At 58.8% G+C, this 57,207-nt stretch carries 55 protein-coding genes (1 of these 55 only partly in view); 31 read left to right on the top strand and 24 right to left on the bottom strand.

Annotation, left to right across the window (positions count from 1 at the left end):
- Positions 1-98 carry the 3' end of an ABC transporter substrate-binding protein gene (locus tag J1W56_RS24155; RefSeq protein ID WP_223615832.1) on the top strand. 1,522 nt of this gene lie to the left of the window's left edge, so only the last 98 of its 1,620 coding nucleotides appear in the window; its start codon lies off the left edge, out of view; its stop codon occupies positions 96-98.
- 99 nt (positions 99-197) lie between these two features.
- Entirely contained in the window at positions 198-875 is a 678-nt protein-coding gene (locus J1W56_RS24150; protein WP_223615831.1) for a Pr6Pr family membrane protein, read from the top strand.
- 13 nt (positions 876-888) lie between these two features.
- Here the strand turns inward: J1W56_RS24150 and pepT are convergent, their stop codons facing one another.
- From pepT to melA (J1W56_RS24115), 7 genes are all read right to left on the bottom strand, one after another.
- On the bottom strand, positions 889-2,121 hold the full coding sequence (gene pepT, locus J1W56_RS24145) for a peptidase T (RefSeq protein ID WP_223615830.1): 1,233 nt from the start codon (positions 2,119-2,121) through the stop codon (positions 889-891).
- Positions 2,122-2,298: 177 nt separating this feature from the next.
- Positions 2,299-3,672: an alpha-glucosidase/alpha-galactosidase gene (gene melA / locus J1W56_RS24140; RefSeq protein ID WP_223615829.1), complete on the bottom strand. Its 1,374-nt coding sequence runs from the start codon at positions 3,670-3,672 to the stop codon at positions 2,299-2,301.
- Between the two features lie 17 nt (positions 3,673-3,689).
- Positions 3,690-5,336 carry an ABC transporter ATP-binding protein gene (locus tag J1W56_RS24135; RefSeq protein ID WP_223615828.1) on the bottom strand — a complete coding sequence of 549 codons (1,647 nt, stop codon included), beginning with the start codon at positions 5,334-5,336 and terminating at the stop codon, positions 3,690-3,692.
- A gap of 35 nt (positions 5,337-5,371) precedes the next feature.
- Positions 5,372-6,499, bottom strand: a complete 1,128-nt coding sequence (locus J1W56_RS24130) for an ABC transporter permease (RefSeq protein ID WP_223615827.1) — start codon at positions 6,497-6,499, stop codon at positions 5,372-5,374.
- Positions 6,499-7,509, bottom strand: a complete 1,011-nt coding sequence (locus J1W56_RS24125; RefSeq protein WP_223615826.1) for an ABC transporter permease — start codon at positions 7,507-7,509, stop codon at positions 6,499-6,501. Before J1W56_RS24125 ends, J1W56_RS24130 begins: the two co-directional genes overlap by 1 nt.
- Positions 7,510-7,635: 126 nt before the next feature.
- The gene (locus J1W56_RS24120) at positions 7,636-9,711 is read right to left on the bottom strand and encodes an ABC transporter substrate-binding protein (protein WP_223615825.1); all 2,076 of its coding nucleotides are present in this window, start codon (positions 9,709-9,711) and stop codon (positions 7,636-7,638) included.
- 77 nt (positions 9,712-9,788) lie between these two features.
- Positions 9,789-11,261 (bottom strand): alpha-glucosidase/alpha-galactosidase, encoded by a 1,473-nt coding sequence (gene melA, locus J1W56_RS24115; protein WP_223615824.1) that lies wholly within the window; start codon positions 11,259-11,261, stop codon positions 9,789-9,791.
- 245 nt (positions 11,262-11,506) lie between these two features.
- Between melA (J1W56_RS24115) and J1W56_RS24110 the strand changes: the two genes are divergently transcribed.
- A complete protein-coding gene (locus J1W56_RS24110; RefSeq protein ID WP_223615871.1) occupies positions 11,507-12,370 on the top strand; it encodes an AraC family transcriptional regulator in 864 nt (287 codons plus the stop codon).
- 50 nt (positions 12,371-12,420) lie between these two features.
- Here the strand turns inward: J1W56_RS24110 and J1W56_RS24105 are convergent, their stop codons facing one another.
- The 5 genes from J1W56_RS24105 to J1W56_RS24085 all read right to left on the bottom strand — a co-directional run bounded on the left by J1W56_RS24105 (position 12,421) and on the right by J1W56_RS24085 (position 17,503).
- A complete protein-coding gene (locus J1W56_RS24105; protein ID WP_223615823.1) occupies positions 12,421-13,341 on the bottom strand; it encodes an HlyD family secretion protein in 921 nt (306 codons plus the stop codon).
- Positions 13,328-14,059, bottom strand: a complete 732-nt coding sequence (locus J1W56_RS24100; RefSeq protein WP_223615822.1) for an ABC transporter ATP-binding protein — start codon at positions 14,057-14,059, stop codon at positions 13,328-13,330. The genes J1W56_RS24105 and J1W56_RS24100 overlap by 14 nt, the downstream gene beginning before the upstream one ends.
- A 5-nt stretch (positions 14,060-14,064) precedes the next feature.
- The gene (locus tag J1W56_RS24095; protein ID WP_223615821.1) at positions 14,065-15,198 is read right to left on the bottom strand and encodes an ABC transporter permease; all 1,134 of its coding nucleotides are present in this window, start codon (positions 15,196-15,198) and stop codon (positions 14,065-14,067) included.
- A gap of 4 nt (positions 15,199-15,202) precedes the next feature.
- Positions 15,203-16,609 (bottom strand): efflux transporter outer membrane subunit, encoded by a 1,407-nt coding sequence (locus J1W56_RS24090; RefSeq protein WP_223615820.1) that lies wholly within the window; start codon positions 16,607-16,609, stop codon positions 15,203-15,205.
- A gap of 261 nt (positions 16,610-16,870) precedes the next feature.
- On the bottom strand, positions 16,871-17,503 hold the full coding sequence (locus J1W56_RS24085; RefSeq protein ID WP_404928822.1) for a TetR/AcrR family transcriptional regulator: 633 nt from the start codon (positions 17,501-17,503) through the stop codon (positions 16,871-16,873).
- Positions 17,504-17,715: 212 nt separating this feature from the next.
- Here J1W56_RS24085 and J1W56_RS24080 point away from each other — a divergent pair, with 212 nt between their 5' ends.
- The 5 genes from J1W56_RS24080 to cysE all read left to right on the top strand — a co-directional run bounded on the left by J1W56_RS24080 (position 17,716) and on the right by cysE (position 23,864).
- Positions 17,716-18,192: a (2Fe-2S)-binding protein gene (locus tag J1W56_RS24080; RefSeq protein ID WP_223615819.1), complete on the top strand. Its 477-nt coding sequence runs from the start codon at positions 17,716-17,718 to the stop codon at positions 18,190-18,192.
- Entirely contained in the window at positions 18,189-19,172 is a 984-nt protein-coding gene (locus J1W56_RS24075; protein WP_223615818.1) for an FAD binding domain-containing protein, read from the top strand. Before J1W56_RS24080 ends, J1W56_RS24075 begins: the two co-directional genes overlap by 4 nt.
- Positions 19,169-21,463: a xanthine dehydrogenase family protein molybdopterin-binding subunit gene (locus J1W56_RS24070; protein ID WP_223615817.1), complete on the top strand. Its 2,295-nt coding sequence runs from the start codon at positions 19,169-19,171 to the stop codon at positions 21,461-21,463. The genes J1W56_RS24075 and J1W56_RS24070 overlap by 4 nt, the downstream gene beginning before the upstream one ends.
- A 247-nt stretch (positions 21,464-21,710) precedes the next feature.
- Positions 21,711-23,042, top strand: coding sequence for an NAD(P)/FAD-dependent oxidoreductase (locus J1W56_RS24065; protein WP_223615816.1), 1,332 nt, complete (start codon positions 21,711-21,713; stop codon positions 23,040-23,042).
- A 12-nt stretch (positions 23,043-23,054) separates the two neighbouring features.
- On the top strand, positions 23,055-23,864 hold the full coding sequence (cysE, locus tag J1W56_RS24060; RefSeq protein ID WP_223615815.1) for a serine O-acetyltransferase: 810 nt from the start codon (positions 23,055-23,057) through the stop codon (positions 23,862-23,864).
- 21 nt (positions 23,865-23,885) lie between these two features.
- Here cysE and J1W56_RS24055 read toward each other — a convergent pair whose 3' ends face one another.
- Entirely contained in the window at positions 23,886-24,077 is a 192-nt protein-coding gene (locus J1W56_RS24055) for a hypothetical protein (protein ID WP_223615814.1), read from the bottom strand.
- Positions 24,078-24,478: 401 nt separating this feature from the next.
- On the opposite strand from J1W56_RS24055, the gene J1W56_RS24050 reads away from it, so the two are divergent.
- The 6 genes from J1W56_RS24050 (at position 24,479) to J1W56_RS24025 (ending at position 31,304) form a co-directional block, all read left to right on the top strand.
- Positions 24,479-25,759 carry an O-antigen ligase family protein gene (locus tag J1W56_RS24050; RefSeq protein WP_223615813.1) on the top strand — a complete coding sequence of 427 codons (1,281 nt, stop codon included), beginning with the start codon at positions 24,479-24,481 and terminating at the stop codon, positions 25,757-25,759.
- Positions 25,760-26,006: 247 nt separating this feature from the next.
- Positions 26,007-26,963 (top strand): galactofuranose ABC transporter, galactofuranose-binding protein YtfQ, encoded by a 957-nt coding sequence (gene ytfQ, locus J1W56_RS24045; RefSeq protein ID WP_223615812.1) that lies wholly within the window; start codon positions 26,007-26,009, stop codon positions 26,961-26,963.
- A 76-nt stretch (positions 26,964-27,039) separates the two neighbouring features.
- Complete coding sequence (gene ytfR / locus J1W56_RS24040) at positions 27,040-28,557, top strand: galactofuranose ABC transporter, ATP-binding protein YtfR (protein ID WP_223615811.1); 1,518 nt, start codon at positions 27,040-27,042, stop codon at positions 28,555-28,557.
- Entirely contained in the window at positions 28,554-29,570 is a 1,017-nt protein-coding gene (locus J1W56_RS24035; protein ID WP_223615810.1) for an ABC transporter permease, read from the top strand. Before ytfR ends, J1W56_RS24035 begins: the two co-directional genes overlap by 4 nt.
- Entirely contained in the window at positions 29,567-30,544 is a 978-nt protein-coding gene (gene yjfF, locus J1W56_RS24030; protein ID WP_223615809.1) for a galactofuranose ABC transporter, permease protein YjfF, read from the top strand. Before J1W56_RS24035 ends, yjfF begins: the two co-directional genes overlap by 4 nt.
- Before the next feature lies 1 nt (position 30,545).
- The gene (locus tag J1W56_RS24025) at positions 30,546-31,304 is read left to right on the top strand and encodes a FadR/GntR family transcriptional regulator (protein WP_223615808.1); all 759 of its coding nucleotides are present in this window, start codon (positions 30,546-30,548) and stop codon (positions 31,302-31,304) included.
- A gap of 272 nt (positions 31,305-31,576) precedes the next feature.
- On the opposite strand, the gene J1W56_RS24020 is transcribed toward J1W56_RS24025, so the two are convergent.
- Positions 31,577-31,984 carry a MucR family transcriptional regulator gene (locus tag J1W56_RS24020; RefSeq protein ID WP_223615807.1) on the bottom strand — a complete coding sequence of 136 codons (408 nt, stop codon included), beginning with the start codon at positions 31,982-31,984 and terminating at the stop codon, positions 31,577-31,579.
- A gap of 245 nt (positions 31,985-32,229) precedes the next feature.
- Between J1W56_RS24020 and J1W56_RS24015 the strand changes: the two genes are divergently transcribed.
- From J1W56_RS24015 to J1W56_RS23960, 12 genes are all read left to right on the top strand, one after another.
- The gene (locus J1W56_RS24015; protein WP_223615806.1) at positions 32,230-32,751 is read left to right on the top strand and encodes a hypothetical protein; all 522 of its coding nucleotides are present in this window, start codon (positions 32,230-32,232) and stop codon (positions 32,749-32,751) included.
- 86 nt (positions 32,752-32,837) lie between these two features.
- Positions 32,838-33,218 (top strand): hypothetical protein, encoded by a 381-nt coding sequence (locus tag J1W56_RS24010; protein WP_223615805.1) that lies wholly within the window; start codon positions 32,838-32,840, stop codon positions 33,216-33,218.
- 119 nt (positions 33,219-33,337) lie between these two features.
- Positions 33,338-33,736 carry a FixH family protein gene (locus J1W56_RS24005; protein ID WP_223615804.1) on the top strand — a complete coding sequence of 133 codons (399 nt, stop codon included), beginning with the start codon at positions 33,338-33,340 and terminating at the stop codon, positions 33,734-33,736.
- Positions 33,733-35,151 carry an efflux RND transporter periplasmic adaptor subunit gene (locus J1W56_RS24000; protein WP_223615803.1) on the top strand — a complete coding sequence of 473 codons (1,419 nt, stop codon included), beginning with the start codon at positions 33,733-33,735 and terminating at the stop codon, positions 35,149-35,151. The genes J1W56_RS24005 and J1W56_RS24000 overlap by 4 nt, the downstream gene beginning before the upstream one ends.
- On the top strand, positions 35,148-38,339 hold the full coding sequence (locus tag J1W56_RS23995) for an efflux RND transporter permease subunit (protein ID WP_223615802.1): 3,192 nt from the start codon (positions 35,148-35,150) through the stop codon (positions 38,337-38,339). Before J1W56_RS24000 ends, J1W56_RS23995 begins: the two co-directional genes overlap by 4 nt.
- Positions 38,339-38,806 (top strand): DUF411 domain-containing protein, encoded by a 468-nt coding sequence (locus J1W56_RS23990; protein WP_223615801.1) that lies wholly within the window; start codon positions 38,339-38,341, stop codon positions 38,804-38,806. The genes J1W56_RS23995 and J1W56_RS23990 overlap by 1 nt, the downstream gene beginning before the upstream one ends.
- Before the next feature lie 126 nt (positions 38,807-38,932).
- Positions 38,933-39,337 carry an ArsR/SmtB family transcription factor gene (locus tag J1W56_RS23985; protein WP_223615800.1) on the top strand — a complete coding sequence of 135 codons (405 nt, stop codon included), beginning with the start codon at positions 38,933-38,935 and terminating at the stop codon, positions 39,335-39,337.
- The gene (gene arsC / locus J1W56_RS23980) at positions 39,337-39,759 is read left to right on the top strand and encodes an arsenate reductase (glutaredoxin) (protein WP_223615799.1); all 423 of its coding nucleotides are present in this window, start codon (positions 39,337-39,339) and stop codon (positions 39,757-39,759) included. The genes J1W56_RS23985 and arsC overlap by 1 nt, the downstream gene beginning before the upstream one ends.
- Positions 39,752-40,462 carry an arsenical resistance protein ArsH gene (gene arsH, locus J1W56_RS23975; protein WP_223615798.1) on the top strand — a complete coding sequence of 237 codons (711 nt, stop codon included), beginning with the start codon at positions 39,752-39,754 and terminating at the stop codon, positions 40,460-40,462. Before arsC ends, arsH begins: the two co-directional genes overlap by 8 nt.
- A gap of 164 nt (positions 40,463-40,626) precedes the next feature.
- The gene (locus J1W56_RS23970) at positions 40,627-41,319 is read left to right on the top strand and encodes an RNA polymerase sigma factor (protein WP_223615797.1); all 693 of its coding nucleotides are present in this window, start codon (positions 40,627-40,629) and stop codon (positions 41,317-41,319) included.
- A gap of 87 nt (positions 41,320-41,406) precedes the next feature.
- Positions 41,407-41,931, top strand: coding sequence for a DUF4142 domain-containing protein (locus J1W56_RS23965; protein WP_223615796.1), 525 nt, complete (start codon positions 41,407-41,409; stop codon positions 41,929-41,931).
- Positions 41,932-41,940: 9 nt separating this feature from the next.
- Positions 41,941-42,258 (top strand): cupredoxin domain-containing protein, encoded by a 318-nt coding sequence (locus J1W56_RS23960; RefSeq protein WP_223615795.1) that lies wholly within the window; start codon positions 41,941-41,943, stop codon positions 42,256-42,258.
- A gap of 64 nt (positions 42,259-42,322) precedes the next feature.
- On the opposite strand, the gene J1W56_RS23955 is transcribed toward J1W56_RS23960, so the two are convergent.
- The 3 genes from J1W56_RS23955 to J1W56_RS23945 form a co-directional block, all read right to left on the bottom strand.
- Positions 42,323-42,925 carry a histidine phosphatase family protein gene (locus J1W56_RS23955; protein ID WP_223615794.1) on the bottom strand — a complete coding sequence of 201 codons (603 nt, stop codon included), beginning with the start codon at positions 42,923-42,925 and terminating at the stop codon, positions 42,323-42,325.
- 246 nt (positions 42,926-43,171) lie between these two features.
- The gene (locus tag J1W56_RS23950; protein ID WP_223615793.1) at positions 43,172-43,477 is read right to left on the bottom strand and encodes a putative quinol monooxygenase; all 306 of its coding nucleotides are present in this window, start codon (positions 43,475-43,477) and stop codon (positions 43,172-43,174) included.
- Positions 43,478-43,579: 102 nt separating this feature from the next.
- Positions 43,580-44,131, bottom strand: a complete 552-nt coding sequence (locus J1W56_RS23945) for a fasciclin domain-containing protein (protein ID WP_223615792.1) — start codon at positions 44,129-44,131, stop codon at positions 43,580-43,582.
- Positions 44,132-44,347: 216 nt separating this feature from the next.
- Here J1W56_RS23945 and J1W56_RS23940 point away from each other — a divergent pair, with 216 nt between their 5' ends.
- The gene (locus tag J1W56_RS23940; protein WP_223615791.1) at positions 44,348-45,280 is read left to right on the top strand and encodes an alpha/beta hydrolase; all 933 of its coding nucleotides are present in this window, start codon (positions 44,348-44,350) and stop codon (positions 45,278-45,280) included.
- 112 nt (positions 45,281-45,392) lie between these two features.
- Positions 45,393-46,361: an RNA polymerase sigma factor gene (locus J1W56_RS23935; protein WP_223615790.1), complete on the top strand. Its 969-nt coding sequence runs from the start codon at positions 45,393-45,395 to the stop codon at positions 46,359-46,361.
- A 59-nt stretch (positions 46,362-46,420) separates the two neighbouring features.
- Here the strand turns inward: J1W56_RS23935 and J1W56_RS23930 are convergent, their stop codons facing one another.
- The 3 genes from J1W56_RS23930 to J1W56_RS23920 are packed head-to-tail and all read right to left on the bottom strand — an operon-like array spanning position 46,421 to position 50,058.
- Entirely contained in the window at positions 46,421-47,896 is a 1,476-nt protein-coding gene (locus tag J1W56_RS23930; protein ID WP_223615789.1) for a cryptochrome/photolyase family protein, read from the bottom strand.
- Between the two features lie 9 nt (positions 47,897-47,905).
- Positions 47,906-48,730 (bottom strand): DUF1365 domain-containing protein, encoded by an 825-nt coding sequence (locus J1W56_RS23925; RefSeq protein WP_223615788.1) that lies wholly within the window; start codon positions 48,728-48,730, stop codon positions 47,906-47,908.
- Positions 48,727-50,058 carry an NAD(P)/FAD-dependent oxidoreductase gene (locus J1W56_RS23920; RefSeq protein ID WP_223615787.1) on the bottom strand — a complete coding sequence of 444 codons (1,332 nt, stop codon included), beginning with the start codon at positions 50,056-50,058 and terminating at the stop codon, positions 48,727-48,729. The genes J1W56_RS23925 and J1W56_RS23920 overlap by 4 nt, the downstream gene beginning before the upstream one ends.
- 116 nt (positions 50,059-50,174) lie before the next feature.
- Here J1W56_RS23920 and J1W56_RS23915 point away from each other — a divergent pair, with 116 nt between their 5' ends.
- From J1W56_RS23915 to J1W56_RS23905, 3 genes are read left to right on the top strand one after another with little or no spacing between them, the layout of a single operon-like run.
- On the top strand, positions 50,175-50,876 hold the full coding sequence (locus J1W56_RS23915; protein ID WP_223615786.1) for a sigma-70 family RNA polymerase sigma factor: 702 nt from the start codon (positions 50,175-50,177) through the stop codon (positions 50,874-50,876).
- A gap of 6 nt (positions 50,877-50,882) precedes the next feature.
- Positions 50,883-51,530 (top strand): ChrR family anti-sigma-E factor, encoded by a 648-nt coding sequence (locus J1W56_RS23910; RefSeq protein ID WP_223615785.1) that lies wholly within the window; start codon positions 50,883-50,885, stop codon positions 51,528-51,530.
- A 1-nt stretch (position 51,531) separates the two neighbouring features.
- Entirely contained in the window at positions 51,532-52,392 is an 861-nt protein-coding gene (locus J1W56_RS23905) for an alpha/beta hydrolase (RefSeq protein ID WP_223615784.1), read from the top strand.
- A gap of 71 nt (positions 52,393-52,463) precedes the next feature.
- On the opposite strand, the gene J1W56_RS23900 is transcribed toward J1W56_RS23905, so the two are convergent.
- The 4 genes from J1W56_RS23900 to J1W56_RS23885 form a co-directional block, all read right to left on the bottom strand.
- Positions 52,464-52,874 carry a DUF2177 family protein gene (locus J1W56_RS23900; RefSeq protein ID WP_223615783.1) on the bottom strand — a complete coding sequence of 137 codons (411 nt, stop codon included), beginning with the start codon at positions 52,872-52,874 and terminating at the stop codon, positions 52,464-52,466.
- Between the two features lie 171 nt (positions 52,875-53,045).
- Entirely contained in the window at positions 53,046-54,362 is a 1,317-nt protein-coding gene (locus J1W56_RS23895; RefSeq protein WP_223615782.1) for a BatD family protein, read from the bottom strand.
- Positions 54,359-55,921 carry a VWA domain-containing protein gene (locus J1W56_RS23890; protein ID WP_223615781.1) on the bottom strand — a complete coding sequence of 521 codons (1,563 nt, stop codon included), beginning with the start codon at positions 55,919-55,921 and terminating at the stop codon, positions 54,359-54,361. The genes J1W56_RS23895 and J1W56_RS23890 overlap by 4 nt, the downstream gene beginning before the upstream one ends.
- The gene (locus J1W56_RS23885) at positions 55,918-56,925 is read right to left on the bottom strand and encodes a VWA domain-containing protein (RefSeq protein WP_223615780.1); all 1,008 of its coding nucleotides are present in this window, start codon (positions 56,923-56,925) and stop codon (positions 55,918-55,920) included. The genes J1W56_RS23890 and J1W56_RS23885 overlap by 4 nt, the downstream gene beginning before the upstream one ends.
- Positions 56,926-57,207: the final 282 nt, after the last annotated feature.

The following is a 57,207-nucleotide window of genomic DNA, read 5'->3' as shown; positions in this document are numbered from 1 at the left end:
ATTCGACCGTCGTCATGCCGATGTCGAAAAAAGTGTCCGGATATGTGCTGGATCCGCTGGGCTCGCATCGTTTCGACGGTGTCGATCTGGCGGAATAGCTGAAAGGATCGGCGCAGTGACGATTTAGGCAAAAACCGCTTCAGTTTCCGGACGGATATGGCTAGAGCATTCTCCGGCCATAGGAGGAAACTGGGGCGGTGAAATCACCACAAATCATTCAAACATCGGATATCACGGCCGTTCGAATCTACCGCTCCATGCTCGCAATGGTCGTGCTGGCGGGTATTGGCATCGCGTATTTTGCCATCATACCCGCCGCCCATGTCAGCCGGCTCCGATTGACGGCTAACTTTTTCAGTTATTTCACCATCCAGACCAATGCGCTTGTTTTTCTCGGCCTGGTGTTTTCCCTGGCCGTACCACGGTCCCGGCCGGGGCAATGGGCGCAATGTCCTCCGGTCAGGTCGGCGCTGTTGTCATACGTGGTCATGACCAGCGTCATTTATGCCCTTGTCCTGCAGACCGCGTGGCGGCCAACGGGATGGCAGGCGCGCGGCGACCAGATTCTCCATTACGCCGTGCCGGTGCTTTACTTCATTGACTGGCTGTTCTGGGTCAGGCGCGGCGCGCTCTTGTGGCGCCATGCCTTGTGGTGGCTGTCTTTCCCCGCGGCTTATGCGGTCTACACCCTGATCCACGGCTATGTCTCCGGGTTCTATCCCTATCCGTTTATCGATGTCCCGGAGATCGGTCTTGACGAAACGGCGGTGAACATGGCCTGGATGACTGCCGGTTTTCTGGGGCTGGGAACGCTGGTCATCACTATCGATCGCCTGGCCTGCAGATATGGTGCCCGCAACGCGCGGGCACTCTAGAGCAAATTTGGCGCTAGGCCCGTTCTTCCCAGATCTTTGCAAGCTCGACCAGCGTCTTGACGGCTCTTTCCATGTCCTGGCGGCTGACCCATTCGAGCGGTGAGTGGAAGGCGTGGCCGCCGGCAAAAATGTTGGCGCAGGGCAAGCCCATGAAGGACAGCCGCGAACCGTCGGTGCCGCCACGGATGCTGCCGCGCACCGGCACCATGCCGGCCCGGCGGACCGCTTCAACCGCGTTGTCGACGATCTCCGGGTGGCGGTCGAGGACGGACTTCATGTTGCGGTACTGCTGCCTGACGGTGAACGTGTAGGACGAACCGGGATAACCGTCCATGACTTCCTTCACCAGCGCTTCGAGCATGGTTTCCTTGGCGGCAAGGCCGTCATCGGTAAAATCGCGGATGATGAAGCTGAGCGCCGCCTTTTCCATCGAACCGGTGACACCTGTCGGATGGATGAAACCCTCTTTGCCTTCCGTTGTCTCGGGCGCGATGTCTCGCGGCAGCCGGTCGATGATGGCGCCGGCGATCTTGATGGCGTTTTCCATCTTGTCCTTGGCGAAGCCCGGATGAATTGCGACACCCGAAATGGTGATGTCGACCCCGTCGGCCGAGAAACTCTCGTCCTCGATATGGCCTGCGGTTTCGCCGTCGACGGTATAGGCGAACTGTGCGCCGAGCTTGGCCACGTCCACCTTGTCGACGCCGCGCCCGATTTCCTCGTCCACGGTGAGCAGCAGTTTGATCGTGCCGTGGCGGATATCCGGGTTGTCGACGAGGAACTGTGCAGCGGTAATGATTTCCGCCAGCCCGGCCTTGTCATCGGCACCGAGAAGGGTGGTTCCGTCTGTCGTGATGATGTCATTGCCGATCTGGTCAAGCAGGACGGGATGGTCGCTGACCCGGATGACCTGCTGCGGATCGCCTGGAAGTTGTATGTCGCCGCCGCCATAGTTATGCAGGATGCGCGGCTTGACGTTTGTGCCGGTAAAATCGGGCGCCGTGTCCATGTGCGAGCAGAAACAGATGACCGGCACCGGCTTGTCGACATTGGACGGGATGGTTGCGTGGACATAGCCGTGCTCGTCCATATGCGCATCGGACAGGCCGATGGCGAGCAATTCCCCAACCAGCACACGGCCCAGATTCTTCTGCTTCTCGGTGGACGGTTGTGCGGACGATTTGGGATCCGATTGGGTGTCGATGACGACGTAGCGAAGAAAACGATCGGTAACGGTATCGGTCATGGGCTCAGCTCCAACCTTTGCATGCCAGTGATGCACTGCTGTAGCCTCTGCCGCCGGCATCGTGAACAGATTTTTGCCTTGCTCCCCGCTTTTTCCCATTCGCCTCCGTCGCAAGCATGCCGCCGGTGTTCAATTGCAGGGTGACCGCCCTGCAATTGATACAATGCATCGCTCTGTCTAAGCGGCCTGCACTTTCCGGGAACCACGGGCCCAGGCTGGAAGCCAATCGCCATGCGCGGCAAGAAGATCATCGACGAGCGACCATATCTGATCGAGGTCCAATTCTGCGGCGGTATGCGGGTCCATCATCGCCGCGTGGTAGATGTGATCCCGGTTTTCGGTCATCAGCGCCTGCACGGTCAGTTCCTGTACATTGATGTTGGTGCGGATGAGGGCGGTGAGTTGCGGCGGCAGCGCGCCGACATGGGTTGGCTGAATGCCGGACGCATCGACAAGGCATGGCACCTCTGCCGCACAATTGGCGGGCAGGGACGTGATGCAGCCATTGTTGCGCACATTGCCGTAGACGACCGATGGTTCGCCGGTCCATACGGAATTCATGATGGACGAGGCATATTCGCGGCTTTCGCTCACTTCGATCCTATCGGCCTTGGCATAGGTTTCCGCCTGTCCCTTCCAGCGTTCGATCTGCTCGATGCAGCGCTTGGGGTATTCGTCCAGCGGAATGCCGAACTTTTCGATCAGATCGTCGCGGCCTTCTTTGATGAAATAGGGCGTGTACTCGGCAAAGTGCTCGGAGCTTTCAGTGACGAAATAGCCGAGCCGCGTCAGCATCTCGTAGCGGACCTTGTTCGGGCAGCGCGGATTCCAGTGGCTGGGCTTGGGCAACCGCCCCTCGCGATAGCCCCGAACAAGATCCGGATAGAGGTCGCGGTAACTGCCATCGGGCTGCTGGTGTTCGAACTGCAGGTAGAAGGCCATATGGTTGATGCCTGCAGCGCGATAGCGGATTTCTCCAATTGGAATGTCGAGGTCGCGCGCCAGTTCGCCCGCCGTTCCCTGCACGGAATGGCAGAGACCCACCTGGCGGATCGTCGGGTATTTTTCAGCGATTGCCCAGGTGTTGATGGCCATGGGATTCACATACTGCAGCAGGATGGCCTGCGGGCAGACCGCCAGCATGTCCTCGCAGATTGCCCAGAGGTGCGGTACGGTCCGCAGGCCGCGCATGATGCCGCCAACGCCAAGGGTGTCGGCAATGGTCTGGCGCAGGCCGTATTTCTTCGGAACCTCGAAATCCGTGACGGTGCAGGGCTCGTATCCGCCGATCTGGAACGCAACCACGACGAAGTCCGCCTTCTCGAGTGCACGCCGGCGGTCCGTATGCGTTTCGATGACCGCCTTGGCATCGAGTGTTTTTGCCAGCTTGCCGGCGACGATGGCGCTCTCGGCGAGGCGCTGCGGATTGATGTCCATCAGCGCGATTTTTGCGCCCGACAGGGCCGGGCGCTGCAGAATATCGCCGATGATGTTTTTCATGAAGACGGTCGATCCGGCTCCGATAAAGGTGACTTTGGGCTGTTTTGACATGGCAATCTCCGGGAGGATTATGCGGCTACCTCGAAGGCGGCTTTGACAAGCCGTTCAGTGTAGGCGGTCTTGGGATGAAAGAGAACGTCGTTGACGGGACCCTCCTCGACGACCTTGCCGTGCTGCATGACCATGACACGATGGCAAAGAGCACGAACGACTTTCAGGTCGTGGGAAATGAAGAGGTAACTGAGGCCGCGCTCATCCTGCAGCTTGCGCAGGAGGTCGATGATCTGCGCCTGGACAGACAGGTCGAGTGCAGAGGTCGGTTCGTCGAGAAGGATGAATTCCGGTTCGAGCGCAATGGCGCGTGCAATGGCAATGCGCTGACGCTGGCCGCCGGAGAATTCGTGCGGGAAGCGGGACAGGATATTGTGCGGCATCCCGGCACTTGCCAGGGCTTTCTGGACACGGTCGAGACGGTCGGCCCGGTTGACGCCGATCCCGTTGATAACCAGTCCCTCCTCGATGATCTGCCCGATCGACATGCGCGGGTTGAGCGAGGAAAACGGGTCCTGGAACACGATCTGCATGCGCGAGCGCAGCGGCCGCATTTCGGCCCGCGACTTGTCGTGGATCGGCTGCCGGTCGAAGTAAATCTCGCCGCTGTCCGTATGCACGAGCCGGACGAGCGCCTGTCCGAAGGTGGTCTTGCCGGAGCCGGATTCACCGACGATACCGAGCGTCTCGTGTCTGTGGAGTTTCAGGCTGAGACTGTCGACAGCCACAAGCTCGTGCAATTGCGGCTTGAAGAAGCCGCCGCGTTTCAGCATGTAGGTCACCCGCACCGACTTGCCCTCCAGAATGGCTTCGCAGTCCGCCGGCATCGGATTGGCCTGTCCTCTGGGTTCGGACCCGAGGAGATGGCACGTATAGGGGTGGCGGGGGGCGGCAAAGAGCGCTGCGGTCGTGTTGTGCTCCTTCACCTCGCCATGCTGCATGACATAGACATAATCGGAAAACTGCCGGACGACGGTAAGGTCATGGGTGATGAGAATGACGGCCATTCCAAGCCGTTTTTGCAGATCGCGGATGAGGTTGAGGATCTGGGCCTGCACCGTCACGTCGAGCGCGGTGGTCGGCTCGTCGGCGATCAATACGTCGGGATTGTTGGCGAGCGCCATGGCAATCATCACGCGCTGGCGCTGACCGCCGGAGAGCTGGTGCGGATATTGGTTGAGCCGGGATTCCGGATCGGGAATTTGCACCTGTATCAACAGGTCCAGCGCGCGTTGCCGGGCGTCGCGCCGGCTGATGCGCTGGTGCACACGGATGGCTTCGACGATCTGGCTGCCGATCGTATAGATCGGGTTGAGCGAGCTCATGGGCTCCTGAAAGATCATGGACATGCGATTGCCGCGCAGCGCGCGCCGCGCCCGGCTCGAGAACTTGAGGATATCCTTGCCGTCATAGGCAATTTTCGATTCCCGGGACACCACGGCGCGCTTCGTCAGGAGTCCCATGATGGTGCGGGCGGTCACCGATTTCCCCGACCCGGATTCGCCGACAATGGCAATCGTCTCGCCGCGATAGAGTTGGAAGGAGATGTCCTTTACGGCCTCCACGACCCCCTCTTCGACCGTGAAGCGGACGGCGATATTGCGGGCATCGATGATCGGATTGTCCCGATGGGCTGAACTGTCCAGCCGCTGTTCGGGTGCCATGGTGCTTGGTTCCTGCGTGTGCATGGTTTCCGGCCTCAATAGGGATCGACAGCATCGCGCAAACCGTCGCCCAGGGCATTGAAGGCAAAGACGGTGACAAGCACGAAGGCGACGGGGGTGAGAATCCACGGGTAGGACCCGATGACGGAATAGGTGGCGGTGTCCTGCAGCATCAGCCCCCAGGAAATCAGGGGAGGCTTCACCGCAAACCCCAGGAAGCCCAGAAAGGATTCCAGAAGGACAATGTGCGGGATCGCGATGGTGACGGCAACGATCACGTGGCTCATGACATTGGGAAAAATGTGCTGGAAAATGATGCGCCGGTCCGAAGCGCCTACCGCCAGGGCCGCACGCACATATTCGATGCGGGCAAGAGCCAGTGTCTTGCCGCGCACTTCACGCGACATCTGCGCCCAGCCAAGCGCCGACATGATGATGATGACGAAACCGAGGAAAATGCTCGTCGGAGCCGTGACGGGTATGAGCGAGCTGAGGGCGAGATACAGCGGAAGCTGGGGAAATGCCAGGACCAGTTCAACGAAACGCTGTGTCCAGGCATCGAACCGTCCGCCGAAATAGCCGGAGACCAGTCCGACGGTCGTGCCGACAACCGTCACGATGGAGACGACAATCAACGCAATCATCAGCGAGACGCGGGAGCCGTAAATGGCTCTGGAGAGAACGTCACGGCCGAACTTGTCGGTTCCAAGGAAATGCACGGGCTTGCCGTCGAGGGTGCCGAAGAAATGCCGGTCCGCCGGAATGATGCCAAGCAGCTTGTATTCAAAGCCCTTGACGAAGAACCCCAGCAGGCGGGGATTGCCATAGTCCAGCCCGACCACCGGCTGGAATGTCACCGGATCGAGTTCCTCGGTCTCGGCGACCGGATAGGTGCGCGGGCGCAGATTGAAATGCCCGTCCTTGTCGAAGAAGCGCACGGCTTCCGGCGGTGCGAAGCCGATCTCCGTCTGGGAGGGATCGACAGGGGCAAAGAAACCGGCGAAGACGGCCATAACAAGCAGCAGGCAGACGAGGACAAGCCCGATCATGCCGGTCCAGGAGCGTTTGAGGCGCCGCCACACGAGAGCCGAATAGCTTTCATTGCCGCGGTTGGCGTTGCGGATTTCCACGGCGGCGACGGGCGGTCTTATCTGGATTTGCATCACCGCGCCTCCCCATACTGGCGAACGCGCGGATCCATCAGCGCCAGCAGAACGTCTGCAATGATGTTGCCGACAATCAATGTTGCCGACAGCACCAGCATGAAGGTCGCCGTGACATAGACGTCTCCGATCCACATGGACCCGACGATGGCGGGTCCGACCGTCGGCAGTGCGAAGATGATGGCGGTTTCGATCTCGCCGGTCAGCATGTATGGCAGGACGACGCCCTGATACATGATGAGGGGATGCAGCGCATTCGGCACCGCATGGCGCATGATAACAGCGCCCTCGCTCAAACCCTTGGCCCGTGCCGTCTCGACATATTGGGCATTGAGCGTATCGAGCAGATTGCCGCGCATCACCCGCATATTGTAGGCGAGCCCGCCAAAGGTGGCGATGGCAACGACCGGCCACACGTGCTGGACCAGATCGACGAACTTGCCCCACGACCACGGCGCGCCGCCATAGCGCGGGGAATAAAAGCTGCCGATCTCCGAGACGTTGAAGTGAAACACCATGATGTAGACAATGATCAGCGCCATCAGGAAGCGCGGCACGGTCATGCCCAGAAACGAAATGCCGGAGAGCAGGCTGTCCACCCATGAATATTGCCGCGTGGCGGCCAGTATCCCGAAGCTGATCCCGATGATCGACGCGAGGATATGGCAGGTGAGGGCGAGGAGAAGCGTGCGCGGCAGCCGCTCGCCAACCACATCGGCAACCGGCTTGTTGTAGAACATGCTGTGGCCGAAATCCCCGCGGGTCACCATGCCGACGATCCAGTTGACGTATTGCACGGGCAGCGGCTTGTCGAGGCCATTGGCAACCCGGTACGCCTGCGCCTGTGCATCGGCTGCCTCGAAGGATGCGCCGCCCTGGTTCATCAGCTGTGAGCGGATATAGTCGGAGTAATCGCCGGGCGGTGCCTGAATGATGGCAAAGGTCACCACGCTCAGCACAAACAGCACCGGAATGGCGGATGCGATACGCACAAGCAGGAATCGTAGCATGGGCCGGTTCGCTTTTCTTGTGTTGGTTTCAAAACTGGCGTGAACGCATTCATGCCGTTGGGTTTTTTAGTCCATCCCGCCGGTCGCAACGAGGTGCGACCGGCCGGATCAGAGGCCTTGGGAGGCTCAGTTCGTCGGTCCGGGTCCGCCAGGCTTGCCCGGCAATTGCTGCGGAAACAGTTCATAGTCGCCCTGCTTGTCCGCCTTGACGAAGATGCGTTCACGGATGACGGCGTCTTCGGCCCAGTTGAACATGAAAATCGGCGCGCCGGACGGGATGTTGGAGAAGCGCTTGTTGATGACCAGTGCACCGGCAAATTCAGTCAGCCCGACCGTGTTGACGTTGGCCGTATAAACCTTCTGATAGCGTTTCATCAGTTCTGCCCGCTCGGTATTGTCCTGGCTCGCGATGAATGCGTTGACGATTTTCACCAGCTCTTCCTCGTAGGGCATCAGGTCGACCGCGCCGTTTTCCGGGGCACGGTGGTTCCAGCTTGTGCGTGGCCCGACAGGCGCCAACTGTTCCGTGTTCTGCACGACGGAGGCGAGTTCCGACCTGTTGCGTAGGATCATCCAGTCAAAGCGGCCGCCGTAATTGGCAGCATCCCGCTGGTTGCCGTCGAGGGCATTGAGGATGACACGCAGTCCGAGTTTTTCCAGCTGCGCGATGACACCCTCGGCAAGGTTCTTGTCAGTGCTGTAGGCATTGTTCACGAGAAGGGTGATCTCGACGTCCTTCCCGCCAGCCTTGTCCGGCGGGAAATTGACGATGCCATTGCCGTCGGTGTCCTTCAGCCCGGCCTTGGCAAGTTCAGCCTTCGCTCCCTCCAGGTCGAAAGGGTAATAGACCGTGGACTGCCGGTCGTAGAAGCTCGTTGCCGATGACAGGCCGCCGGGATAGATCGCCGTGAACGGTCCTTTGACAAGGGCTTCGCCGAGTTTCTTGCGGTCGATGGCCATGGTCACGGCCTTGCGGAAATGCTCGTTGCGATTGAGTTCGCGCACGGCCTGACCGCGTGCATCGGGTGCGCCCCAGCCATTGGCGGAAAAGTTCATGTCGAGATTATAGCCGATCAGGCGGGGCCCGAAGGCAAGCCGGGCGGGTGCATTGTCCTGCGCGGCGCGTTTCAGCGACTCCACGAAGTTTTCCGGCTGTTCGAGATTGGAGAAATCGGCGGCCCCTGCAACGGTCTGGACATCGCGGTCGGCCCATGTGGAAAGCTTGTAGTGCATCTCGTTGACATAGGGCAGCTGGTTGCCGGCTTCGTCGACTTTCCAGTAGTAGGGGTTGCGGCGCATCACGATGATGTCGTCGGGGCGGTATTCGACCGGTACCCAGGCACCCATGACCGGCATGTTCATATATTCCGGCGGGAAAGCGTTCTTGTACTGATCGTAGGTTGTCCCGGCATATTTGGGATGTTTCGTCTTCAGGATATGCGCCGGGCCAGGGCAGAATGTGCCGTAGGCCATGGCATAGAGATACTGGCGCGGGAACGCATCCTTGAAAGTCCACTGGACCGTATAGGCATCAACTTTCTTCAGCGTTGTGCCAACGCCGAAGGTTTCCTGTGTTGCGCCATTCAGCGGTGAAACATTGGGATCGAGGACATTGTCTTCCCAATAGTACATGACGTCATCGGCATCGAATGGCGCACCATCGGACCATTTTGCGCCTTCGATCAGATGCATGGTCAGCGTGTGGCCATCCGGCGACCAGTCCCACCCCTTGGCGAGGTTGGGCAGCGGTTCGACGTCGCTCGCCTCGACCTGGAACAGCGGTGCCGTTCGTGTCAGGCATTCGGACAGGCCGATGTCGATGCCTCCATAACCCTGCGACTGGCCGCCGCTGTAGTTCCAGCCCTCCGGCCGGCCGCCGATGACGTGCCGCAAAGTATCGCCGTAGACACCGATGCCATCGGGCATGTTGGCCGTCCTGTAGACAAGCGGCTGCTTGGGCAGCCGGTCCTGGACCGGCGGAAGCTTGCCGGTCTTGACGAATTTCTCGGTCATCCAATCCGGTTCATGATAGGCGGGCAGGGTCTTGAATTCGAGGATGGCGTCGCGCGGGACATAGGTGATTTTGGCTTGCGCTTTGAAGGATGGCGGTTCAGGCGGAACTGTCGGCTCCGATGCCGCTGCCGGAACGGCCAGCATCGAAACACCCAAGGCGAGTGTACTCCAATAGCGCAGATGGCTCATCGTCTCTCCCTCTCGATTGTGATCCAGCCGGTATGGCTTTTCCCGTCTCCTCCAAGCCGGGAAAAGCCGCTGGAAAGCTAATTCACGGCCTGCGTCATCAATGCTTTCTCTGCCCGCAATTCTTCGATCGAGCGCACGGAACGGCTGGCAGAACCTTTCCATTCACGCGTTGCCACGGTCTTGTGGCGCAGGCGTTCCTTTGCCGCATCAATCGCATGGGCATATTGCGGCAGCCAGGGTGCTTGCGCGACGATCATCTCATCGACCATCTGCCAGACTTCTTCCGGCGTGCACACGGCGCCGACCAGCGGATCATGCAGGACGGCAAGCTTCAGAAGATCGATGTCGCCGCTGATGGCGGCGTGGACGGCCATGCGCTGCACATTGATCGATGCCATGCAGGTTGCGGCACACGCTTCCGGCAATGTGATGCCGGAGACCATGTTGATGCCGAACCGGTCGACGAAGCCGGGCGATTCAATGATTGCATCGGTGGGAAGGTTGGTGATGATCCCGGCGTTGCGGGTGTTGAAATGGCCGCGGTAGACCCGTCCGGTTTCCAGCGCTTCCAGAATATGGCTCGCATGTTCGTTGGAGCGGCGCGCCGGATCGATCGGCTTGGCGGCCGCTTCGAGAAATTGCGGAAATTCGGTCTCGAACCAGTTTCTGGTTTCGGTCGAATGCCGGAGGTAGCCGCCGGTCTCGCCATGGATCCAGTTGGACATGTCGATCCATCTGGCGATTTCATCCGGACGCTTGCGGTACCACGGCAGATATTCCGAGAGATGGCCGTTGCTTTCGGTGGAATAGACGCCGAAGCGCTTCAGCACATCGATGCGCAGCTTTTCCTGCCGGGAAAAGACGGGATGCGCCTCGAATGCGGCAATAAGTTCCTCCTTGCCGATCCTGCGTCCGCGCAGGCGGATATCGACAAACCAGGTCTGATGATTGATGCCCGAGCAGATATAGTCGAGCTCGTCCTTGGACCGGGCACCCAGAACTTCCGCGATCTGCTCCGCCCCATGCTGAACCCCGTGACACAGGCCGACCGTGTCGACCTTGCCATATTCAATGGCCGCCCATGTATTCATCGCCATCGGGTTGGCGTAGTTGAGGAATTTTGCGCCGGGTTCCGCAACCTCGCGGATGTCCTTGCAGAAGTCGAGAATGACGGGGATGTTGCGCTGTCCGTAGAGGATGCCGCCGGCGCAGATCGTATCGCCGACGCATTGATCGATGCCATATTTCAGGGGAATGCGGATGTCATCGGCGTAGGCTTCGAGCCCGCCGACCCGCACGCAGCTAATGATGTAGCGGGCACCCTCGATGGCCTTGCGCCGGTCGGTTGTGGCGGTTACCCGGGTTGGCAGATGGTTGGCCTCGACAATGCGGTCGAGAATGGACTTGATCATTCCAAGGTTGTGTTCGCTGATGTCGGTCAGGGCAAATTCGATGTCCCTTAATTCCGGCACGCACAGAATGTCCGTAAACAGCTTCTTTGTGAAACCCACGCTGCCCGCGCCGATAATGGCAATTTTGAAACTGCTCATGCTGACCTCACCTTGCCCATCGTCAATGCGGGTGAAAGCAACAGGGCAGGGTAGCTCCGGTGGAAAAACACCGGGCTTTGCAAAGACCAGGATTTTCCTGTCTTTCCCCTTGTTCTATTCCTTACCCGCAGTTCATCCGCTGTTCTTGATTGGCATTATGCGTATATTCGTGGGAGCGAATAGAGAGGGATTATGCTTTTGAGGGTAATTTTGTGCTGCAGAAACTGATCGATACCGGGCATACCATGAAGACGGTTTCCCTGCCGCGGGGCCGCCATACGCTGCACACCATGCCGACCAGCACCGGTTATGAGGTGCGGCGCGATGAAATCTATGATTGGGACGGCCGAAAACGCGGCCAGACCCCCTTCACCGTCCTGCAACACACGATCAGCGGAACGGGCATGCTCCGCTATGAGAACCGCAACTACAAGGTGCGCGAGGGTGAAACTCTGCTGGTCCTCGTGCCGCATAACCATCGCTACTGGCTCGAGAAAGGCGATCACTGGGAGTATTTCTGGATTTCCATGAATGGCGAGGAAGCGCTGCGCATTCACCGCTCGGTGCTCGCCGCACAGGGGCCGGTTTTGCGCTTGCCGGGCGAGACGATAGAGCATCTGGCCGATTGCAGCCTGCGCCTGATCGCGGACGCGGAGACCGCCGGCCGTGCCTCGGCCATCGCCTATGAGGCCGCCATGGCGCTCTATGACGGCGTGTTCGGCTCGCACCCCGTTGATCAGCACGAGAAGACCGTCATGCAGCCCGTCATCGATCACATCAGCGCCAATCTGGACAAACCGCTTCCCGTTGACGAGCTGGCACGGGTATCCGGGTTGAGCCGAGCACATTTCTCCCGGGTCTTTGCCGAGTGCGAGGGGCTGCCCCCGGCGGAGTTCGTGCTGCAGAAGCGGATGCAGCGGGCGACGAAGCTTCTGACCAACGCCGCATTCCTTCCGGTCAAGGAAGTGGCGATCATGACCGGTTTCGACGATGCCAATTACTTTTCAAAAGTGTTCCGCCGCATCTACGGCGCCAGTCCGACGGAATTCCGCACCACGGGCATGTATGCCAGTCTTTCAACACGCGCATCGGGATCGGGTGACAGCTGATGGGGCAGACGGGCGGTGAGCCGAAGCTGCCTCCTACTGCGATCATCCGGTCAGGTTTTGAAACGGACAATCACGCGCTGCCCGATAAGGAACGGTGACTTGGGCTGAATGCTGATGATGCATTCAGCCGTGCGGATGTCGACGCGATCACCGGGCGCATCCCGCGATTTGGGCTGTTCGAGCACATGCTGGATGCTGATGACGCGTCCCTGGATGGACACGGTGTCGTCGTTTTCCGCGATGATGTCGACATCCATGCCCGGTTTGACCAGTTTGACGAACTGCTCCTGAATTTCGGCACGGACGATACGCGGGGCCTCGGGCAGAAGCGTGAAAAGTTGGGTAACGGCTTGCGTCGATACGACCTCGCCCACACGGGCGGACTGGCGGATGATGCGTGCTGCGATGGGGGCGCGGACAAGCCGCATCTCGACTTCGAGACGGCTGTTGTCCGCACGGCTTTCCGCTGCCGCCAGGGCGGCTTCGGCGATGACCACTTCGGCTTTGGTTGCCGACAATTGCGCCTCGGCTTCGTCAAGCGCCTGGGCCGAAACGGCGTTTCCTGCCGCTGCCCGGCGCAGCCGTGCCGCCTGACGGGTCTGGGCACCCAGCTTTGTCTGCAATGCGTCCAGCTGGCCCTTGGTCTGGCGCGCTTCGGCTTCGGCGGTGCGAACAGCGATCAGTTCGCGGCGATTGTCGAGCGCGGCGAGAATATCGCCGGCTTTGACCCGCTGTCCTTCCTTCACCGGCACATCCTGAATCAGCCCGTCGCGCTGGGTGGAGAGCCGCAGCAGGCCGCCCTCGACATCCACGACACCGCGCGCCGCCGCAATAATGCCTGGCCTGGCCTGGGCAATTTCCGCCTGATTGGCCTCCGTCGCGCTCGACATGGCCCAGAGCGCCAGACCGGCACCGCCCAGCGCTGCCAGAACGATCGCATACTGCAGAGAGGTGCGGCTAAACATAGTCATGACTGGTATTTCCTGACGCTTTTGCACCGGCGGCGGGACGCCAGTCACGAAGAATGCGGCCATCTTCCATTTGCAGGACACGGTCCGCATGGGCAATAAGACGCGGGTCATGCGACACGCACAGAACCGTGGCCCGGGTTCGTCTTGCAATCGTGTGAAGGATCTCGATGACGATCTGGCCGTTGACGCTGTCGAGCGCGCTGGTCGGCTCGTCGGCAAACAGAATGGCGGGTTTCTTCACAATGGCGCGGGCGATGGCCACCCGCTGCTTTTCGCCGCCGGACAGTTCGGCGGGGTGCAGGTGGCGCCGGGCGGCGAGACCAACCTGTTCCAGCGCCCGTTCCGCCCGCTCCGCCGTCTCTTCGGCGGCAACGCCGAGATAATCCAACGGCACCTGGACCTGTTCGACGGCGGTCAGGGCCGGGAACAGGTTGAAGCCCTGGAAGACGAAACCGCAATGATGCAGCCGAAAGGAATCGCGCTCGGCATCGCTTGCCGCCACAAGATCGGTTCCAAGCGTTCTGATCGCGCCCGAATCGGGAATGGTCAGACCGCTCAACGTCGCCAGCAACGTGCTCTTGCCGCATCCGGACGGCCCGATGATCAGGGTCAGTTCACCCTGGAAGATATCGATGGATACGTCCTGCAATGCAATCGTGCGGATTTGCTTGACGACAAATGCCTTGCTGATGCCGGTCGCGGAAATCGTTGGCTGCATGGCGGTCACCGGAGCAATGTTGCTGGATCGGCGTGCTGCAGACGCCGCAGAGCGAAAAGGCCGGCAGCGAACGCCACGGTGAGCACAACGGTGGATGCTGCCAGAACGATGCTTGTCCGCAGTTCAAAGGGCACGCTGTAGATGCGGGCTATGAGAGCGGCGGCGGTGCTGAAGACGGCGCCGACAACCAATCCGAGAACCCCGACCCAGGCGGCCTGTTCGATGACGATGGCCCGCAGTCCCTTGAATGATACGCCAAGGGCCCGCAACGTTGCATATTGCGGAATGGATCCGGCCACGGCGGCCATCAGTGTCTGGCTGGTGACGAGAGCGCCGACGAGCATGGCGATGATGGTTGCGAAGATGAAGGCGATACCCGCACCGGATTCGAGAAGCCAGTACCGTATCGACATTCCCGCCAGTTCCGGGGCGGACCACACGTGAAAGCGCGGGATTCCCGCTGGATTGTTCAAACGCTCGCGAATGGCTTCCGCCGGCCCGAACTTTGTCACGGTGTAAAGGAAATAGGTCACGTCGTCCGTTGCGCCAAGCGCATTGTCCAGAGTCCGGGCAGTTTCTATCGACGTGACGACGTTTACGCCGCCTAGCCCTCGCAGGCCCTCGATCAAACCGACAATGTGAATGCGGCGGCCATTGACCTCGGCGGTATCGCCGACATCGACGGCCAGCTTGTGCCTGTCGGTCGCATCCACCAGCGCTGTTCCGGGTTGCTGCAGCAGGTTGCGCATCGCCGGGGGAACAACCGTGGAGAGGCCGATGCTGCGAGGGCGCGCGTCAATGCCGACAATATTGATGCTGGTGCCGCCGCCGCGCGCGCCGCGCCAGTCGCCGGAGCCGAGCAGGAAGCGTTCAACATGGGAAATGTTCGGTTCCATATAGAGGCTGGTTGCGATGCTGGCGCTGATCGGCCGCCCGAGATCCACGCTTTGCGTGCCGGGAAAACCCACCCAGTACTGCGCGCTGGACTGGGTAACGTAAAGCGCATTGGACCCGATGATGCCAAGAAGCAGGGCGCCCTGGACGATCATGAGAACGCCGGAAAAACCCACCGCTACAATCGCCGGAAGAAACCGCCGCCATTCATGGACCAATGTTTTGCGTGCTATCGAAACGGACATCCGGTTACCCCTTCCGTTGCCGGGTGGGGGCGGCGTCTTGCGTGCTGGTCGTCAGGGGCGAAGCGCCGCCGATGGCCTTGTAGAATGTGATCAGGGCGAGCGCTTCGGCTTCCTGCGCCTCGGCCAGTTGCTTGCGCTGCGCCAGGACGCGCATCGCCGAGCCAATCGACTTGGATCCGTCGCTCAGGCCTTCCCGTTCGAGGACCGTGGTTGCAGACCGCATTTTTTGCGCGGACGCCAGATTCGCGTTCAGTTGCCGGGTCGTGGCATGAACGGCCGACCACGCCCGCAGCGCGGATGATGCTTCCTCATAGGCAACGAGAACAGTCTGCCGGTAGGCCGCAACAGCTTCGTCGAACTGAGCCTGCCGCGCCGCAACGACGTCGCGCCGCCGTCCCTGATCGAAAACCGGAATTTGAACCGACGGCCCGCCCAAGATGCCGAACGGCGAACCGTTGGACGGACCGCCAACACCGACAATACCGCTCAGGCGGAGTTTTGGGTAGAGATCGGCCTGGGCGATGCCGATATCGGCGGCAGCACGCACGGTTGCAAGTTCGGCCCGCCTGACATCCGGACGGGCGCGCAGGAGGTCCGCCGGACGGCCTGTGACGGGGTCGAGCCGGGCGACGGGTTGAGGTTTTGCATGCTGCAGGGAGGTGTCGATCTGCGTGGTCCCGAGAAGGGTGGCAATCTGCTGCAGGGTGACGTCGATCTGCATCTGGAACCGGGCCTGCTCCGCCTTGGCATCGCCAAGGCTTATCCGGGATTCCTCCGCGTCCGATGCGGCGGCGAGGCCGGAACGGTATTTGACCGCGGCAAGCTTGCCATCGCGCTCGATCAGGGCAAGGGAGGCGCGGGCGATCGCCTCGCGCTCCTGCAGCGCGCGCAGGCGCACGTAAGCGCTGGCAATTTCGGCGGCAACGGCAATGCGTGCCGCTTCGACGTCCTCGGCGACCATGTCGGCGGATGCCTTGGCTGCCCGCTGTGTGTTCTCGCTCAAGCCAAACAGGCCAAGCTCCCAGCCCACTTCAAGGTTGAGCTGAACCGGACGGCGCAGCAGTTCCTGCGATTTGGTCGAACCCGTTCCGGCATTGGCTGTGCCCGATACGTCGGCGGTGGGCATGAAAAGCGTTCTTGATGTCCGCGCCATCGTTCGTGCGGCGACAAGCTGCTGTTTCGCCTGGACGATGGTGAGGTTCTGTCCAAGCGAACGCACGACGAGCCCGCTCAGGACCGGATCGCTGAAAGTCTGCCACCAGTCGCGCAGGTCCCGCTGTCGGCCAGCAGGCATCTTCGCGGCAGTCGCATAGCGCGCCGGCAGGCTGGGCGCCGAAAGAGCCAGGCCTGATGCATCATTCTGGCAAGCGGTCAGCATCGCCGCACCGGCAAGGACGCAGATGGTCTTCACGCACGCATGGCGACAGAGCAATGGGGCAAGGGGCAATGTCAAATCTCACGCACGCGACCTTGGACCGGGCACCCGGTATTTCGGGCACAGCCATGGTCGTGGAAGCCGCGGGAACGAACGTTTTTCCCAATCGCGCTCGGTGTTGTAACTGCAGGCATTGCTTCTCACATCCAATTGTCCGCGCATCGTTGCATGCGAGGATTGCGGGAACATGATGGAGCGGCTGCTCAGACGCGGATTTAGGCTTGAAAAACCGCCGTTTCAGGGGGCGCGTTTCGCCCCGGCACCCCACCGCAGACCATCCATCAGCAGTTTCACCAAACGGCGGGAACGCTCATGCCAGTCGGGAGCGTCTGGAATGGAATAGATGGTGAAGAGGGCATGCAGCAGGTCGGTGCTGTCGATGTCCCGCCTGATGAGATTCTGATTTGCGGCCGCTTCCACGAGATTGCGCAGGGCGACGGAGACCATGCCGGAACTCTCGGCAAAAAGTTCGGAGTTCGTGTTGACCAGCATGCGCAGGCTGTTTGCCATGCCTCTTTTCGCGGCGATATAGCCGACAAACCGCTGCATCCACTCCTCGAGAGCCACATCCGGCGCATGGCTCAGGGACAATTCGCCCGCTGCCGCACAGAGACTCTCGACTTCGCGGCGGTAAACCACTTCGACGAGATGTTCGCGCGTCGGGAAATGACGGTAGAGTGTACCGATGCCAACACCGGCGCGCCGCGCGATGTCTTCGAGGGAGCCTTCAATGCCGCGTTCCGAGAAAACCGCTGCCGCGACCTCAAGCAGTTTTTCCCGGTTGCGTCGTGCGTCGGCGCGCATGCCCTTGGCTGCCGACGGGGTTGGCTCGGAATTTTCTGGCGGCTTGACAACCAAAATCTGCTCCATGCTCATGGGGGCTTGACCACGAGCAACAAGGTCTTAAGATAAGCGGAGGCCCCTCCGTTTAAGTGGAGTCCGTTTGCCTTCTTATCGCAGAATCGGTGCCGGTGTCATGTCTCTCATACGCATAGGCTGGTTTTGAACTTTCTGGCAGGCGGCAGGTGTCCGCATCCCGGGCCGCTGACTGAATCTGCATCCGCTACAGCAGGAGCAATAGAATGACCGGAACAATCGACTTGAAGCTGAACATCAATGGCAGGGAGCAGCAGCTTGCCGTCGAGCCGCGTGTGACGCTGCTGGACGCCCTGCGCGAGCATATTGGTCTGACCGGAACCAAGAAGGGCTGCGATCAGGGACAGTGCGGCGCCTGCACCGTTCACATCGATGGCAAACGCGTGCTCGCCTGCCTGACACTTGCCGCCCAGGCCGAGGGCCGCGCGATCACCACGATTGAAGGCATCGCGGCAGAAAATGGCGAATTGCATCCTGTCCAGGCAGCCTTTCTCGAGCATGATGCCTTTCAGTGCGGTTATTGCACGCCGGGACAGATCATGTCGGCGGTTGCCTGCATTCGCGAAGGACATGCGGGATCTGACAACGAGATTCGTGAATATATGTCGGGCAACCTCTGCCGGTGCGGGGCCTATTCCCATATCGTGGCTGCTGTCCGTGAAGCTGCGGAGGCCGCATCATGAAGAATTTCACCTATCTGCGTGCAGGTTCGGCGGACGAGGCGCGCACGGCCGCAGCGCTTGCCGGGAGCATGATCCTGGCCGGCGGCACCACATTGCTTGATCTTGCCAAATGCGGGGTTGCCGAACCGGAAACCGTCGTCGATATCACGCATCTCACTGGCCTTGACCGCATAGAGGTCGACAGGACCAGGGCATCGATCGGATCGCTTGCCCGCATGAGTGCGGTGGCCGATCATCCCGCAATGCTGGACGCCTTTCCGGCCGTCACGCAATCGCTGGCGCTGGCAGCCTCCGCGCAAATCCGCAACATGGCGACCATTGGCGGCAACCTGCTGCAGCGCACGCGCTGTCCCTATTTCCGTGATGCGGCCGTATTTCCCGCCTGCAACAAGCGCAGTCCCGGCTCCGGGTGCACTGCCCTTGGCGGCGTGACCCGCAATCACGCGGTTATGGGAACGAGCGACGCCTGCATTGCCACCTATCCGGGCGATCTGGCTGTCGCGCTGGTTGCCTTTGATGCGGTTGTGCATCTGGGAAGCCGCGAGATACCGATCGATGACTTCTTCCTGCTGCCCGGCAATCATCCGGATCGCGAACACGCCATGGAGCGCGGCGAAATCATCACCTCCGTAACAATACCGCTATCAGCCGCCGCCCGGCGCTCCACTTACCTCAAGGTCCGCGACCGGCAGTCCTATGAGTTTGCTGCCGCCAGCGCCGCTGTCGGGCTGGAACTGGATGCCGACGGAAGGACGGTTCGCGATGTGCGCATAGCCCTTGGGGGCGTTGCAACGAAGCCGTGGCGGGCCCGCGCGGTGGAGGCGGCATTGATCGGCAAGGTGCTGGAACCGGAGCTGGTCCGTCAGGCCAGTCTCCTTTCCATGCAAGGCGCGGCTGATCATGGCGCGAACCACTACAAGATCGATCTCGCCCCGCGTGTGATCACGCGCGCTGTCCTGCAACTGGGAGGTCTGGCATGACTTTCATCAATCCAAAGGCCAAGCATGGCGATGCATCCGACGGCAATCTCGGCGGACGCCTGTCAAGGCTCGATGGCCCCGCCAAAATCACCGGCGGTGCGACCTATGCGGTCGAACATCAGATCGAGGGGCTGGTCCATGCCGTAACGGTGCAGAGCACGATTGCAGCCGGTATCGTAACATCCGTCGATGCCAAGGCTGCGGAAGCATCGCCGGGCGTGCTCCTGGTGTTGACGCCCGACAATATCATGCCGCTGAAGTCAGCGACGACGTGGGCCGGTACGCCCGGCCCGGAAGGTCCGTTTCTGGCGCTGCCGAGGATTGTGAGCTTCAATGGCCAGCACATCGCTGCCGTTGTGGCCGAAACCCTGGAGCAGGCCACGGCTGCCGCCGCCCTCATCAGGGTCACCTATGAGGAAAAGGAGCATGTTTACGGCCTCGACGACCCCAGGGCCGGGGACGGGGTGCCGATCGAGCGCATGACGATGTCCCGGGGCGATGCCGAGAAGGCATTGGCCGAGGCTCCGGTGCGGATCGAACAGGAATACCGGACGCCGCGCGAATACAATGTTGCCATCGAACCGCACGGCATCATCGCGCAGTGGGAGGGGGACAGCCTCACGCTATGGGAGCCAAGCCAATGGATCGACGGCATGGCCCGTTCTTACGCCGAATGGTTCGACATACCGTTCGAGAATGTCCGCATGATCTCGCCCTATATCGGCGGCGGCTTCGGCTCGAAAGCGCTGTCGCTGCCGCATGGCGCCGTTGCCGCGATCGCTGCGCGGATGCTTGGCAAACCGGTGAAGCTTGTGGTCACACGTCCGCAAACCTTCACCGCCTATGGCGGCCGTCCCGCCACCCGTCAGACATTGGCTCTTGGGGCAACCAGGGAGGGCAAACTCCTTTCCATCGTGCAGCATGGCGTCAACGAGACATCGATGCTTGGCGTTGCGGTCGAGCCGCTCGGTTCTGTCACCGCGATTATGTATGCGGTGCCCAATTTCAGCTCGCGGCAGAATGTCATTCCGCTCAACACGGTCACCCCGGGTGCCCTGCGGGCGCCGGGAGAAAACCCCAGCGCGTTCGGCATTGAATCGGCGATCGATGAGCTTGCCTATGAAGTGGGCATCGATCCCCTGCAGATCCGCCTGCTGAACTATGCCGAGGAAGATCCGGAGGCGAAAATTCCCTGGTCGACCCGCCGGCTGCGGGAGGCTTTCGCCGCAGGTGCGGAAGCCTTCGGCTGGTCAAAGCGCTCGCCGGCACCGCGTTCGATGCGCGAAGGCAACCAACTGATCGGCTGGGGTGTCGCGGCAGGGACCTATCCGGTGCGGCGCACACCCGGTGAGGCGCTGGTCCGCATTCTTGCCGATGGCACGGCGGAGGTCGCGAGCAGCAGCATCGACATGGGGCAGGGAACCTATACGATCCTTGCCCAGACCGCCGCTGAGGTTCTGGGCATTCCGGTTGACCGGGTTCGCGTGAAACTCGGAGACTCCGCCTTGCCCCGGGCACCGGTTGCCGGCGGCTCGCAACTTGCCAACCTGATGACGGGCGCTGTCCACAAGGCAGCCCACGCGGCACGCGATGAACTGATCGGTCTTGCGCTCAATCATCCGAGTTCGCCTTTTCTCGATCAGCAGACCAATACCCTGACCATTGCCGATGGCGTGATTTCGACGCCGCGGAGTGAAAAGCCCAATATTTCCATCGCCGATTTCATGCGTGTCATCGGGCAGGAAAGGGTCGAGGCGTTGCGCGATACCCTGCCGGAAGACAAGAAGAACACGCAGGACCGCTACAACAACTTCACCACCATGATGGCGATGAAGCCGCCAACGGAAGGCGGCTATTCCCTGCACAGCTGGTGCGCGCATTTTGTCGAGGTGCGGGTTGATGCGGATTTCGGCACCGTGCGTGTCTCGCGCATGGTCTCGGCGCTTGATTCAGGCCGCCTGTACAATCCCAAGCTGGCGGAAAGCCAATGGCGGGGCGGCATCATCATGGGCATCGGCCAGGCACTGCTGGAGGAAGGGATCGTCGATCCGCGCTACGCCCGCGTGATCAACAACAATCTCGGCGATTATCTCGTGGCGACCAATGCGGATATCCCGGATCTGCAGGTGATCTCCGTGGGTATCCCCGATCATCATGCTTCCGTGCTCGGCGGCAAGGCGGTTGGAGAATTGCCGATCGTTGGCGTGGCTCCGGCCATAGCGAACGCGGTTTTTCATGCCACGGGAAAACGCATCCGGGACCTGCCGATCACTCTCGATAAGCTCCTGTAAGGCCTGCCCGCAGACAGGAAGCCATCTGACGATATGTGTTTCGCGCAGGCATGGCGCGAAACACGCTCGTTTGAGCATATTCCTGCGGAGATAGGCGGTCATTGGCAAAACAATGCCTCCTCTCGAAACCGATCTTCTCTACCTTGCAGCAGCGGCGGCGTAATGGCATGGCTGGAAAGCATCCGCCACGGCGTTGCAACGCTGGTAGACCTGTATGATCGATTGTTGGTGAGAGGAAACCTGTTCAATGCCTGGCCCTTATGTTGTGCGCGTTCATGGTGACGAAGACCTTCCGGAAAAGGTGGATGTAGTCGTTGTCGGTGGCGGTATCATAGGAGCCTCCACGGCGCTCGAACTGGCCGAACGGGGCCTTAAGGTGGCGCTGTGTGAAAAGGGCGGCATCGGCCAGGAACAATCCAGCCGCAATTGGGGATGGGTGCGTATATCGCGCCGTGACCCGCGCGAAGTGCCGCTGATGGCGGAGGCGTTGCGCCTGTGGTCCGGTTTTGATCAGCGGCTCGGCCGCGATACCGGGTATACGCGTGCGGGCATTCTGTTCACCGCGCCGGATGACAAATCCTACGAGGAAAACGAGCGCTGGCTGCAGAATCTGGAGGGTTATCAGCTGGAGAGCCGCATGATCAGCGGCAAGGAGCTAGACGATCTTCTGCCGGGCGGACATCTGCCCCTGAAAGGTGCCCTGTATACTCCCGTTGATGGGCGGGCTGAACCGCAGAAGGCGGCGCCCGCCATCGCTGAAGCGGCGCGCGACAAAGGCGCATCCATCTTCACGGAATGCGCGGTGCGGGGCATCGAAACAACCGGCGGCAAGATATCCGGTGTTGTTACGGAACGGGGGACAATCGGATGCAGTGCGGTCGTGCTCGCCGGCGGCGCGTGGTCCAATCTGTTTTGCGGCCTCTATGGCATCGACCTGCCGCAACTCAAGGTGCTGAACACCGTCATCCGCACCAAGCCGTTGCAGGGAGGCCCGGAAACGGCGCTCTGGTCCAAGGATTTTGCCATCCGCAAGCGTCAGGACGGGGGATACACCATTGCCTCCGGCCACGAGAACATTGTCGATATCGTGCCGAAATCATTCCGCTATGCGCGGCAGTTCCTGCCGGCACTGAAACTGGAATGGAATTCCCTGTCCTTTCGCTTGGGCGGCCGTTTCTTTGACGAGGCGCGCATGCCGGCCAAATGGAAAATGGATGAGGCGAGCCCGTTCGAGTATCACCGGGTCCTTGATCCCAAGCCATCGCTCGATCTGTCGAACCGCTTTTTCGACAGCCTCAAAGCGGCATTTCCCGTGTTCAATCAGGCGGAGATTGCCCAGCGCTGGGCCGGCTATATCGACGCCACGCCTGATGCTATACCTGTCATTTCGGCCGTCGACGAAATCCCGGGCTTTCATATCGCCACGGGCTTTTCCGGCCATGGGTTCGGCATAGGACCGGCTGCCGGGCGTTTGATGGCCGATATCGTGACCGGGCGCGCGCCGGTGGTGGACGCGGCGGCTTTCCGGTTTTCCCGTTTCAGTGACGGGTCCAAGATAACGCCGATCACCGGATTTTGAGTGTGGTGCACAATGACCAATGCAACGGCAGTTTCAAAAAAGCGCGCACTATGGTCGCGTATTCTGACAGAGGCGGCGGCGGTGAGCGAGCGCGAACCGACGCTTTCCGCGTTTCTGCAGCATGCGGTATTGCGCTTCGACAATCCTGAGGATGCGCTTTGCCAGCAACTGGCGGATGTTCTCGCCAGCCCGGTCGTGACAAGCGAAAAACTATGGGGTCTGTTCAGCGACGTGCTGAAACAGAACCGGGCGGTGCTGTCCGGAATGGAGGCGGATGTCAGCGCTGTCCTTGAGCGCGATCCTGCCACGAGGAGCGCATTGCATGTGCTGCTCTATCTCAAGGGGTTTCACGCGATCCAGGTCCACCGGTTTGCCCATCATTTGTGGAATACCGGCCGGGAGGATATGGCTGCTTTCCTGCAATCGCGATCGTCACGTGTTCTGCAGGTCGATATTCATCCCGCCGTGCGCATGGGAAAGGGCGTGTTCTTTGATCATGCCACCGGCATCGTCGTCGGCGAGACGGCCGTGATCGAAGACAATGTTTCCATTCTGCAGGGCGTGACTCTGGGCGGTACGGGGAAGGACACGGGAGACCGGCATCCCAAGGTGCGCCATGGCGTTCTCATCGGCGCCAGTGCGACCGTTCTTGGCAATATCGAGATCGGCGTCAATTCCAAGATCGGCGCCGGTTCGGTTGTCCTGAAATCCGTCGAAAACAGGAAAACGGTGGCAGGTGTTCCCGCCAAGGTCATCGGCGGCGTGCAGGAAAGGGAGCCCGCCCGTTCGATGAACCAAATTCTTTACGATGTCGGGCTCTGAACCCTGCGGGAGACGATCAGCCTATCCCGTCGGATTGTCGTTGGCTATTCCGCGCTTGTCAGTTTCTTTCAGCCGCGCCATCGAGAATTTCAGGACATTTTGCACGACATCCAGCTCGTGACGGCCGGTGGGCGTCGCACCGCGGGCATCTTCGGTGAGTTTCAACATTTTCCGGAACAGTTCGCGAATTTCGAATTCGGACAATGGAGCCATTGTTTGAATGTCTTCGATACGCATCGGTTTGTTGTCGCCGTGTTCATGCATCACGATTCCCATTGAAATCCTTTTCAGCCGGGGTGTCTGGACATGGGTTTCTTCAAGTCGCGCAAGAATTGAAAATTATTACCGCCACAATCGCGTTGCGTTCGGACAGGTCAAATCGGTGCTTGGATCACCATAGAGATGGCGGTTGATCGCTTCCGTCATTTTTGAACAACGACATTGCAATATGCCTATTCATTGCACTTGACCCCATTGCGCAATCTGAAACATAGTCGGGAGGCGGATGGTTCCAAGGAAAAACACCGGTCGATTGCCGGTGAAAATCAACATCCGCACTTGGGGGCGGGCATGACGATACAGGGCAAAACACCATTCGGGTCAGCCAGACCCTGATGCGCACCTTTGTGTTTCTGGGGATATTCTTTCTATTCTGGATTACCACGACTCCATTTCCCGATTTGAGCGCTGTCATCAATCCCGCCGATCCGCGTTCCGACGCGCTCTATCAGGCGGTGATGCTGCTCCTCTCCGCCATGCTGCTCTTCTTCGGTTTGCGACACCCCCTCCGGCGAATGATCCTGCAGCCAGCCGCTCTGCTTTCGGCAATTTTCATCTGGTATATCTTCGTTTCGATCCTGTCGCTTCACCCGGACGTTGCCGTGAAAAGGGCCATTCTTGGCGCACTGGTTTGCATGAACGCGAGCATATTCCTGCTCTTGCCAAAATCGGAGCGGCATTTTGCGGCACTTCTGAGTTTGGCCACCCTGGTGATGCTGGGGTTCGCTTATTGGGGCGTCATGGTCTGGCCGCAATATGCGATTCACAATATCGGCGATTTTGCCGAACGGGAACTGGCAGGCGATTGGCGCGGTCAGTTCTCGCACAAGAACATCACTGCGGGTGTGATGGTCATATCGGTCTTCTTTGGCCTGTACGCATGGTCATCCCATCTGCGCCTGAGGGCCGTTGTCATTGTCGTCCTGTCAACATACTTCCTGTTCAGGACCGGTGGTAAAACCTCCTCGGCAGCTCTGCCGGCCACACTTGTTCTCGCAGCCCTGTTCGAGCGTTTGCGATCGCTGCGTTTCCTCATCGTCCTGGGCGGAATTATCGCCATCAACTTCGTCACGGTTGGCGCGGCTTTTCTCGAGCCGGTGCGCGAGCTGCTGGCCTCGGTCGGAATAGACCCGACATTCACGACACGCACCGATATTTGGCGGCTTGCGATCAATGCGGTGGCGCGGCAGCCGATCACCGGATACGGCTTTGACGTGTTCTGGGGGTCTCCTGAACTGATTTATGGCGGCGGCCAGATCGAAAGCGGAGCGTTGAACGCGGGAACCGCCCACAATGGCTATGTTGATACGCTCGTTTCAGCTGGAATTCCCGGCCTCATACTCATCTTCGTCTGGCTGTTGATTCTGCCGATCATTTATATCGAGCGGGCAGAAGAACAGGGAGGAAACCCGCATCTGACGCGCCTTTTCTCCCGTATTTGGCTCTACGTGATTTTTGCGAGCTGTACGGACACTCTTTTCTTCCAGAATCGCAATCCGGTCTGGTTCGCGCTGCTCATTGCCGTCTTTGGCCTGCGTTTTCAGGCCAAGTCGGACATGATCGAGAGTGCCGTGCCAAGGGTGGCAACGGGTGCCTTGTCGGCGCAGCCCACGTAAACCATCCCGATAGCCGATGAAGTTTCATGACAATCCGTCGGGCTGACGCGCCCCGCACGCGCTTCGGTACTTGGCATTCTCGCTATCTTTCCGTGACAGATTTCCCTCGGCTGCTGCCCGCAACCGGGCGCTTTGTCGTGACTCAAAACCGTCTTGTTATTTGTATTACTATATTATAGTAATACGCCGGAGGTCTGGGAGGATCTTGCAAATTTGACCAATTTCGGGAGGAGACGTCATGATTTCCATGAAGAGAATTCTGCTTGCTAGCACGGTTGCCATGTTGTGCGCTGGTGCTGCGCACGCAGCTGATTTGACAGTCGGTTTTTCACAGATCGGCTCGGAGTCGGGCTGGCGTGCGGCTGAAACATCCGTGTCGAAGATTGAAGCCAAGAAACGCGGCGTCGATCTCAAAATTGCCGATGCCCAGCAGAAGCAGGAAAACCAGATCAAGGCGATCCGCGGCTTCATTGCGCAAGGTGTCGACGCCATCTTCATCGCCCCGGTCGTGGCGACAGGGTGGGACACGGTTCTTGCCGAAGCCAAGGAAGCCAAGATCCCGGTCATTCTTTTGGACCGCACCATCGAAACAGCCAATGACGGTCTCTATTTGACTGCGGTTACGTCCGATACCGTCCATGAAGGCAAGGTTGCCGGCGAATGGCTCGTCAAAGCGGTGGCCGGCAAGGACTGCAAGGTTGTCGAATTGCAGGGAACGGTTGGTTCAAGTCCTGCCATCAACCGCAAGAAAGGTTTCGAGGACGGAATCGCCTCGGCCACCAATATCAAGATTACCCGCAGCCAGACTGGCGACTTTACCCGCTCCAAGGGCAAGGAAGTCATGGAAGGCTTTCTCAAGGCGGAGAACGGCGGCAAGAATATCTGCGCTCTCTATGCGCACAATGACGATATGGCCGTTGGTGCGATCCAGGCAATCAAGGAAGCCGGGTTGAAGCCGGGCAAGGACATTCTCGTCGTGTCTGTCGATGCGGTGCCTGATATTTTCAAGGCGATGTCCGAAGGGGAAGCGAACGCAACGGTTGAGCTGACCCCGAACATGGCGGGACCAGCCTTTGATGCCTTGAAGGCGTTCAAGGACAGCGGAAAAGCCCCGCCAAAGTGGATACAGACGGAATCGAAGCTCTACACACAGGCCGATGACCCGAAGAAGGTCTACGAGGAAAAGAAGGGCCTGGGATACTGATCAGGACCACCGTGCCAGCCGTCCCGTTCGGGCGGCTGGTCACTGATCGGAAATCCGCTGATGGGGAGACGGCGCAATGACGGACAAACCCGGTCTTCTTGCGGTAGAGGGTATTTCCAAATCATTTGTTGGTTTCAAAGCGTTGGATGGCGTTGATTTCACCGTCAGGCCGGGGGAAATCCATGCGCTTCTCGGCGAAAATGGCGCGGGGAAATCAACGCTGATCAAAGTGCTGACTGGTGTCCACCAGCCGGATGCCGGCGTGATCAAAATCGACGGGCAACCGGTGGCCATGCGCGATACGCAGCATGCTCAACATCTCGGTATCGGTACGGTTTACCAGGAAGTGAATCTGCTGCCCAATATGTCCGTTGCCGACAATCTCTTCATCGGGCGCCAGCCAATGCGGTTCGGCTTTGTCAACCGCAAGCTGATGGAAAAACAGGCGCTGGAATTGCTGGCGCAATATGACCTGCATCTGGATGTTTCGTCCGATTTGTCCCGTTACTCCGTTGCTGTGCAGCAACTCGTGGCAATCGCCCGCGCTGTCGATATGTCGGGGCGCGTTCTTGTCCTTGACGAGCCGACCGCCAGTCTTGATCGCCATGAGACCGAGATCCTGTTCGCCATACTCCGCCAGTTGCGCGCACGCGGCTTTGGTATTGTTTTCATTACGCATTTCCTCGATCAGGTCTATGAAATCTGTGATCGGGTCACGGTCCTGCGCAACGGAAAGCTGGCCGGCAGCGCTTTGACTGCGGAACTTCCAAAGATCGATCTGGTTTCCCTGATGCTTGGACGGGCCTTGGCGGTCGCAACGCACAATACGCGCCATGACCGGCCTGTCCCCGCCATCAAACCGTTCTCTTTCAAGGGACTTGGGCGCAGCCGCAGCATTGCGCCGTTCGATCTCGATATCGGTGAAGGTGAAGTGATCGGCATGGCGGGGCTTTTGGGATCCGGCCGCACGGAGACCGCCAAAATCCTGTTCGGAATCGACGCCGCGGACACGGGGCATATCCGCATAGACGGACATCCCGTACTCATCCGCACACCGCAGGACGCTGTCGCCTGCGGGTTCGGTCTGTGCCCGGAAGATCGCAAGTCCGACGGAATCATAGGCGACCTTTCCGTGCGCGAGAATATTTGCCTGGCGTTGCAGGCCCAGAAAGGCTGGTTCAACCGGTTGTCGAGCCGTGAGCAGATCAGCCTGGCCGACAAATTCGTCAAGGCGCTCGATATCCGTACCACGGATATTGAGAAGCCGATCAAATTTCTATCCGGCGGCAACCAGCAGAAGGTTATTCTTGCCCGCTGGCTTGCAACCAATCCCCGGTTTCTCATTCTCGACGAGCCGACGCGCGGTATCGATGTGGGCGCGCATGCCGAGATCATCGCGCTGATCAACCGGCTTTGCGACGATGGCATGGCACTGCTTGTCATCTCCTCGGAGATCGAGGAAATCGTTGCCTACAGCACCCGTGTCATTGTCCTGCGGGATCGCGCGCATCGCGGGGAAATTTCCGGTGACGATATCACGACATCAAACATCATGCAGATGATTGCTGCTGAATCTGAAGGGGCCTCTGCATGATCCGTCTGAATACTGCAGCGTTGACGAAAGCCATGCCGCAGCTGCTTTCGCTGATGCTCATACTGTTTCTCAATTATCTGGCATTCCCCGGATTTTTCGAAATACGCCTACAGGACGGCCGGCTGTTCGGCAGCCTGATCGATGTCCTCAATCGCGGTGCCCCGGTGATCATCCTGGCAATCGGCATGACCGCTGTCATCGCCAGCCGCGGTGTCGATCTTTCGGTCGGCGCCGTCATGGCCGTCTCGGGCGCGCTGGCTGCAACGATGACCGTCGCCGGTTATCCCCTGCCTGTCGTCATTGTTGCCGCCCTCGGCACGGGTCTGGCGTGCGGCCTGTGGAACGGCATTCTCGTCGCCTATTTCGACCTGCAACCCATCGTGGCGACCTTGATCCTCATGGTGGCCGGCCGCGGCATTGCGCAGCTGATCACCGAGGGTTCGATTGTCACCTTCACCGAGCCCGGCCTGATCTTCTTCGGAACAGGCTCTTTTGCCGGCATTCCCATGCCCATCCTGATCGCGGTCTCGCTTCTCGTCGTGGCGATTGCCGTGGTCAGGCGCACGGCAATCGGGCTGCTGATCGAATCGATCGGCATCAATCGAAGCGCGAGCAGCTATGCCGGACTGAACAGCAAACTGCTGCTGCTCGTCATCTACGGGTTTTGCGGGTTTTGCGCTTCACTGGCCGGGATCATCATTGCCGCGGATATTCGCGGTGCCGATGCCAACAATGCGGGTCTCTGGCTGGAACTGGATGCAATTCTCGCGGTTGTCGTCGGCGGGACCTCACTGTTTGGCGGCCGTTTTTCCATTCTCATGTCAGCGCTTGGCGCAGTCATCATTCAGGCGATGAACACGGGGATATTGCTGTCCGGCTTCCCGCCCGAATACAATCTCATCCTGAAAGCGCTGGTCATCATTGTCATCCTGCTGGCACAGTCATTTTCATCCCTGGGCGGCTGGGCATTTCTCAAGGGGGAATTCCGCTCGAAGGGGGGAAAGAGACAATGAACACACGCCTTTTGCCCCTTTGTGCCACACTGCTCATCTGCCTCATTGCCTACGCTGCGTGTGTTTTCCAGTTTCCGGCGATGTTCTCGACCCGTGTTGCCGGTAATCTGCTGACGGACAATGCCTTTCTGGGAATTGCCGCTGTCGGCATGACGTTCGTCATTCTTTCCGGCGGCATTGACCTCTCTGTGGGATCGGTGATTGCCTTTACCGGGGTGCTTCTGGCCGTCCTCATCACGCATTATGGCGTTCATCCGCTGATTGCCTTTGCAATTGCGCTTTTGATCACCACGGCTTTCGGGGCAAGCATGGGCGCGATCATCCATTACCTTGAAGTGCCGTCCTTCATCGTCACGCTGGCTGGCATGTTTCTGGCACGGGGCATGTGCTTCGTGATGACAACGGATTCAATCCCGATCGATCACCCGTTCTATACGGCATTGCAGGGGCTGTTCTACCGGTTGCCAGGCGGCGGACGGCTGACCTTCATCGGTTGCCTCATGGTGCTGGTGTTTTTGGTCGGTATCGTCGTTGCGCATTTCAGCAAGTTCGGTTCCTACATCTATGCGGTGGGCGGAAACCGCACGTCGGCCGAGCTGATGGGCGTGCCGGTTGCCAGGACCACGATCGGCATCTATGCGATGTCGGGCTTCCTGTCGGGGCTCGCCGGAATTGTCTTTTCGCTTTACACTTCTGCGGGTTATTCGCTCGCCGCCGTCGGCGTCGAACTCGATACCATCGCGGCAGTGGTGATCGGGGGGACATTGCTGACCGGGGGTGTCGGTTATATCGCCGGTACCTTCATCGGCGTGATCATCCAGGGCATTATCCAGACTTACATCGTCTTTGATGGAACCCTGTCCAGCTGGTGGACAAAAATCGTTGTCGGTGTCCTTCTCTTCTCGTTCATTGCCTTGCAGCGCATATTGGTGTTCCTGTCACTGAAGAGAACAACGGCAACCAGTGGGGGGTGATTTGCCACGCAACGACCTTTCAAACTACGATTTCCGGACGGCAGGCCATTCGCACACGCATCACGGCCACGTCATGCGCGCGCTCGGCTTGCGCATCATCAGCGGTGACTACGCGGAGAACAGCATTCTGCCGGGTGACGCCGAGCTGTTCGAGCGCTTCGGCGTATCGCGGACGGTGCTGCGCGAAGCACTGAAGACGCTGGCGGCCAAAGGCTTGATTCAGCCGCGCGCCAAGATTGGCACGCGCGTGCTCGAGCGCTCGCATTGGAATCTGTTCGACCCGGACATTCTGGTCTGGCATTTCGAGGCCGGCCCCACGCCGGAATTTCTGTCGAGCCTTCTGGAAATGCGTCTGGCGCTCGAACCAGAAGCGGCGGGCCTCGCCGCGCGCCGCAGAACGACCACTCAGCTCGAAACACTCTATAAGTGGGTTGAAAGAATGGGGGAGGCGGGCCAATCCGCATCCAGTTTCGTTGACAGCGATCTTCAATTTCATATCGCCATTGCCGATGCGTCTCACAATCCCTTCATGCGCTCGATCAGCGCGCTGATCGAGGTGGCCTTGGTGACCACGTTCACGATCAGCTCGCCGATCCCGAACCCCGAGCGCCACAGCTATTCGGTGGCGCGCCACAGAGCCATTGCCGATGCGATCAGGGACCGCAATGTGAGTGCTGCCAAAAAGGCCATGCGCGGGGTCATCGAGGACGGTGCAGAACGCGTTCTTGCCGCGACAAAAGGCGTGCAGAACGCCGATTGATGCTGTCAGCGCTTCCCGGCCAGCCCTGATGATGGCACCGGGGGGGCATCTGCCACAGAATGGGGTCGTTCCGCAAGCATGCTCGCGATATCGCGATCATCCTCGACGATCAGGATTCGAGCCGGAATGTCCAGCGATAAAATTGCCCGATTGTCCCATCTCCGGCGGCTTAAGTCACGACGCCATATATTTGGTTATGTTTCGACGGGAGAAAATGGTGTGACTGGCGCTCTGGCATTCACGCTTCAGGTAGATAGAGCTGCTGCCCCCGACTATAAACCCATCCGTTTTCGGCCAAGACCGTTTTCCTTTGCCAGAGCGGAGCGCCTGGTCGAATAATTGGGTGCAACCATCGGATAAGACGAGTCCAGGCTCCATTTTTCGCGATAAGCTTCCGGCGTTAGTCCATACTCGTTCATAATATGACGCTTCAAAGTTTTGAACTTCTTTCCGTCATCCAGGCATATGATGTAATCGGCCAATATCGATTTGTTCGGATTAACGGCTGGCGCTGCCTTTTGCGCTACAGGAAGCGGCGCATTTTCAAGCGCAACTTTGTCAAGCGCGGCGTGAATTTCCGTAATGACCTTGGGCAATTCGGTCCAGGGTATCGAACTGCGCCGAACATAAGCAGCCGCCAATTTGGCTGACAATTCGACAAGCAGAACTTTATGTTTCAATGTGTCATTCCGGTCGTCTTTCACGATGATCCTTTTGACTTTGTGTCTGTCGGATATATAAGTATTCGTCGAAGTACATTAAATTGAATTGGGTGAAAATTAAAGATTGAAGTGAAAAATATTCCAGAAACGAGGAGGCTTTATGCAGCAATAAGGCGGCGTTGTTTTGTATTTTGATTTGATCCGAAGATTGCGCATTTCGACACATTCGCTTCATGCGAACGATAATAATGGGAGGAAACAGCATGGCCATTTCACGTAAGGAAGAAGCGCGCGCTTTGAGTGCGGAAGAGCGAGGCCTCGTCGACAAATCCCACCATCCTGAGCTGCAGGACTTGAATGACGCGGAACTGGCCAATTTGGTCAAGCTGTTGCGCGGGCAGCGGGACAAAGCCCAAACGCAGGCGCATCGCCGTCGCCGCGAAATGCGTGGCAAAGCGGCACCGAAGGGTGCAACGGCGTCGACCAAAGACGACGGTTCTCAATTAAAGGTTGCGGTCCTCGCCATGGCGATGCGTCGTCTCAACAATGAAATTGAACGCCGCCGTCGACTGACGGCAAGCATCGAACTCATTGAAAATGCACGCAAGGCGTTGAACATGAAGCAAGGCGCGAGAAAAGATGCCGCTGAGCTGAACACGCGTCACGCGCATCAAGGTTTGCGGGTCATCGAAAACTCCAAGGTTGGAAGCTTAATTCGGCCAATGGAGCGCGGGCGGCAGCGGGCTGCGGCAAAGGTGGCGCAGGCGAAGCGGGACGCGCGGTAACATTGAACGATCCTTTCCGGCAGGAATTGCATCAACTTCCGGTGAGCACCTGTTCAGGTCGAGACGCTTGTGTCAGATAGAGATCAATGACGAGATATTCTGCCATCCGTATGTTCATGTTTGCTTTCGCTTTGCTCGGGCTCCTGCTCGGGCCGATGGCGGTTTTCGTGAGCGGTGCGGCTATGGCCGACCAGAACATGCCCGTCATGATGGGCATGGGCGACAAGGTTGAAACGGCAGGCATGCCAGTCGACATGTCTTGCTGCCCGGAAAAGCAGGTCAAGGTTCCCGACTGTTCCAAGGACTGCCCATTGAACGTTCTGTGTGTCGCCAGCTTTTCCAGCCTGTCGATGGCGGATGTCGATACTTTTTCGATCTTCGGGCAAAAGGACCTGCTTCATCCCGCTGTCTTTGAAGCATTGGCGTCACGCATAGGCGATCCGCCGCACCGACCTCCAAGCCTCTGATTGTCATCGACGCGCGAGCGTCATTCCGACGAGTGGTGCCACCGCTCGTCAAGCCGCGTAGCGTCTGCTGCGCTGACTGCCGTGCATACCACGGTTCATGACAATCGGAATTTGAAACTATGAAAATCAACCGTTCTGCTTTTGCGGGCCTCGCGCTCGCCGCTCTCCTCGCATCCATGTCTTCGGCCCATGCGGCCCCGTCCGACTACGAATTCAAGCTGGTCACCAGCGAAATCCAGAAGAACGACGCGGCGACTATTGCCGTCAGGCTGATCGATAAACGTTCGGGCAAGCCTGTCGAAAATGCCGTCATTTCGGCAACACGCATCGACATGCAGCCCGATGGCATGGAAATGATGACCACGCCGGCCAAGGCCATGCCAACAACGGAAGCGGGCGTCTATTCCTTCAAGACGAACCTGTCGATGGCGGGAAACTGGCGCTTCTCGGTCGCTGCAAAAGTGCAGGGTGAAGAGGGCACCGTTGAAAACAAACTCGTTTTCAAAGTCGTGCAGTGAAACGCATTTCTTCCGCACTCGTTCTGGTCGCCGTCATCGCGGCGGCCGGAACGGGCGGCTATTGGGTAGGCCAGCATGGCCTGCCTACAGCCGTTGTTGCCCTCATGCCGAAAATCGCAAAGGCGGAAACCATCGACAGTATGCCGGCAACGGGTCCTGTCATCTATTACCGTCATCCCGATGGATTGCCGGAATATTCCGGCACTCCGGCCAAAACACCGGACGGGCGGGCATTCCGGCCGGTGCTTGCCAGCGAAGATGTGAGTTTCGACGAAGCTAAACCCGCCGCTGGGAAAATGCCGGAAAAGCCCGGTGAACGCAAAGTTCTCTATTACCGCAATCCTATGGGCCTGCCGGATACATCGCCGCTGCCGAAAAAGGACTCCATGGGAATGGACTATATTCCCGTTTTCGACGGCGAAGACACCAATGATGGCTCGGTAACGATATCGCCGGGTAAACTGCAACGGTCGGGTGTGAAAACGGCCGTTGCCCGGATGGGCACAATCATTCGGCCCGTGCGGGTTCCCGGAACGATCCAGCTGGATGAGCGCCGTGTCAGCGTGGTTTCCACCCGCACGGAAGCCTTCGTTGAAAAGGTCGCCAATGTTACGACAGGGGATGTCATTGCTGAAGGGCAGCCGCTTGTCAGTTTCTACGCCAGAGAAATCGCGACGGCAGGTGCGCAGTACATCACCGATCTTAAAACCGATAACACGGGATCGAATGGCGGCAGCAGGCTGCGCCTCGAAAATCTCGGTGTGCCGGAAAAGGTCATTGCCGACATCCGCGAGAACCGGAAAGTGCCGTCATCCATCACGTTGACTGCGCCTCGCCGTGGGGTCGTTCTCGAACGCTCGGCCGTTGAAGGCATGATGGCAGCGCCCGGTGCCTTGCTGTTCAGGATCGCCGACATCTCCAATGTCTGGGTCATGGCTGATGTGCCCGAGTATGAGCTTGGATCCGTGCGGGTTGGTGCTGACGTGACGATCAAGGTCCGCAGCCTTCCGGGCGAGGAGTTCAAGGGAAAGGTCGATCTGATCTATCCGGATATTCAGGCGCAGACGCGTACCGCCCGCGTCCGGATCGAGTTGTCCAACCCGGACGGGATATTGCGGACAAATATGTATGCGGACGTTGAAATCGCCTCCGGCAACGGCGATCCGGTTGTCACCGTTCCCGATAGCGCTGTTATCGACAGCGGTGATCGTCAGGTGGTGATCCTCGACCGGGGAGACGGCAAGTTCGAACCGCGCAAGGTCAAGGTCGGCAAGCGCGGCGATGGCATGGCCGAAATCAGTGGTGGAATCAGCGCCGGAGACAAAGTCGTTGCGTCGGCAAACTTCCTGATCGATGCCGAAAGCAACCTGAAGTCAGCGCTCAATACGCTTGCTCCTTCTGAGGTGAAGCCATGATCGCACGTATCATTGACTGGTCAGCCCGCAATCTCGTCATTGTTTTCTTTGCGTCGATCATGGCGGTCGGTGCCGGCATTTACGCCATCCGCACACTGCCGCTGGACGCGATCCCGGACCTTTCCGATGTTCAGGTCATCGTCTTTACCGATTATCCCGGCAAGGCACCGCAGGTTGTCGAGGATCAGGTGACCTATCCGCTGACGACATCGATGCTGACGGTGCCGAAGTCCAAAGTCGTCCGCGGCTTCTCCTTCTTCGGTGTGTCGTTCGTCTATGTGATCTTTGAAGACGGAACGGACATGTATTGGGCACGCAGCAGGGTGCTCGAATATCTGAATGCTGCCGCAAGTCGTCTGCCGGCAGGCGTTACGCCGACACTCGGGCCCGACGCGACAGGTGTCGGCTGGGTCTATCAGTATGCGCTTGTTGCCAAGGAACAGTCGCTTGCCGAGCTGCGCTCGATGCAGGACTGGATCGTCCGTTTCGGCGCATCGAAGGCCGAAGGCGTATCGGAAATTGCCGGGCTCGGCGGCTTCGTCAAGCAATACTCCATCGTCGTCGATCCCGCCCGACTGAAGTCGCAGGGCGTCACTCTGGACGAGGTTGGCGCAGCAGTCCGTGCCAGCAACATGGATACAGGTGGACGGACGGTAGAACTGTCTGAATTCGAGTTCATGGTGCGCGGGCGCGGTTATCTCAAGAACGTCTCAGACATCGAGAATATCGTTTTGAAAACTGAGAATGGCGTTCCGCTCAGGCTTTCGGATGTTGCTGCCGTGGAAATCGTCCCCGACGAACGGCGCGGCATTGCCGAAATGGATGGGTCAGGCGAAGTTGCCAGCGGCATCGTGCTTCAGCGCGTCGGCTCCAACGCGCTGACGGTCATCGACAACGCCAAGACAAGTCTGGCGGAAATCAAGAAGAGCCTGCCGGCAGGCACCGACATCGTTCCGGTTTACGACCGTTCGACGTTGATCAACTCTGCGATAGAGACGTTGAAGAGAACATTGGTGGAGGAAAGCATTGTCGTTGCGCTGGTAACGATCATTTTTCTGCTTCATGTCAGAAGTGCCCTCGTTGCCATCATCATGCTGCCCGTTGGTATCCTGATGGCCTTCATTGCCATGAAATGGCTGGGGCTGGGGGCCAACATCATGAGTCTTGGCGGTATTGCCATTGCCATCGGGGCAATGATCGATGCGGCCATCGTGATGATTGAAAACGCCCATAAACATCTGGAGCGTGCGCCGCCCGGCAAACCCCGGGTCGAAATACTGATCGAGGCGGCGGCGGAGGTTGGACCGGCCCTGTTCTTCAGCCTGCTGATCATCACGGTGTCGTTCATCCCGATCTTCACACTCGAAGGTCAGGAGGGCAAACTGTTCGGGCCGCTGGCATTCACCAAGACGTTCTCGATGGCTGCCGCAGCGCTTCTGTCGGTTACGCTGGTGCCTGCACTGATGATCCTGTTCGTGCGCGGCCGTATCATTCCGGAGCACAGGAACCCCGTGAACCGCTTTCTGATCGCCATCTACCGACCGCTGATCACAATGGTCCTGAAGGCAAAGTATCTCACCATCCTGATCGCACTTGCCGCTCTTGTCGTCACGATTTGGCCTGCGCGCCAGCTTGGCAGCGAGTTCATGCCCAACCTCGACGAAGGCACCCTGATGTATATGCCCACGACGTTGCCGGGAATATCCGTCACCAAGGCTGCCGAGTTGCTGCAGACACAGGACAGGATCATCAAGTCGTTTCCGGAAGTCGAATCGGTCTTTGGTAAATCAGGAAGGGCGGACACGGCGACCGATCCAGCACCGACTGAAATGTTCGAAACCATCATCAACCTGAAACCGAAGTCGCAATGGCGGCCGGGCGTCACTGCCGACAGTCTGAAGAACGAAATGGATGCTGCCTTGCAGTTTCCAGGTGTTTCGAATGCCTGGACCATGCCGATCAGGGCGCGCACCGACATGCTGTCGACGGGTATCCGCACACCTGTTGGCGTCAAAGTGTACGGTACGGATCTTGCTCAAATGGAAGGGGTGGCAAGACAGATCGAGCGGGTGCTGAAATCCGTTCCGGGGACGTCGAGCGCCTATGCCGAGCGGGTCATCGGTGGATACTTCCTCGATATTGTTCCGGACAGGGTGGCGCTCGGACGTTACGGCCTGTCGATCCAGAATGTTCAGGATGTCATCTCCATGGCCCTGGGCGCGCAGCAAATCACCCAGACAGTGGAAGGACGGGAACGTTACGGCGTCACCATCCGTTATCCCCGGTCGCAGCGCAGTGATCCGCAAGCCATCGCCCGCGATGTGCAGATTGCTTTGCCGGGCGGCGGAACGGTTCCGCTCGGTGAAGTCGCCAAGGTCGAATTGACCCGCGGTGCAACCTCCATCCGCACTGAAAACGGCCAACTGGTGGTCTATATCTTTGTCGATATCACGGGCCGGGATCTCGGCGGCTATGTTCATGAGGCCAAGCAGGCTGTGGCCGATCAAGTCAAACTGCCGGCGGGCTACTCCGTCGCCTGGAGCGGTCAGTTTGAATACCTCGAACGGGCCGAAGCCAAGCTGAAGATCGTGGTGCCGCTGACGCTGGCGATCATCTTCCTGCTGCTCTACCTCAACTTCAAGGCGCTCACGGAAACCCTGATCGTCATGCTGTCGCTGCCGTTCGCCCTGGTGGGCGGCATTTGGCTGATGTGGTGGCTCGGCTTCAACACGTCGGTCGCCGTGGCGGTCGGCTTCATTGCGCTGGCAGGGGTGGCAGCCGAGACGGGCGTGATCATGCTGATCTACCTTGATCAGGCGTTGAAGGAAGTCCGGACAAGACGGGCGGCAAGCGGGGGCGTGTTTACACGAGCCGATCTCAATGAAGCCATCATGATGGGTGCGGTCGAACGTGTCCGGCCGAAGATGATGACCGTCGTTGCCATCATGGCAGGGCTTCTGCCTATCCTGTGGAGTACGGGAACGGGATCGGAAGTCATGCAGCGCATTGCCGTACCGATGATCGGCGGCATGATCTCATCGACACTGCTGACGCTCATTGTCATTCCTGCCGTCTATGGCATCGTCAAGGGATGGAATTTGAGGGTGGCAGGCGCGATGGAAGCGCATGACACGGGCAGCCTGCCGATACCGGCGGCAATGAATCCGCAAGCTGGAGGTACACGCTGATGAAGAGACGCGAATTCTTATGTACAGGCATCGGGGCAGCTTTTGTTGCCCTGACCGTTGGCAAGGCCAAAGCTGCAACGCCGTCGGTGATGACAATATACAAGGACCCGAACTGCGGATGCTGCAATCTCTGGGCGAAGTCGATGGAGACCGAAGGCTTCAAGGTCGAACGCGTGAACACGGACGACCTGCCGGGCATCAAGAAGCGCTTCGGCGTTCCGGCAGAGGTTGAAGGGTGCCACACGGCAACCGTCGAGGGCTATTTCCTCGACGGGCACGTGCCGTTGGAGGCGGTCAGAAAACTTCTTGCGGAAAAACCTGGCATCGCCGGGCTGGCGGTGCCAGGCATGCCCGCCGGGTCTCTCGGCATGGGCAATGACCCCAGTGCCAGTTATGATGTCTTTGCGGTTGCCAAAGGACCGGACCGGAAGGTGTCGGTTTATTACGAGGTCAGGCCAAAAAGTTAGGAGGATACCCGCGCAGGGCCGACCATGTGCCGATCAGGACGTCGGCATTTCCCGGCGCGGTCCTTCCGCCATGGAGGCAAGTCACAGTTCTTGACAGCGATCAAACATATCTGTAAATCTGGATATATGGAAAAAGAAAGCACCATCGAGGCCTTTTCGGCTCTTGCTCAACCCTCGCGCATGGATGCGTTCAAGCTGATCGTGATGCACGAGCCGGAGGGGATCGCTGCCGGGGAAATCGCCCGTATGCTCGATGTTCCTCAGAACACCATGTCGACACATCTCGCGATCCTGTCACGCGCTGGCTTGATCACTTCGGCGCGCCAAAGCCGTTCCATCATCTACAGAGCCAATTTCGGCAAGCTGCGTGCGGCCATCAACTATCTCCTGAAGGATTGCTGCGCAGGGCATCCGGACATTTGCGCACCGCTCATCGCCGACATTGTTCCCTGTTGCCCGCCCAAGGAAAACGCAATGCCTGAACGCGCCCGGTCTGATGCGATCATGGTCAAAGCAGAAAGGACCGTCTGATGACCGTCACCATTTATCACAATCCATCCTGTGGCACGTCCCGCAATGTCCTGGCGTTGATACGCAATGCGGGCATCGAGCCGACCGTCATCGAGTATCTCAAGACGCCGCCCGCCCGACAGGAACTGAAGGATCTGATCCGCAGGGCAGGACTGACCGTGCGCGAGGCTATCCGCGAAAAAGGAACGCCTTATGCGGAATTGGGGCTGGATGACCTGTCCTTGAATGACGAGCAGCTGTTGGACGCCATGGAGGCCCATCCGATCCTGATCAATCGCCCCTTTGTCGTTACGGAAAAGGGCGTGCGTCTTGCCCGGCCATCCGAAGCGGTCCTCGATATCCTGCCGAGCCCGCAAAAAGGCGCCTTCGCCAAGGAAGACGGCGAAGTCGTCATCGACAGTGAGGGGAAGCGCATTGTCTGATTTGCCCAATGTCGCGTCGAGCGTCCTGCAGATTCCGGAGCCTGAAAAGCTGTCTGCAGCATTCTCGGCACACCGTCCGCGCATCCTTCTGCTTTACGGCTCCCTCCGAAGAGTGTCCTACAGCCGTTTTCTGACCCAGGAAGCAGCGCGCCTGCTGGAGCATTTTGGGGCGGAAACCCGCATTTTCGATCCGGCTGGCCTGCCTTTGCCTGACGATGCGCCGGTTGATCATCCGAAAGTTCAGGAGCTGCGCGACCTCTCGCTGTGGTCGGAGGGGCAGGTATGGACCAGCCCTGAACGGCACGGTGCGATGACCGGGGTGATGAAATCGCAGATCGACTGGATACCCCTAGCCATGGGCGCGATCCGTCCCACGCAGGGGCGGACGCTGGCGGTCATGCAGGTGTCCGGCGGGTCGCAATCATTCAATGCGGTCAATCAGATGCGGGTGCTTGGCCGCTGGATGCGCATGATCACGATCCCGAACCAGTCGTCAGTCGCCAAGGCCTATCAGGAATTTGACGAAAACGGCCGGATGAAACCGTCCGCCTATTATGACCGCGTTGTCGATGTGATGGAGGAATTGGTCAAATTCACGCTGCTGACGCGTGATATTTCCGGCTATCTCACCGATCGCTACAGTGAGCGAAAGGAAGACGCGGCGGCGCTTGAAAAGAGAGTCGCGCTGAAGTCGGCCGTTTAACGCATCATCTGGCGGGCTGATGTCCATCACATCGATACCTTGTTCTGTGCCGGCCCTGGAAGCGTTCAGACTGCTTCAATGTCTCGGCCCATATTGATGTGAGGCCCAAGACGCCGGGAACCTTTTACCGCAAATATCATCTATGATGGCCAGAGGAGTTCAGGATGATGGTATTACCGGCAAAGACAGCGTCCCCATCCGGTCATGGGGACGATGTCGAACTTGTTCGACGTGCGCTGATCAGGGATGCCGATGCTTTCCGCACAATAATGCGGACGCATAATCGCCGGCTTTACCGAATTGCCCGCGGCGTCATTCGGGATGACAGCGAAGCCGAGGATATCGTTCAGGAGGCCTATTGCTCTGCCTTCTCTCATCTCGACCAGTTCCGGGGTGAATCCTCACTCGCAACCTGGCTTTCCCGCATTGTCATCAATGAAGCTTTGGGACGTTTGCGCAAAAAGCGGCGTGCGCCGGATCTTGCGGCTTCGACGAGCCGGAATTCTGACACGCGGATCATCCCGTTTCCCATCAAAACAGGTGAAGACCCGGAGCGGTTAATGGCACAGCGGCAGATTTTGCAAATGGTTGAAAGGGCAACCGATGCTCTTCCCGACGTGTACAGGACTGTTTTTATCGCGCGCGTGATCGAGGGGCTCAGTCAGGAGGAGACAGCGGAGGTGCTCGGGATCAGAGTGGAGACGGTCAAGACACGTCTGCATCGCGCTCGTGCGCTCGTACGCAAAAAGTTGGACGACCAGATCGGCCCGGTCTTGATGGATGCCTTTCCATTCGCTGGACAGCGCTGCGCCCGTTTGACAGCCGCAGTCATGAAACAGCTCGGCTTTATCGAGTGAACTCAGGGAACCTTTTTCGCTATTCAACATCAAATGGCTGTCAGTTGAAAAAACGACCCGGATATTCCTCCGGGCGAAGGAGGTATTATGTTCTCTCGGACAATGACGGCCCTGGCTGTTCTTTCCCTATTGGGCAGCATTTCACTCGCTCATGCGGCAGACAAGCCAACCGACCCGCAAATTGCTCACATTGCCTATACGGCAGGCATCATCGATATCGAAGCTGCCAAACAGGCGATTGCCAAATCAAAAAACAAAGACGTTGTTGCCTTTGCCAGGGACATGATGCGCGATCATGAAGCGGTCAACACGCAAGCTCTCGCACTGGTCAAAAAGCTGAAGGTCACTCCCGAGGACAACGACACCAGCCGTTCGCTCGTCAAGGCGGCCACCGCCGAACGCGCCAAGCAGGACAAATTCGATGGTACCGCCTTTGACAAGGCCTATGTGACCAACGAGGTGACCTATCACAAGCAGGTCAACGGCGCGCTTGAAACCTTGCTCATTCCTTCAGCAAAAAATGCTGAGCTTAAAAGCCTGCTGGAAACTGGACTGAAGATCTTCCAGGGGCATGAGCAGCACGCCGAACATGTTGCGGCCGGGCTCAAATAGGGCAGACCGATGGCGTCGCAACTCAAGGCATGGATCTCGATTGTCCTGATACTGGGTATGGGGTCCATTCCTGCCAGGGCGGAAACCATACGGGTCACGATCGAGAAAATGGTGTTTACCCCAGCCGTCATCACCGCAAAAGTTGGCGACAGGATCGAATGGATCAACAAGGATATCGTGGATCATACGACAACAGTGAAAGGCGGATGGGATGTCGTGATCTCCTCCGGCAAAGCGGCAACGCTCCAGCTTGAGCAAGCAGGGCCGGTTGACTTCTATTGCCGCTTTCATCCCAACATGAAGGGGCGCGTTACCGTGACTCGCTAGTTTTCGAGGTTGCAGAAAAATAGCCGGACGGACCCCGGCGGTCCTTGCCACCGGGAACTACCGGTCAATGAGACGTCATAGCGCCGATCTGTCCGGGTGGATTGGCGAAGTCCTCATGGATGAGCTCGGCAGAACCGGTTATCGGTTTCCCCTTGTGGTCAAAACGCAGCACAACCATGTAATCGAAAACATCGTCGGGCCATTGCCCGCCGGGCAACAGCCTCGACGGATCACCTCCCAATGCTTCGATGAGCTGCGAGAGTTTGCCGTGATGCCAGGCAATGAGCACCGATTTGCCGTGCGGCTCGGTTCTCAAAGCCTTGGTAAGGCCGGTCAGATCTTTGTTGCCGAATCTCAGATCGATAGGCAGCCCCAGCGCTTGGCTCAGTGGCTCCAGGGTCAGCCGTTCGCGGGCACTGTTCTTGGAATCTGCGGTCGCAATCAGCGTGTCGGGCCGGAATGGATGGCCGTCGAGCGTCAGGTGCTGAAAATACGCGCTATAGGCCTGCGCCCGTTTTTCACCAGCCGGAGAGAGACCTGTTCCGCTGTCCGGCTTTTCTCCATGACGGATAATGGCAATTGTCACATCGGCGAGACCGGTCGTCTTGCCTTCGAAAGCAAATCCGCTGGCACAGAGCAATGCGTTCGAGCCGATCAGGATCGTCATGACAAGAGCCAGACACCTCGCGTATTTGTTCTGCATGATGGAGAAAACTCCCAGGGGCATTTTCGTTTCCTTTATTAGGCGCATTCAAGATGCGGCTCATCTCCTGTCCGTTTTTCCATTCTATGCGCTGCGATCAGGTTTTCATATGCTGTTCGGCCAGAATGGCTCAAACATCACCTTCGTGCCCATTGGGCCTACAACAGGTGCGCGCAGAAACGTGAGAGATATTGGGGCCTGAACTGATTTTCAGGTGGCCGACGGTTTTGACGCCAGAATATCAACCATCTGAATGTCGGGTGGAGTGGCAAAGAGTTCGTCAGCCCGTCCCATCAGCAGCTTGGCAAGATCGCCGGCAAGGTGTGCATCGCGCGCATCGGCAGTGTTGAATGTGTCAAAGATCGCGAATGCCGATGGACTGCTGCGCACAGCAAACCACGACACCGTATCACGCTCCTTGTTGACGATAGCCAGCCCTGCAATGAGGAAAGACTCCACATCATCTTCCTTGCCTGCTTTTGCTTCAAGCGAGACATAGAGACCGTATTTTAGCATGGGATTGTCCTTTCCTGCCGTCCGTTAAAACTGGCCCCCATTCATATCATATTAGCAGGGGCCAGCCGACTGTTCCCTTCGTACCGGGAACCGGAAACGGATTTACATCTTGGGCAACAGAACTTTGTCGATGACGTGAATGACACCGTTTGACTGTTTGACGTTGGCGATCGTCACATTGGCAACCGTGCCGTTTTCATCGGTCAAAGTCAGCTTGTCGCCCTTATATTTTGCGGTCCACACGCAACCGCCAACGGTCTTTACCGGGTGCGCGCCCTTGTCATCATCGACCATCTTCATGATGGCCTTCGAATCCGCATTGGCGGCGACGACATGGCAGGTCAGGATCTTGGTAAGCTTGTCCTTGTTTTCAGGCTTCAGCAAGGTTTCGACCGTGCCCTTGGGCAGCGCGTCAAATGCTGCATTGGTTGGTGCAAAGACAGTGAAGGGACCCTTGCCCTGCAAAGTTTCGACAAGGCCCGCTGCCTTGACGGCTGCGACGAGTGTGGTGTGATCTTTGGAGTTCACGGCGTTTTCAATAATGTTTTTATTTTCGTACATGGGTGCACCGCCGACCATGGGATTCTCCGCAAACGCGGCTCCCGAAATCAACACAGATGCGAGTGCAACCAGGCGAATGGAATTGGTGAACATTTCTCTCTCCACTGTTTTTTCCCTTTGATTGGGAAGCGGCGGAGTTACGAGCGGCTTTTCAAATTAGTTTCAGCAGGGATCGAATAAGGGGACATTCACCGGGAAGAAGCGTGCCCGATCCGGCGGCGGCGTATCCTTTTGCTGGATTCGTCCGTCTTGGCTGTTGACGGGCTGTCATCCTCGACATCGCCCTCCCAACCGAATTGGAGCGTGACCATGGAGAGCAAGCAGAGCCTGGCAAACAAGATACACTACGAAAAGCTCGCGGAGGCTTGGCGCAGCGGTCGCGAATTGCCGCCGGAAGTCTCCGAATGGTCTGTCTTGACGACGGAACCGGGCGGCGTCGATTACATCGAGACGAACCTCGGCGACAAGACAGCGCTGTGGGTTCAGCCAAAACGGGCGGCCAAGGATCGGGTCATGCTCTACCTGCACGGCGGTGGCTATGTCGGCGGATCGATCTGGACCCATCGCAAGATGGTCGGGCACCTCGCCAAGGCGATTGGCTGTTACGCTTTGCTTGCCACTTACGACTATGCGTTTCAGAGCAAGTTCCCGCGCCAAATCGAGCAGGCCGTGACTGCGTTCGCGTGGCTGGGCGAGCAGGGCATCAGGCCGAAGCACACTATAGGTGCGGGCGATTCCGCTGGCGCGGGCCTGATCATTGCGGCGGCAATGAAACTCCGTGATGCGGGACGTCCCTTGCCGGCCGCGATCCTCAGTATCTCCGGCTGGCATGATCTGTCGGCAAGCGGGCTCTCTTACGAAGTTAACCGCGAGAAGGACGCCTTCTTCCAGAAGGCGACCGTGGATATGCTGGCATCGCAAGTCCTTGGAGGGGCTGATGCCCGACATCCATTCGCCAGCCCAATCTTTGCCGATCTCAAGAGCCTGCCGCCGATCTATCTGCAGGCGGGCGGAGACGAAACCCTGCTCGACGACAGCCGAGCGCTCGCCGACCGCGCGAAGGCCGCCGGCGTCGAGGTGCGCTTGGAGATATTTCCGGGTATGCTGCATTCGTTCCAGATGATGGCTGGCCGCGCGCCCGAAGCCGACGACGCGATCGAGCGGTTTGCACAATGGGTTCGCCCCAAGCTCGGCCTGACCGGAACCGCAGCAACACCCGGCGAAAGTCAGGAGGTCGCATGACTCGCAAATTGAAAGTGGGCAAATGCGCGTTTGCAGACCTGGGCCATGCGCTCGTCCGCCTGAAGGCTTGTCGATACGTATCGCTTCAGGAGCGGCGTCGTGGTCCTCACCTGTGTTCCTCGATGACGCCAAGATGTGGCAGGTGAAGGATATGCCTGAGCGACCGAACGGCTTATTCGACGCGCAGTATCGAGCCTTCCTCGAGACGGTATCAGACGTCCGCGCCCAATTGCATCGTTACTGCGCCCGCATGACCGGTTCACGGCTCGACGGTGAGGATCTCATGCAGGAGACGCTGTTCGAGGCCTACACGAAGATCGAGACCCTCGGCGATGCCAGCAGGCTAAAGCCCTGGCTCTTTCGCATCGCTCACAATCGCTGCATTGACTTTCTGCGGCGGCGCGATGCGCGCGAGCGCGCGGAAAGCGCCTATTCGGACGATATCGGTGTCGTCGCTGCGGAGCCGGCGACGACCGGTGCACATCGCGCCATCGAACGGCTGGTGGGCCACCTGCCGCCCAAGGAGCGCGCCTGCGTCCTCCTGAAGGATGTGTTCGACTATTCGCTGGAAGAGACCGCAGAGCTCGTGGACTCGACGGTTGGCGGCGTCAAATCCGCGCTCTCCCGCGGACGGGCGAAGCTCGCCGACCTGCCGGCGAAACCTGCCGGTGAACCGAGCAGTCCGCTTGATCCTGACACAGCGCGGATCTTGCAGTGCTATGTCGACCTCTTCAACCGCCATGACTGGGATGGGGTGCGCAGCCTCACCAGCGCCGATGCTCGGTTGCGGGTCGCCGACTGCTTTGACGGCCTGCTCAGGAACTCTCCCTATTTCGCCGAATACGAGCGAAATCCGGACACCTGGACCATGGAGTTCGGGGCGATCGACGGAGAACCTGTCCTGCTCGTGCTCTTCCAGCGAGGCGACCGGTGGCAGGTCGCGTGGCCGGTTCGCGTCCGTGTCGCCGGTCGGATCATCGACCGCATCGAAGATTATTATGCCTGCCCGTGGGTCATTGGAAACGCCTCGGAGGCCGACTTGCAACGCATGGCCGGGTCCGCCGTTTTGCAGGGAGCATGACGGAGGCGGTGCAGAGGAGGGCCCGCAATGGGCACTCACCAATCCATGGCCATTGAGGCCTAATGGCTGGGAGAATCTTTGCGGGTGTTTGCATAGGCAACCAGCGCCTGTTGTCGCGCTGCTTGATGGTCAACGATGGGATGAGGGTAATTCTGGCCCAGAACAACGCCCGCCTCGTTCAAAATGTTCTCGGGTGCGAGCCAAGGTGCGTGCAGATATTTGTCGGAGAGATTTTTCAGCTCCGGAACAAATTCCCGCACATAGGCGCCCAATGAATCGAACTTGGCGCCCTGCAACATAGGATTGAAAATCCGGAAATAAGGCGCGGCATCTGCACCCGATCCTGCAACCCATTGCCAACTGGCGGCATTGCTGGCGGGGTCGGCATCCACAAGCGTATCCCAGAACCACGCTTCGCCCTTGCGCCAGTCGATGCGCAGATGCTTGATCAGAAATGATGCGGTGATCATACGGACCCGATTGTGCATCCAGCCTGTTTTCCAGAGTTGGCGCATGCCGGCATCGACGATCGGATAACCCGTCCGGCCCTGTTGCCATGCCTTGAGATCATCGGCCTTGTTCTGCCAAGCGAAGCCATCAAACGATGCATTGTAGTTCTTGGTCGCAAGCGCGGGATTGTTGAACAGCAGATGGTAGGAAAATTCCCGCCAGCCGATTTCCCTGCGGAATTTATCCACATCCCTGCCTTCCCGCGCAAGGCTCGGTGATTTCAGGGCATGCCATATCTGGAACGGTGTGATCTCACCGTGGGCGAGATGGGGGGAAAGCCTTGACGTTGCTTCGATGGCAGGCTTGTCCCGATCATGATCGTAGCCGCCAATAGCGCCGCCGAGAAAGGCGGCAAGTTTTTCCTGTGCGCCGTTTTCCCCCGGCGTCCAATCCTTGGCAAAGTCCTTCGCCCAGTCGGGTTTTTCAGGCAGAAGCGCCCAGTCGTTAAGGCACTGCGAACCCATCGATTCATGATATGGCTCCAGCGTTCGCGGTGCTGGAACCGGGTCACGTGGTTCCGGACCTGCCGTCAAAGCGCGCCAGAACGGCGAATAGACGCGATAGAACCCACCAGTGCCGGTTTTGAACAAGAACGGCTCATGCAGGAGATGCCCGTCAAAGCTTTCTGCCGATATGCCTCGGCGGATGAGTTCGGATTTGAGGCTGGTGTCCGTCCTCACGCCGGGGGGATCGTACCGCCTGTTCCACAGAACCATGTCGGCGCCTGTGTCGTCCAGCAACCGATCAACAATAGTCTGTGTCGCCCCGCGTTTGAGAACAAGGTTCGCGCCAAGAACCCTGAGCGACGCTGAAAGCGCAGCCAGTGAGTGGTGCAGCCACCATTGGCGCGCCCCGCCGGCAGGCCGTGATGCTTCGGTGTTCCCCTCATCCCGAATGAATACGGGAATGATTGGTTTGCCTGTGTTTGCGGCTGCATACAGGGCACGATTGTCGCTGATCCGCAGATCGTGTCTGAAGAGGACAATGACGGGGAAACGGGTGGCCGATGATTGCTGTTCAGTCATGTATGCCTGTTATTTTGAGAACTGCGTATCCGATTCCGTTCGGCGCGGAATGATTGTCCGGGTTTGAACAGGCGTCCGCGGCCGGGGTCTGCATTTGACACCCTTGACCCAGATCCATAGGGCTTCCCAATGGATGCCGGCAATGACCTTGAGAGTCAGCAGGGGATAGCCGAGAAACAGCTTTAGCAACTGGCGGTCGCTGAATTCCTGCCGCTTGCCTGAAAAGGCTGTTGCGATGATGAGCCCGTCCTTGTCGCTCGCGTTGATGACAACCGATGCTGTATCGGCTGGTCTGGTGATGGTGAAATCATAGTCCAGCGCCATCTCCATGAAGGGCGAAACGTAGAATTCCTTGCCGCATTCCTGATGCAACGGCTTGCCGTTGTCCGTATCGCCCAGCGGAAAAACGTAGCTGTGACGCTGGCCGAACGTGTTGTTGACCTCGTAGATCAGTGCCTTCAGCCTGCTGTTCCTGTCATGGCAGAAATAGACACTCAGCGGGTTGAATACATAGCCAAGTATTCTGGGCATGGTCATCAGCTTGATGGGCCCACCATCGGGCACCATGCCGGCATCCCGCAGATGGTCCTCCACATAACCGCGCAGGTCCGGACACCGCGCTGCCGCATCAAACTTGGAGCCGTGGTCGCCATCGAAGAAACCGAAGAGATTGAACCGGTTGTGGGAGAACAACCGGCTGGCGCGCGCGATACCTTCGATCTCGTCAATATCGAGCAGCATGTAGAACATGCGGTAACGCAGAAAATGCTGTTTGGGGCGCAGGCGCCTATGGGTGACCCTGCCAGTGTAGATCGCTGAGCGGAAGGCATTCATGCCGCGACCCCGATTGGTTCGGGGCGGTTCTGGCGATAGATGCGCCCGGATTCATCGGCAACCTTCCAGGGTCTGCGCGCGCCGCCGAGATCTTCCGCCACCGCAAGGCCCGCTTGCAATCCGTCTTCGTGGAAGCCCGCGCCAAAATAGGCGCCGCAGTACCAGGTGCTGCGCTGTCCCTGCATCTGCCAGAGCTGTTTTTGCGCCTGCATCGCCGCGCCGTCAAAAATCGGGTGGCTATAGGTTTCCCGGTGCAGGATTTTTTGCTCATCCGGCTGATGCTGCGGATTGAGTGTGACGAAGAACTGACGATCGGTTTCGAGCGGCTGCAATCGGTTCATCCAGTAGGTCACACACAGCTGGTTGCCCGAACCGGCGGCTTCCCGGCGCTGTCCCAGATAGTTCCAGCTGGACCAGACGGCACGCCGTTTGGGCATGAGTGTGTCGTCTTCATGCAGAACAGCATGGTTCACCGAATAGCGGAAAGCGGAAAGAAGGTTGGCTTCCAGGGGCGTCGGGTCGGACAGCAACGCCAGCGATTCATCGGCGTGGCCGGCCAGGACAACGTGATCGAAAATCCGGGTAACACCATGGATATCGGTCACGGCGGCGCTGTCTCTGCCGCGACGGATGGATGCGGCGGCACATCCGGTCTGGATGCGGTCCCTGTAACCTGCCGTGAGGCGATCGACATAGGCGCGGCTGCCGCCCTTGACGGTACGCCATAGCGGCCGGTTGGCCAGTTTCAGCAGGCCGTGATTATCGCAAAAGCGGATGAACGCCTCCGCGGGATACTCGAGCAATGCCGATGCCGGCGCCGACCAGATGGCGGCTGCCATGGGCAGGAGGTGATCGTCGCGGAAGGCGCGGCCATATCCCTCCCGTTCCAGAAATTCACCCAGAGCAAGCAGGCCGAGTTTGCCCGCGTGGGCCGGAGTTTCGCGATAGAAGCGCAGGAGATCGCGCAGCATCATCCAGAAACGCGGATTGAACAGGTTGCGCTGCTGGGCAAACAGGCCGCTGAATCCGGTGCCGGAATATTCCAGCTTGCCGTCATCGAGCGATACCGCAAAGGACATGTCCGATGCCGCTGTTTCCACGCCGAGATGGTCGAGCAGGGCAGTCAGATTCGGATAGGTATGTTCATTGAAAACGATGAAACCGGTATCAACCGGAATGGGGCTTCTGTCTGTCTGGCCGACAAGGAATGTATTGCTGTGACCACCCACGCGCAGCTCACGTTCGAAAACGGTCACGTCATGATTCTGGGAAAGAAGCCATGCGGCGGACATGCCCGCAATACCCGATCCTATGACAGCAATTTTCAACGATGTTCTCCCGTACTCATCATGTGGAAACAACACGGATCGGGATGATCAGACGTTGTTTCTTGCAGCATCAGTGCATACGGTGGAAATACGGAATTGGATCAGGATTAGTTTCGGTGCTGATCCGATTGCGGCGCATCTGCGTATTGAGCGGTATGAATGGCCTCGCAACCTTTACCTTCGGCGATTTCCACAGGATATGGCAGCGTTTTGGACGCGGTCGGTTTTCGTATGCCGGAACAAAGCCGGCAATCAGGCGTACCGTTCAGACAATGACCGGGCCGGCCGATTATTCCGCAAAAATCCTTCGTATCGCGCAGCGCAGTGACAAGGCGGCTTTCGCCGAACTTTTCGGCTATTATGCGCCGCGTATCAAAGGGTTTTTCATGCGCGGCGGCATGGCGCCGGGGCAGGCCGAGGAACTGGCGCAGGAAACCATGCTGATGCTCTGGCGCAAGGCGTATCTGTTCGATCCCGCCAAAGCGTCGGCTTCCACCTGGATTTTCACGATTGCACGAAACCTGAGGGTCGATGCGATCCGGCGCGAGCGTTATCCCGCAGCGCATCTCATGGAAGAACATGAGCCGGATTTTGAACCTTCTCCGTCAGAGATGCTGCTGCGGCTGGAAGGCGAAACGCTGGTGCGCACCGCCATGCAGAAATTGTCGCCAGAACAGATGAGCGTCATCCAACTGCACTATTTTGATGACAAGCCGCACAGTGAGATCGCCCGGACGCTGGATTTGCCGCTGGGGACCGTCAAATCTCGGTTGCGTCTGGCGATGCAGCATCTCAGAAATCTGCTGGGCGAGGAATGAGCTGACATGACCCATCGCCCTTCCGATGAAATTCTGATGGCCTATGCCGCGGGCAGCCTTGCCCAGGGGGCGGCGCTCGTTGTCGCGGCACATTTGTCGCTCTGCCCCGACAGCGCCGAACGCGTGCGGCAGTTCGAGGCTGCGGGTGGTATGGCGCTGGAGGACGTGCCCGTTGCGGAAATGGCAGCAGATGCCCTGGAACAGGTTCTTGCGCGTCTTGATACGCCATCATCCTTGCCGGTCATGCCGCAGGTCCGGCATCTTGCCGCTATGCCGGATGGTCTGGTTCTACCGTCACCGCTGGAGCAATATGACATCGGCAAATGGAAGTTCCTGGCGCCGGGCGTGCAGTGGAGCTCGATTGGCAGAGGTGGTGCGCCCCGCAATCGGCCGATGCTGCTGCGCGCGAAGCCCGGAATGGTGCTGCCGGAACACACCCATAGAGGTGTCGAATATACGCTGGTGCTCAAGGGGACGTTGCACGATGCGCTGGGTGATTATTATCCGGGCGATCTTGTTGTCGCCGATGCCAGTCTTGAACATGAGCCCAAGGCGGGGCCTGACGACGAATGCATCTGTCTGGCCGTGGTGGATGGGCGTTTGCAATTGAAGAGCGTGCTCGGCCGCCTCGTTCAACCATTGCTTGGATTTTAACGTGTTGCGTCAGCTGCTGACACTTTTGACGGTTGTAACGCTGGTCGGATGTTCGGCCGGAAAGATGCTCGATATCACGACGTCATCCGGCGGGGCTTCTGTTACCCGGAACATTGCCTACGGCGGGGATCAGCGGCAGGCCCTGGATATCTATGCCCCCAAAAACACCAGAGCAGCCCCCATGGCAATTTTCTTTTACGGCGGCACCTGGCAAAGCGGAGATAAGGCAACATACGCTTTTGTGGCTTCGGCGCTGGCCGCCAGAGGTATCGTCACGGTGGTTCCGGATTACCGGCTGTATCCTGACGTGCGTTACCCGGCCTTCCTGCAGGATGGAGCCGCCGTGGTTCGCTGGGCGAAGGATCACGGTAAGACCTATGGCGGAGACCCCAACAAAATCTATCTCATCGGGCATTCTGCCGGCGCCTACATCGCCGCCATGCTGGCATTGGACACGAAGTGGCTTGGCGAGCAGAAGCTTAATCCGGCGCGTGATCTGAAGGGGTTTGTCGGTATTTCCGGACCGTACGATTTTCTGCCGTTCGACGATAAAGCAGTGGCCGATATTTTCAGCCCGGCGCGGACGCCGGAATCAACGCAGCCGGTCAATCAGGTTCGACCCGGCAATCCGCCGGTACTCCTGCTGCACGGGCAGAGCGATGATGTTGTCTATCCGCGCAACAGCATGGCGCTTGCGAAGAAACTGCGGTCTGTCGGGTCTTCGGTCCAGACGAAGCTTTATCCGGGTGTCGGTCACATCGGCATTATCGGAGCGATAGGATCGCCGATCCGCTTCATTGCGCCGACACTGCGCGATACCGTTGATTTCATTCTTGGGCATGGGGGGAACGACAGATCATGACCGGCGCGCCGTCAGGCTTTCCGGCATCGTCATCACTTCAAAGGCGGAGTGCGAGGACATAGGTCGACCTGTCAAACCGTGGCCAGCAACCACCGCGTGAACAGAAGACTGAGGGTTGCGCATAGAGCCGATGCGAAGGTACCCCAGCCCATATCGACAATCGTCACCATCGTGGACCACTGTTTGAGTGTCGCCTGATTGGTCAGATCATAGGTCGCATAGGCCATGAAGCCGAAAAGCGCCCCATAGACGAGAGCGGTTGTCCAGCGGCCGTTTTCCAATGCGGGGCTGACCGCGAAGATCACGATACCCGCGACAAAGATCAGATAGAAGGCAATTGCCGCGGGATAGTTGGCCTGTGTGCCAATGACATCGGGAATCCGGCTGCGGTAGAAGCCGTTTGCCATGATGCTGAGCCACACAAAATCGACCGCAAGAAACAGCGCCGCTGTCGAGAGATAGGCGATGACGTATTTGAGCATGAAAGATTCCTTTCTGCCTCATACGCTGGCGCCCTTTGGATGGATCATCCATGTCGGGATAAAGCGAGTTGCGTCTTCATTGTCACAATGGTGATCAGAGACGGCCGCATTTCGTGTGAACGGAACAAATGAGATTTATGAGATTCCAACTGAGGCGAAGAGTTTCGCGCGTCAGGGGTTGAGCGGTGGCAGTGCTGGCTTCTCGTGCTTCGCGTCAAGCCGCTTGCCGTTGCCGTCCCGCCACGAGAAAATGGCGGAGGCCAGCTTGTTCATGGTGACTTTGGAGTTCGCCGCGATATGCGAACGGTATAAATCCGCCTCAAAAGCCTCAAGTGCATTCAGAATTTCCTGATCCTGGGTAGCGGCCGCCCAGGCCGCAATGCTCTTGTATCCGGCACTTGCCGTCCAGGTTCCCAGAGCAGCATAGGCCGCTGCCGGGTTGTCCGAGTTCAAGGCGAGATAGAGCTGCCGGAACCTGGCGGGTTCTGATCGTTCAAGCATCTTCTGGCGCGCATCCATCCATTTGAACAGGCGCGGCAATGCGATCCAGCAGAACCAGGCGGCCAAAACCGCTGCCGACAAGATTATCCCGGCAAGCACTATTGTATGCAGCGAAGGTGCACGCGACGATTGCGGTTGTGCCGGCATATCCGGAATGATTGCATTCGTCGTCGCGGGAGCCGCCTTCACGGTGAGCGCAATGGTGGAAAGCTTGGCCTGCTGGCGACTGGCATTGCCCGTATCGTACCAGTCGATGGAAAGACCCGGAATGATCAGGCTGCCTTCGCGCTCTGCGACGTAAGTGATGCTGTCGGTCCGCCTGCTGCCGGATCCGCCACCGGCTCCTTTGATGCCATTCTCCAAACGCGGCGGTTTGACGTACATCCTGACCCCGGCCGGCGTTTCAAAATGCGGTTGAGGCAACATCATTGCCTGCGTTCCCCCGGCCGTCTGTGACACGGTCCGCACCAGGGTGTCGCCGACTGTCAGTTTGCCGGGGTCGCTGTCCAAGGTCTGTGACAGCTCGAGACTGGTCGCGGCCAGGATGGGCCCGGTGTCGCCGCTGCCGGGCACTTCACCCACATGAAACCTTGCGGGGGGAAGCGGCACTTTCGCCGTGACCGACTGGCCCGGCACGGCGGCATAGCCAAATTCTATGTCTGCGGTCGGCAATGCATAGTCGCCCGCCAATTGCGGAATGATGAGATACGTACGGCGGATTCCCGAATATTGCGCTGCATCCCTGACGACGTTGAGGTTCTGGGCACGCCCGTCGGAGAGTGTGACAATCGCATTTGGAAGATCGAACACGGGAAATTGCGGCGGTGCGGTGAAATAATTCGGTACGAAGACATCGATGTCGATCTGAATCTGTTGACCCGCGACCAAAGTACCCTTCGTTGCAATGGTCGCTTCAGCAAAAGGGTCGGCGGCCAAAGCGGCGTGATGCCAGAACAACACCAGCAAGGCTGCAGCAAGGATTCTCATTTCGCACCCCGCGCCGCCTCGAGTGCAAACTTCCGCGCCAGCAGCTGCGCCGGGCTGACCGCAATATTCTTCATCCAGATATCCGCCGCCTGTTCCGCGACATTGACCTCTCCCTTTTTCCCCTGTTTACCCTTTTCATCGAATTGGATCTGATCAGGATCGTCATCCGGATCCCGTGGCTCTTCGCTCTCATTCTTCTTTTTGCGCGCTGCAAGCCGCTCGGCAACGGCAAGATTACCCTTGGCCGGTATCCAGTCCTTGCGCACGGCCAGCGCTTTTTCATATGCGGCAACAGCCGCGTCATATTTTGCAAGCTGCATAAGACAATTGCCTTGATTGAACCAGCTTTCGGGCGTGTTTTCGCGTGCGAATGCGTTTAGCGCCTCGTCAAATTTCCTGGCACGGTATAGCGACGCCCCCTTCCAGGCCGGATCGGCGAACGTGTCGGCAGCGTCCGGAAAATCCCCGCGTTGATAGGCGAGGCGGCCCTGTTGGTCTCGGGTGAGCCAAGCGTCCGCAAACCAGTTGTCAGCGGCACGAGCCGTATCCGCGCTGGTGATCATATGGAAGGCAAGGATGGCCCCGGTCCATCGGATGCCCCCGCCACGCCGGAAAGTGAAAGCGGCAAGCAGCGCGATCGGGATCGTCAGCCACCAGCCGAAATCCCGCCACCGGGTTTGGCCGGCATCCGACCGCTGTTCAAAATGCGTCCGGATGTGTTGGGCAATCCAACGCACGTCACTGTCGTCCGCCGTGTAGGTGGCGACGCTGGTTTCGCTGTTGCGCAACTCTCTCAAAGCATCGATGTCGAGTTTGGCAAAGATGCGGTTGCCATTGGCATCATTGGCAAAGCTGCCGTCGGCGGTCTTGACCGGGCCTCCCTGCGCAGTGCCGATGCCGAGAATCACGAGCCCGCTTCGCCGCGTCGATTGAACAGCTGCAAGTGAGCCGGAATCGATACCGTCGGTCAATAAAAGGATCGTGCCGGTTGCCTCTTCATCGGCCAGCGTTTTTTCTGCTAGTTCCAGCGCGGCCGCGGTGTTTCGGCCGCCGACCGGCATGATGGGCGTGACCAGGGAATTCACATAGGTCCGGATAAGCGAAGCGTCCTCCGTCAGCGGCAGCACGAGATGAGCCGATCCGGCATAGGCGATCACAGCGGTCTTGGCCGCTGGGCGCGATGCCAGTATGTCGTCAATCTTCAGCTTGGCCCTTTCCAGCCGCGACGGTGTCACGTCAATCGCGTCCATTGTCGGCGAGAGGTCGATTGCGACAACAAGGGCGGCGGCATCCTGCACAAACGGCGGCAGTTCCTTTTGCCAGGTCGGCCCCGACAGCGCGATTGCCGATATGGCCATCAGCATTGCCATCCAATGATGCGGGCGGATGCCGCCGCGGTGCTCCCTGCCGGAAATCAGATGATCGAGCAGCTGCGGTGCAATCATGCCGCGCCACTTTATTCTCATGTCACCTTGCCGCGCCGCCAGCCAAAGGAACAGCATCGCCGCCGGAATGCCGGTCAGCCACCACGGTCGCAGGAAGTGGAAGTCGGCGATCATGACTGCGCTCCACCGGGTAATTCCCGGCGCCTCCTGAATTCCGTTCCCAACCATGCCAGTGCATGAAATACCACTAGGAGAACCAGAGCAGCGCCGAGCGGATAGACAAAGAGCTCGGTCCGCGGCTGCCACGACAGAATTTTCTGCGTGGCAGGCGTTATCCGGTCCAAGGTCGCATAGACGTTTTCCAGGCTTTTCAAATCCTGCCCGAAGAAATAGCGGCCGCCGGTGACCTCAGCGATCTTCTGCAGCATGGCCACGTCCAGCTTGTCCTCGCCAACCGCATTCATATCACCAATTCCGATTGTATGGACGGTAATCTTGGCTGCTTTGGCGATATCGGCAGCTTTTGCGGGAGGCATTTTGCTCGCGGTGTCATTCCCGTCGGTCAAAAGCACAAGCACCTTTTCCGGAATGTTCGGATCATTGAACATTTTGATGGCAAGCCCTATCGCATCGCCGAGAGCTGTTCTCGGTCCAGCCATCCCGGGAAGCGAATCCGCTATCATCGTCTGAACCGTGGCATGGTCCATCGTGAACGGCGCAAGCGGGTAGGGCGCGTCGCCGAAAGCAATCAAACCGATCCGGTCGCCCTGCCGTTTCGACACGAAATCAGCAACAACTTTGCGCACTGCCTCGACGCGGGATATCAGGGTGCCACTTGGTTCGCGGAAATCCTTCGTGTCCATGGACTGGGATAAATCGATAGCAAGCATGAGGTCCCGCTGCGGTTGCGTCTTCTGCAGCGGCGGCTCGATAAACTGCGGACGGGCAAGCGCAAGGAGTATCAGTATCCAGGCGAGGCTTGCGGATAGAGTCTGCAGGACGGACCGTTGCGAAACCAGCGATCCCGTGGTCGGAACAACGCCAGCCGCGCGGGCGACTTCTTCGAAGAAGGGAATGCGGACCGCAGTGGTCTGCTCCTTGTAAGGCGGCACGATCCACCAGATCAGGAGCGGTACGGGAAGCAGGACAAGCAGCCAGGGATAATCAAGTTGATACATGATGCTTTCCGATCCAGCGGATGGCTGCTTGCCTCAACTGCGAAGCATCCGGACCCGATGCCGCATTCGCGGACACATATTCCAGTTCCGCAATGAAACGGGCAAGCTCGGGGCCCAGGCTGTGGTTGGGTGCCGTGCGCTCCAGGAAGGTCACCCTGTTGATTTGCATTGAGAGCTGACCCGGGATTGCGGGAAAATATCACTGAGAATTGACCCATGTTTCAATCATCCCCTGTGGTTTCAGCGGGGGCACTGGAGTGATCGACATGGCGTTACTGAGCG

Source organism: Phyllobacterium calauticae (genome assembly GCF_019991125.1).
Lineage (GTDB): Bacteria > Pseudomonadota > Alphaproteobacteria > Rhizobiales > Rhizobiaceae > Phyllobacterium > Phyllobacterium calauticae.
The sequence above is the reverse complement of the archived record's forward strand: the minus strand, read 5'-3'. Positions and strand labels throughout refer to the sequence as shown.

Excerpts from the sequence above, each read along its gene's own strand:
- pepT (WP_223615830.1), bottom strand. The coding sequence starts at position 2,121 with ATGACCGATACCGTTACCGATCGTTTTCTTCGCTACGTCGTCATCGAC.
- melA (WP_223615829.1), bottom strand. The coding sequence starts at position 3,672 with ATGTCAAAACAGCCCAAAGTCACCTTTATCGGAGCCGGATCGACCGTC.
- J1W56_RS24135 (WP_223615828.1), bottom strand. The coding sequence starts at position 5,336 with ATGGCACCCGAACAGCGGCTGGACAGTTCAGCCCATCGGGACAATCCG.
- J1W56_RS24130 (WP_223615827.1), bottom strand. The coding sequence starts at position 6,499 with ATGCAAATCCAGATAAGACCGCCCGTCGCCGCCGTGGAAATCCGCAAC.
- J1W56_RS24125 (WP_223615826.1), bottom strand. The coding sequence starts at position 7,509 with ATGCTACGATTCCTGCTTGTGCGTATCGCATCCGCCATTCCGGTGCTG.
- J1W56_RS24120 (WP_223615825.1), bottom strand. The coding sequence starts at position 9,711 with ATGAGCCATCTGCGCTATTGGAGTACACTCGCCTTGGGTGTTTCGATG.
- melA (WP_223615824.1), bottom strand. The coding sequence starts at position 11,261 with ATGAGCAGTTTCAAAATTGCCATTATCGGCGCGGGCAGCGTGGGTTTC.
- J1W56_RS24110 (WP_223615871.1), top strand. The coding sequence starts at position 11,507 with ATGAAGACGGTTTCCCTGCCGCGGGGCCGCCATACGCTGCACACCATG.
- J1W56_RS24105 (WP_223615823.1), bottom strand. The coding sequence starts at position 13,341 with ATGACTATGTTTAGCCGCACCTCTCTGCAGTATGCGATCGTTCTGGCA.
- J1W56_RS24100 (WP_223615822.1), bottom strand. The coding sequence starts at position 14,059 with ATGCAGCCAACGATTTCCGCGACCGGCATCAGCAAGGCATTTGTCGTC.
- J1W56_RS24095 (WP_223615821.1), bottom strand. The coding sequence starts at position 15,198 with ATGTCCGTTTCGATAGCACGCAAAACATTGGTCCATGAATGGCGGCGG.
- J1W56_RS24085 (WP_404928822.1), bottom strand. The coding sequence starts at position 17,503 with ATGGAGCAGATTTTGGTTGTCAAGCCGCCAGAAAATTCCGAGCCAACC.
- J1W56_RS24080 (WP_223615819.1), top strand. The coding sequence starts at position 17,716 with ATGACCGGAACAATCGACTTGAAGCTGAACATCAATGGCAGGGAGCAG.
- J1W56_RS24075 (WP_223615818.1), top strand. The coding sequence starts at position 18,189 with ATGAAGAATTTCACCTATCTGCGTGCAGGTTCGGCGGACGAGGCGCGC.
- J1W56_RS24070 (WP_223615817.1), top strand. The coding sequence starts at position 19,169 with ATGACTTTCATCAATCCAAAGGCCAAGCATGGCGATGCATCCGACGGC.
- J1W56_RS24065 (WP_223615816.1), top strand. The coding sequence starts at position 21,711 with ATGCCTGGCCCTTATGTTGTGCGCGTTCATGGTGACGAAGACCTTCCG.
- cysE (WP_223615815.1), top strand. The coding sequence starts at position 23,055 with ATGACCAATGCAACGGCAGTTTCAAAAAAGCGCGCACTATGGTCGCGT.
- J1W56_RS24055 (WP_223615814.1), bottom strand. The coding sequence starts at position 24,077 with ATGGCTCCATTGTCCGAATTCGAAATTCGCGAACTGTTCCGGAAAATG.
- J1W56_RS24050 (WP_223615813.1), top strand. The coding sequence starts at position 24,479 with ATGCGCACCTTTGTGTTTCTGGGGATATTCTTTCTATTCTGGATTACC.
- ytfQ (WP_223615812.1), top strand. The coding sequence starts at position 26,007 with ATGAAGAGAATTCTGCTTGCTAGCACGGTTGCCATGTTGTGCGCTGGT.
- ytfR (WP_223615811.1), top strand. The coding sequence starts at position 27,040 with ATGACGGACAAACCCGGTCTTCTTGCGGTAGAGGGTATTTCCAAATCA.
- J1W56_RS24035 (WP_223615810.1), top strand. The coding sequence starts at position 28,554 with ATGATCCGTCTGAATACTGCAGCGTTGACGAAAGCCATGCCGCAGCTG.
- yjfF (WP_223615809.1), top strand. The coding sequence starts at position 29,567 with ATGAACACACGCCTTTTGCCCCTTTGTGCCACACTGCTCATCTGCCTC.
- J1W56_RS24015 (WP_223615806.1), top strand. The coding sequence starts at position 32,230 with ATGGCCATTTCACGTAAGGAAGAAGCGCGCGCTTTGAGTGCGGAAGAG.
- J1W56_RS24010 (WP_223615805.1), top strand. The coding sequence starts at position 32,838 with ATGACGAGATATTCTGCCATCCGTATGTTCATGTTTGCTTTCGCTTTG.
- J1W56_RS24005 (WP_223615804.1), top strand. The coding sequence starts at position 33,338 with ATGAAAATCAACCGTTCTGCTTTTGCGGGCCTCGCGCTCGCCGCTCTC.
- J1W56_RS23995 (WP_223615802.1), top strand. The coding sequence starts at position 35,148 with ATGATCGCACGTATCATTGACTGGTCAGCCCGCAATCTCGTCATTGTT.
- J1W56_RS23990 (WP_223615801.1), top strand. The coding sequence starts at position 38,339 with ATGAAGAGACGCGAATTCTTATGTACAGGCATCGGGGCAGCTTTTGTT.
- J1W56_RS23985 (WP_223615800.1), top strand. The coding sequence starts at position 38,933 with ATGGAAAAAGAAAGCACCATCGAGGCCTTTTCGGCTCTTGCTCAACCC.
- arsC (WP_223615799.1), top strand. The coding sequence starts at position 39,337 with ATGACCGTCACCATTTATCACAATCCATCCTGTGGCACGTCCCGCAAT.
- J1W56_RS23970 (WP_223615797.1), top strand. The coding sequence starts at position 40,627 with ATGATGGTATTACCGGCAAAGACAGCGTCCCCATCCGGTCATGGGGAC.
- J1W56_RS23965 (WP_223615796.1), top strand. The coding sequence starts at position 41,407 with ATGTTCTCTCGGACAATGACGGCCCTGGCTGTTCTTTCCCTATTGGGC.
- J1W56_RS23960 (WP_223615795.1), top strand. The coding sequence starts at position 41,941 with ATGGCGTCGCAACTCAAGGCATGGATCTCGATTGTCCTGATACTGGGT.
- J1W56_RS23955 (WP_223615794.1), bottom strand. The coding sequence starts at position 42,925 with ATGACGATCCTGATCGGCTCGAACGCATTGCTCTGTGCCAGCGGATTT.
- J1W56_RS23950 (WP_223615793.1), bottom strand. The coding sequence starts at position 43,477 with ATGCTAAAATACGGTCTCTATGTCTCGCTTGAAGCAAAAGCAGGCAAG.
- J1W56_RS23945 (WP_223615792.1), bottom strand. The coding sequence starts at position 44,131 with ATGTTCACCAATTCCATTCGCCTGGTTGCACTCGCATCTGTGTTGATT.
- J1W56_RS23940 (WP_223615791.1), top strand. The coding sequence starts at position 44,348 with ATGGAGAGCAAGCAGAGCCTGGCAAACAAGATACACTACGAAAAGCTC.
- J1W56_RS23930 (WP_223615789.1), bottom strand. The coding sequence starts at position 47,896 with ATGACTGAACAGCAATCATCGGCCACCCGTTTCCCCGTCATTGTCCTC.
- J1W56_RS23925 (WP_223615788.1), bottom strand. The coding sequence starts at position 48,730 with ATGAATGCCTTCCGCTCAGCGATCTACACTGGCAGGGTCACCCATAGG.
- J1W56_RS23910 (WP_223615785.1), top strand. The coding sequence starts at position 50,883 with ATGACCCATCGCCCTTCCGATGAAATTCTGATGGCCTATGCCGCGGGC.
- J1W56_RS23900 (WP_223615783.1), bottom strand. The coding sequence starts at position 52,874 with ATGCTCAAATACGTCATCGCCTATCTCTCGACAGCGGCGCTGTTTCTT.
- J1W56_RS23895 (WP_223615782.1), bottom strand. The coding sequence starts at position 54,362 with ATGAGAATCCTTGCTGCAGCCTTGCTGGTGTTGTTCTGGCATCACGCC.
- J1W56_RS23890 (WP_223615781.1), bottom strand. The coding sequence starts at position 55,921 with ATGATCGCCGACTTCCACTTCCTGCGACCGTGGTGGCTGACCGGCATT.
- J1W56_RS23885 (WP_223615780.1), bottom strand. The coding sequence starts at position 56,925 with ATGTATCAACTTGATTATCCCTGGCTGCTTGTCCTGCTTCCCGTACCG.